54 protein-coding genes are annotated in these 56,205 nt (G+C 70.6%); 31 read left to right on the forward strand and 23 right to left on the reverse strand.

Going from position 1 to position 56,205, the window contains the following annotated elements; all coding sequences use genetic code 11:
• The coding region (locus BMW88_RS41300; protein WP_143116158.1) for an integrase core domain-containing protein at positions 1–103 on the forward strand (103 nt) is incomplete at its 5' end.
• Between the two features lie 83 nt (positions 104–186).
• Here BMW88_RS41300 and BMW88_RS31915 read toward each other — a convergent pair.
• Positions 187–1,050, reverse strand: coding sequence for a 3-hydroxybutyryl-CoA dehydrogenase (locus BMW88_RS31915; RefSeq protein ID WP_089958081.1), 864 nt, complete (start codon positions 1,048–1,050; stop codon positions 187–189).
• A gap of 75 nt (positions 1,051–1,125) precedes the next feature.
• On the reverse strand, positions 1,126–2,550 hold the full coding sequence (gene eat, locus BMW88_RS31920; RefSeq protein ID WP_089958084.1) for an ethanolamine permease: 1,425 nt from the start codon (positions 2,548–2,550) through the stop codon (positions 1,126–1,128).
• Between the two features lie 109 nt (positions 2,551–2,659).
• Between eat and BMW88_RS31925 the strand changes: the two genes are divergently transcribed.
• The 6 genes from BMW88_RS31925 to BMW88_RS31950 all read left to right on the forward strand — a co-directional run bounded on the left by BMW88_RS31925 (position 2,660) and on the right by BMW88_RS31950 (position 9,323).
• Positions 2,660–4,000 (forward strand): glutamine synthetase family protein, encoded by a 1,341-nt coding sequence (locus tag BMW88_RS31925; protein WP_089958086.1) that lies wholly within the window; start codon positions 2,660–2,662, stop codon positions 3,998–4,000.
• Positions 3,987–4,679: a gamma-glutamyl-gamma-aminobutyrate hydrolase family protein gene (locus BMW88_RS31930; protein WP_218148285.1), complete on the forward strand. Its 693-nt coding sequence runs from the start codon at positions 3,987–3,989 to the stop codon at positions 4,677–4,679. The genes BMW88_RS31925 and BMW88_RS31930 overlap by 14 nt, the downstream gene beginning before the upstream one ends.
• On the forward strand, positions 4,676–6,028 hold the full coding sequence (locus tag BMW88_RS31935; RefSeq protein WP_089958089.1) for an aldehyde dehydrogenase family protein: 1,353 nt from the start codon (positions 4,676–4,678) through the stop codon (positions 6,026–6,028). The genes BMW88_RS31930 and BMW88_RS31935 overlap by 4 nt, the downstream gene beginning before the upstream one ends.
• 15 nt (positions 6,029–6,043) lie before the next feature.
• A complete protein-coding gene (locus tag BMW88_RS31940; RefSeq protein WP_089958090.1) occupies positions 6,044–6,811 on the forward strand; it encodes a 3-oxoacyl-ACP reductase in 768 nt (255 codons plus the stop codon).
• Positions 6,812–6,813: 2 nt separating this feature from the next.
• The gene (locus BMW88_RS31945; RefSeq protein ID WP_089958093.1) at positions 6,814–7,512 is read left to right on the forward strand and encodes a FadR/GntR family transcriptional regulator; all 699 of its coding nucleotides are present in this window, start codon (positions 6,814–6,816) and stop codon (positions 7,510–7,512) included.
• Positions 7,513–7,676: 164 nt separating this feature from the next.
• Positions 7,677–9,323 carry an AMP-binding protein gene (locus tag BMW88_RS31950; protein WP_089958398.1) on the forward strand — a complete coding sequence of 549 codons (1,647 nt, stop codon included), beginning with the start codon at positions 7,677–7,679 and terminating at the stop codon, positions 9,321–9,323.
• 130 nt (positions 9,324–9,453) lie between these two features.
• Here BMW88_RS31950 and BMW88_RS31955 read toward each other — a convergent pair whose 3' ends face one another.
• The gene (locus tag BMW88_RS31955) at positions 9,454–9,888 is read right to left on the reverse strand and encodes a hypothetical protein (RefSeq protein WP_089958094.1); all 435 of its coding nucleotides are present in this window, start codon (positions 9,886–9,888) and stop codon (positions 9,454–9,456) included.
• On the reverse strand, positions 9,885–10,199 hold the full coding sequence (locus BMW88_RS31960; protein WP_143116372.1) for a hypothetical protein: 315 nt from the start codon (positions 10,197–10,199) through the stop codon (positions 9,885–9,887). The genes BMW88_RS31955 and BMW88_RS31960 overlap by 4 nt, the downstream gene beginning before the upstream one ends.
• 140 nt (positions 10,200–10,339) lie before the next feature.
• Between BMW88_RS31960 and BMW88_RS31965 the strand changes: the two genes are divergently transcribed.
• From BMW88_RS31965 to BMW88_RS32005, 9 genes are all read left to right on the forward strand, one after another.
• Positions 10,340–10,831 (forward strand): GNAT family N-acetyltransferase, encoded by a 492-nt coding sequence (locus tag BMW88_RS31965; protein ID WP_089958100.1) that lies wholly within the window; start codon positions 10,340–10,342, stop codon positions 10,829–10,831.
• A gap of 33 nt (positions 10,832–10,864) precedes the next feature.
• A complete protein-coding gene (gene thrS / locus BMW88_RS31970) occupies positions 10,865–12,913 on the forward strand; it encodes a threonine--tRNA ligase (protein ID WP_177221520.1) in 2,049 nt (682 codons plus the stop codon).
• Positions 12,910–13,458 carry an HIT family protein gene (locus BMW88_RS31975; RefSeq protein WP_089958102.1) on the forward strand — a complete coding sequence of 183 codons (549 nt, stop codon included), beginning with the start codon at positions 12,910–12,912 and terminating at the stop codon, positions 13,456–13,458. The genes thrS and BMW88_RS31975 overlap by 4 nt, the downstream gene beginning before the upstream one ends.
• 56 nt (positions 13,459–13,514) lie before the next feature.
• On the forward strand, positions 13,515–13,694 hold the full coding sequence (locus BMW88_RS31980) for a hypothetical protein (protein ID WP_089958105.1): 180 nt from the start codon (positions 13,515–13,517) through the stop codon (positions 13,692–13,694).
• A 307-nt stretch (positions 13,695–14,001) separates the two neighbouring features.
• Positions 14,002–14,841, forward strand: coding sequence for a helix-turn-helix domain-containing protein (locus BMW88_RS31985; protein WP_089958107.1), 840 nt, complete (start codon positions 14,002–14,004; stop codon positions 14,839–14,841).
• Between the two features lie 392 nt (positions 14,842–15,233).
• On the forward strand, positions 15,234–15,836 hold the full coding sequence (pgsA, locus tag BMW88_RS31990) for a phosphatidylinositol phosphate synthase (protein ID WP_089958109.1): 603 nt from the start codon (positions 15,234–15,236) through the stop codon (positions 15,834–15,836).
• Entirely contained in the window at positions 15,833–16,735 is a 903-nt protein-coding gene (locus tag BMW88_RS31995; RefSeq protein WP_089958111.1) for a phosphatidylinositol mannoside acyltransferase, read from the forward strand. Before pgsA ends, BMW88_RS31995 begins: the two co-directional genes overlap by 4 nt.
• Before the next feature lie 13 nt (positions 16,736–16,748).
• A complete protein-coding gene (locus BMW88_RS32000; protein WP_089958114.1) occupies positions 16,749–17,861 on the forward strand; it encodes a glycosyltransferase family 4 protein in 1,113 nt (370 codons plus the stop codon).
• Positions 17,858–18,808, forward strand: a complete 951-nt coding sequence (locus tag BMW88_RS32005; RefSeq protein ID WP_089958117.1) for an NUDIX hydrolase — start codon at positions 17,858–17,860, stop codon at positions 18,806–18,808. The genes BMW88_RS32000 and BMW88_RS32005 overlap by 4 nt, the downstream gene beginning before the upstream one ends.
• Before the next feature lie 88 nt (positions 18,809–18,896).
• Here the strand turns inward: BMW88_RS32005 and BMW88_RS41305 are convergent, their stop codons facing one another.
• The 6 genes from BMW88_RS41305 to BMW88_RS32030 all read right to left on the reverse strand — a co-directional run bounded on the left by BMW88_RS41305 (position 18,897) and on the right by BMW88_RS32030 (position 25,121).
• Entirely contained in the window at positions 18,897–19,088 is a 192-nt protein-coding gene (locus tag BMW88_RS41305) for a hypothetical protein (RefSeq protein ID WP_143116373.1), read from the reverse strand.
• Positions 19,089–19,106: 18 nt separating this feature from the next.
• Positions 19,107–19,898 carry a hypothetical protein gene (locus BMW88_RS32010; protein ID WP_143116374.1) on the reverse strand — a complete coding sequence of 264 codons (792 nt, stop codon included), beginning with the start codon at positions 19,896–19,898 and terminating at the stop codon, positions 19,107–19,109.
• A 485-nt stretch (positions 19,899–20,383) separates the two neighbouring features.
• Positions 20,384–21,376 carry a TIGR03842 family LLM class F420-dependent oxidoreductase gene (locus BMW88_RS32015; protein ID WP_089958122.1) on the reverse strand — a complete coding sequence of 331 codons (993 nt, stop codon included), beginning with the start codon at positions 21,374–21,376 and terminating at the stop codon, positions 20,384–20,386.
• A 15-nt stretch (positions 21,377–21,391) separates the two neighbouring features.
• Positions 21,392–22,777, reverse strand: coding sequence for a dihydropyrimidinase (gene hydA / locus BMW88_RS32020; RefSeq protein WP_089958124.1), 1,386 nt, complete (start codon positions 22,775–22,777; stop codon positions 21,392–21,394).
• The gene (locus tag BMW88_RS32025; RefSeq protein WP_089958127.1) at positions 22,774–23,616 is read right to left on the reverse strand and encodes a nitrilase-related carbon-nitrogen hydrolase; all 843 of its coding nucleotides are present in this window, start codon (positions 23,614–23,616) and stop codon (positions 22,774–22,776) included. Before BMW88_RS32025 ends, hydA begins: the two co-directional genes overlap by 4 nt.
• Positions 23,613–25,121 carry an NCS1 family nucleobase:cation symporter-1 gene (locus tag BMW88_RS32030; RefSeq protein WP_089958129.1) on the reverse strand — a complete coding sequence of 503 codons (1,509 nt, stop codon included), beginning with the start codon at positions 25,119–25,121 and terminating at the stop codon, positions 23,613–23,615. The genes BMW88_RS32025 and BMW88_RS32030 overlap by 4 nt, the downstream gene beginning before the upstream one ends.
• A 146-nt stretch (positions 25,122–25,267) precedes the next feature.
• Between BMW88_RS32030 and BMW88_RS32035 the strand changes: the two genes are divergently transcribed.
• Entirely contained in the window at positions 25,268–25,969 is a 702-nt protein-coding gene (locus BMW88_RS32035; RefSeq protein ID WP_089958132.1) for an alpha/beta hydrolase, read from the forward strand.
• On the opposite strand, the gene BMW88_RS32040 is transcribed toward BMW88_RS32035, so the two are convergent.
• From BMW88_RS32040 to BMW88_RS32050, 3 genes are all read right to left on the reverse strand, one after another.
• On the reverse strand, positions 25,950–26,453 hold the full coding sequence (locus tag BMW88_RS32040) for a hypothetical protein (protein WP_143116375.1): 504 nt from the start codon (positions 26,451–26,453) through the stop codon (positions 25,950–25,952). The two genes, BMW88_RS32035 and BMW88_RS32040, sit on opposite strands and share 20 nt — an antisense overlap.
• A 51-nt stretch (positions 26,454–26,504) precedes the next feature.
• Positions 26,505–27,113: a class I SAM-dependent methyltransferase gene (locus BMW88_RS32045; protein ID WP_089958403.1), complete on the reverse strand. Its 609-nt coding sequence runs from the start codon at positions 27,111–27,113 to the stop codon at positions 26,505–26,507.
• Between the two features lie 67 nt (positions 27,114–27,180).
• Entirely contained in the window at positions 27,181–27,855 is a 675-nt protein-coding gene (locus tag BMW88_RS32050) for a hypothetical protein (protein WP_089958137.1), read from the reverse strand.
• 593 nt (positions 27,856–28,448) lie between these two features.
• Between BMW88_RS32050 and BMW88_RS32055 the strand changes: the two genes are divergently transcribed.
• Positions 28,449–28,895, forward strand: coding sequence for a hypothetical protein (locus BMW88_RS32055; protein WP_089958140.1), 447 nt, complete (start codon positions 28,449–28,451; stop codon positions 28,893–28,895).
• A 33-nt stretch (positions 28,896–28,928) separates the two neighbouring features.
• Here BMW88_RS32055 and BMW88_RS32060 read toward each other — a convergent pair whose 3' ends face one another.
• Positions 28,929–30,521: a PucR family transcriptional regulator gene (locus BMW88_RS32060; protein WP_089958142.1), complete on the reverse strand. Its 1,593-nt coding sequence runs from the start codon at positions 30,519–30,521 to the stop codon at positions 28,929–28,931.
• A 123-nt stretch (positions 30,522–30,644) separates the two neighbouring features.
• On the opposite strand from BMW88_RS32060, the gene BMW88_RS32065 reads away from it, so the two are divergent.
• From BMW88_RS32065 to BMW88_RS32075, 3 genes are read left to right on the forward strand one after another with little or no spacing between them, the layout of a single operon-like run.
• Positions 30,645–31,928, forward strand: a complete 1,284-nt coding sequence (locus BMW88_RS32065; protein WP_089958145.1) for an aspartate aminotransferase family protein — start codon at positions 30,645–30,647, stop codon at positions 31,926–31,928.
• Entirely contained in the window at positions 31,925–33,406 is a 1,482-nt protein-coding gene (locus tag BMW88_RS32070; protein WP_089958148.1) for a CoA-acylating methylmalonate-semialdehyde dehydrogenase, read from the forward strand. Before BMW88_RS32065 ends, BMW88_RS32070 begins: the two co-directional genes overlap by 4 nt.
• A 9-nt stretch (positions 33,407–33,415) precedes the next feature.
• Positions 33,416–34,033 carry a class I SAM-dependent methyltransferase gene (locus tag BMW88_RS32075; protein ID WP_089958149.1) on the forward strand — a complete coding sequence of 206 codons (618 nt, stop codon included), beginning with the start codon at positions 33,416–33,418 and terminating at the stop codon, positions 34,031–34,033.
• Between the two features lie 82 nt (positions 34,034–34,115).
• Here the strand turns inward: BMW88_RS32075 and BMW88_RS32080 are convergent, their stop codons facing one another.
• Positions 34,116–36,170, reverse strand: coding sequence for an elongation factor G-like protein EF-G2 (locus tag BMW88_RS32080; protein ID WP_089958405.1), 2,055 nt, complete (start codon positions 36,168–36,170; stop codon positions 34,116–34,118).
• 246 nt (positions 36,171–36,416) lie between these two features.
• Here BMW88_RS32080 and pdxS point away from each other — a divergent pair, with 246 nt between their 5' ends.
• Positions 36,417–37,310 carry a pyridoxal 5'-phosphate synthase lyase subunit PdxS gene (pdxS, locus tag BMW88_RS32085; RefSeq protein ID WP_089958153.1) on the forward strand — a complete coding sequence of 298 codons (894 nt, stop codon included), beginning with the start codon at positions 36,417–36,419 and terminating at the stop codon, positions 37,308–37,310.
• 108 nt (positions 37,311–37,418) lie between these two features.
• On the opposite strand, the gene helR is transcribed toward pdxS, so the two are convergent.
• Together helR and BMW88_RS32095 are read right to left on the reverse strand one after the other, a co-directional pair.
• The gene (helR, locus tag BMW88_RS32090) at positions 37,419–39,587 is read right to left on the reverse strand and encodes an RNA polymerase recycling motor ATPase HelR (protein ID WP_245778192.1); all 2,169 of its coding nucleotides are present in this window, start codon (positions 39,585–39,587) and stop codon (positions 37,419–37,421) included.
• A 130-nt stretch (positions 39,588–39,717) separates the two neighbouring features.
• The gene (locus BMW88_RS32095; protein ID WP_089958156.1) at positions 39,718–40,317 is read right to left on the reverse strand and encodes a helix-turn-helix domain-containing protein; all 600 of its coding nucleotides are present in this window, start codon (positions 40,315–40,317) and stop codon (positions 39,718–39,720) included.
• Between the two features lie 11 nt (positions 40,318–40,328).
• Here BMW88_RS32095 and BMW88_RS32100 point away from each other — a divergent pair, with 11 nt between their 5' ends.
• From BMW88_RS32100 to BMW88_RS32110, 3 genes are read left to right on the forward strand one after another with little or no spacing between them, the layout of a single operon-like run.
• The gene (locus BMW88_RS32100) at positions 40,329–41,024 is read left to right on the forward strand and encodes an AzlC family ABC transporter permease (RefSeq protein ID WP_089958159.1); all 696 of its coding nucleotides are present in this window, start codon (positions 40,329–40,331) and stop codon (positions 41,022–41,024) included.
• The gene (locus BMW88_RS32105) at positions 41,003–41,311 is read left to right on the forward strand and encodes an AzlD domain-containing protein (protein WP_089958161.1); all 309 of its coding nucleotides are present in this window, start codon (positions 41,003–41,005) and stop codon (positions 41,309–41,311) included. Before BMW88_RS32100 ends, BMW88_RS32105 begins: the two co-directional genes overlap by 22 nt.
• 53 nt (positions 41,312–41,364) lie before the next feature.
• The gene (locus BMW88_RS32110; protein WP_089958164.1) at positions 41,365–43,764 is read left to right on the forward strand and encodes a helix-turn-helix transcriptional regulator; all 2,400 of its coding nucleotides are present in this window, start codon (positions 41,365–41,367) and stop codon (positions 43,762–43,764) included.
• A gap of 6 nt (positions 43,765–43,770) precedes the next feature.
• Here the strand turns inward: BMW88_RS32110 and BMW88_RS32115 are convergent, their stop codons facing one another.
• On the reverse strand, positions 43,771–44,211 hold the full coding sequence (locus BMW88_RS32115) for an Lrp/AsnC family transcriptional regulator (RefSeq protein WP_089958167.1): 441 nt from the start codon (positions 44,209–44,211) through the stop codon (positions 43,771–43,773).
• Positions 44,212–44,285: 74 nt separating this feature from the next.
• Between BMW88_RS32115 and BMW88_RS32120 the strand changes: the two genes are divergently transcribed.
• Complete coding sequence (locus tag BMW88_RS32120; RefSeq protein ID WP_089958170.1) at positions 44,286–45,473, forward strand: trans-sulfuration enzyme family protein; 1,188 nt, start codon at positions 44,286–44,288, stop codon at positions 45,471–45,473.
• 139 nt (positions 45,474–45,612) lie between these two features.
• Positions 45,613–46,956, forward strand: coding sequence for an amino acid permease (locus tag BMW88_RS32125; RefSeq protein ID WP_089958410.1), 1,344 nt, complete (start codon positions 45,613–45,615; stop codon positions 46,954–46,956).
• A gap of 61 nt (positions 46,957–47,017) precedes the next feature.
• Here BMW88_RS32125 and BMW88_RS32130 read toward each other — a convergent pair whose 3' ends face one another.
• Positions 47,018–47,956, reverse strand: a complete 939-nt coding sequence (locus tag BMW88_RS32130; protein ID WP_281249478.1) for an aldo/keto reductase — start codon at positions 47,954–47,956, stop codon at positions 47,018–47,020.
• A 53-nt stretch (positions 47,957–48,009) separates the two neighbouring features.
• Between BMW88_RS32130 and BMW88_RS32135 the strand changes: the two genes are divergently transcribed.
• The 3 genes from BMW88_RS32135 (at position 48,010) to BMW88_RS32145 (ending at position 50,321) form a co-directional block, all read left to right on the forward strand.
• Positions 48,010–48,705: a TetR/AcrR family transcriptional regulator gene (locus tag BMW88_RS32135; protein WP_089958175.1), complete on the forward strand. Its 696-nt coding sequence runs from the start codon at positions 48,010–48,012 to the stop codon at positions 48,703–48,705.
• 237 nt (positions 48,706–48,942) lie between these two features.
• Complete coding sequence (gene pdxT / locus BMW88_RS32140; RefSeq protein WP_218148286.1) at positions 48,943–49,575, forward strand: pyridoxal 5'-phosphate synthase glutaminase subunit PdxT; 633 nt, start codon at positions 48,943–48,945, stop codon at positions 49,573–49,575.
• The gene (locus BMW88_RS32145) at positions 49,572–50,321 is read left to right on the forward strand and encodes a YebC/PmpR family DNA-binding transcriptional regulator (RefSeq protein WP_089958181.1); all 750 of its coding nucleotides are present in this window, start codon (positions 49,572–49,574) and stop codon (positions 50,319–50,321) included. The genes pdxT and BMW88_RS32145 overlap by 4 nt, the downstream gene beginning before the upstream one ends.
• A gap of 73 nt (positions 50,322–50,394) precedes the next feature.
• Here the strand turns inward: BMW88_RS32145 and BMW88_RS32150 are convergent, their stop codons facing one another.
• A complete protein-coding gene (locus BMW88_RS32150) occupies positions 50,395–51,330 on the reverse strand; it encodes an alpha/beta hydrolase family protein (protein WP_089958183.1) in 936 nt (311 codons plus the stop codon).
• A gap of 114 nt (positions 51,331–51,444) precedes the next feature.
• Here BMW88_RS32150 and BMW88_RS32155 point away from each other — a divergent pair, with 114 nt between their 5' ends.
• Entirely contained in the window at positions 51,445–52,014 is a 570-nt protein-coding gene (locus tag BMW88_RS32155; protein ID WP_089958186.1) for a TetR/AcrR family transcriptional regulator, read from the forward strand.
• Between the two features lie 48 nt (positions 52,015–52,062).
• Here the strand turns inward: BMW88_RS32155 and BMW88_RS32160 are convergent, their stop codons facing one another.
• From BMW88_RS32160 to BMW88_RS32170, 3 genes are all read right to left on the reverse strand, one after another.
• Complete coding sequence (locus BMW88_RS32160) at positions 52,063–54,444, reverse strand: ATP-binding protein (RefSeq protein ID WP_143116376.1); 2,382 nt, start codon at positions 54,442–54,444, stop codon at positions 52,063–52,065.
• Between the two features lie 69 nt (positions 54,445–54,513).
• A complete protein-coding gene (locus BMW88_RS32165) occupies positions 54,514–55,341 on the reverse strand; it encodes a phytanoyl-CoA dioxygenase family protein (protein WP_177221522.1) in 828 nt (275 codons plus the stop codon).
• Positions 55,308–55,898: a DUF6879 family protein gene (locus BMW88_RS32170; protein WP_089958194.1), complete on the reverse strand. Its 591-nt coding sequence runs from the start codon at positions 55,896–55,898 to the stop codon at positions 55,308–55,310. The genes BMW88_RS32165 and BMW88_RS32170 overlap by 34 nt, the downstream gene beginning before the upstream one ends.
• Between the last annotated feature and the right edge of the window lie 307 nt (positions 55,899–56,205).

Raw genomic sequence — 56,205 nt, forward strand, 5'->3', positions numbered from 1 at the left:
CCACCGCCTGGCCGCCCTGCCCGGCTGGGTCCACAACTACAACACCCAACGCGCCCACACCGCCCTCGGCGGCCAGCCACCCATCACCCGACTGACCGCCTAGACGTCAACAACGTCACGAGTCAGTACATCTAGGCCTTGTCCTGGTGAAGCGCGTTCGTGCCGGACCGGCACGAACGCGCTCTCTCACTTGGCGTAGTTGTGGAACCCGCGGCCGGACTTCTTGCCCAGCAGGCCCGCGTCCACCATGCGCAGCAGCAGCGGCGGCGGCGAGTACAGCGGCTCCTTGAACTCCTCGTACATCGACTCGGCGATGGCCTTCGTGGTGTCGAGGCCGATCAGGTCGGTGAGGCGCAGCGGTCCCATCGGGTGCGCGCAGCCCAGCACCATGCCGTTGTCGATGTCGTCGGCCGAGGCGAAGCCGGACTCGAGCATGCGGATCGACGAGAGCAGGTAGGGGATCAGCAGCGCGTTGACCACGAAGCCGGCGCGGTCCTGCGAGCGGATGACCTCCTTGTGCAGGGTCGCGCGGACGAACGCCTCCGCCCGGACCTGCGTGGTGGCGCCGGTCAGCAGGGACGGCACGATCTCGACGAGCTTCAGCACCGGCACCGGGTTGAAGAAGTGCACGCCGATGACCTGCTCGGGCCGGTTGGTGGCCATGCCCAGCTTCATGATCGGGATGGAGGACGTGTTGGACGCGAAGATGGCGTCCTCGTCCTTCACGACCTTGTCGAGCGCGGTGAAGACCTCGGTCTTGACCTGCTCGTTCTCGGCGACCGCCTCGACCACGAACTGCCGGTCGGCGAACTCGCCGATGTCGGTGGTGAACCGGATGCGGCCCAGCGCCGCCTCGCGGTCGTCCTCGCTCAGCTTGCCGGCCTTCACGCCCCTGGCGAGCGAGGAGGCGATCCGCCCCTTCGCTGCCTCGGTCGCGTCCGCGTTGACCTCGGCGACGATGACGTCGAGGCCCGCGCGTGCGCTCACTTCGGCGATCCCGGAGCCCATGAGGCCGGAACCGACGACTCCCACACGTTGAATGTCACTCACAACGCCCGATCCTGCCACGACCTGCTCGAAGGTGAGTGGTTCCGCCGGGAACCACCCACCTCCGGCTCGGCCGGGTCAGTCCAGCTCGGCCTCCGCCTTGGCGATGGCCGCGAACTCCTCCTCGGGCGCGTCGGCCACCAGGTGGTGCCGGCTGTAGAACCAGTAGTAGGCGACCGCGATCAGCACGATGCCCGCCGTGACGGCAGCGGCGACCTCGTCCACGAAGAACGTCGCGATGACGGCAGCGACGGCCAACACCAACGCCACGCCCGTGGTCACCACACCGCCGGGGGTGCGGTACGGCCGAGGCAGGTCGGGCGCGGTCTTACGCAGGACGATGTGCGACACCATCATCAGCACGTAGGACAGCGCCGCACCGAACACGGCGATGTTGATGAGCCGCGCCCCTCCCGTTACCGGGTCGACGGTCTTCATCACCGTCGCCAGCACGAAGCCGATGGTGCCGGGCACGATCAGGGCGAGGTAGGGCGTCTTGCGCTTGCCCGTGCGGGACAGCCACCGCGGCAGGTAGCCCGCGCGGGACAGCGCGAAGAGCTGCCGCGAGTAGGCGTAGATGATCGAGAAGAACGACGCGACCAGGCCGGCCAGGCCGACGTAGTTCACGAGCTGCGCGAGGAACGTGTCGCCGCCGTAGGCCGCGCGGACCGCCTCCGGCAACGGGTTGCCGGAGGCCTCCAGGGCCTTCGAGCCCGCGCCGCCCGGCGCCACCAGCAGGATCGCGGCGGCGAACACCAGCAGCACCACCATCGCGCCGATGATGCCGCGCGGCATGTCGCGCTTGGGGTCGCGGGCTTCCTCGGCGGCCAGCGGCACGCCCTCGACCGCGAGGAAGAACCAGATCGCGAACACGATCGCGCCCCACGCGCCCGTCACCCCCATCGGCAGGAACGAGCCGTCGCCGATGTCGAAGAGCTTGTCCGCGGAGAACTTCGGGATCATGCCCGCCACGAACGCGACGAGCGCCACGACCGCGACGCCCGTGATCACGAACATCACCCGGAGCGCCTCGCCGACGCCCCAGAGGTGGATGCCCACGAAGATCACGTAGCAAGCCAGGTACACCGGCCACGTGGCGTCCAGCAGGCCCAAGGCCTTGACGTAGTCGCCGATGAACACCGAGATCGCCGCGGGAGCGATGGCGTACTCGATGAGAATGGCGATTCCTGTCGCGTACCCGCCCAACGGGCCGAGCGCGCGCCTCGCGAAGCCGTAGCCGGCACCCGCGACGGGCAGCGCGGAGGCCAGTTCGGCGAGGCCGAACACCATGCACGTGTACATCGTCGCCATCAGGATCGTGGCGATCAGCAACCCGCCCCAGCCGCCCTGGGCGAGACCGAAGTTCCACCCGGCGAAGTCGCCGGAGATCACGTACGAGACACCCAGCCCGGCGAGCAGGACCCAGCCGGCCGCCCCCCGTCTGAGCTGCCGGTGCTCCAGGTAGTCGCTGCTCACCTTCTCGTACTCGACGTGCTTGGCCATATGGACTCCCGGTAGTCCTTTGAGCAGTGGTTGAGGGTGGCGCTCGTCACCCGGTGGTGTCAAGATGGTGCGCCCAATGGCTCGTATGCATACCTTTGGAGGAACGCGGATGCTGACCGTCGAGGAGTTGCGCGAGGCCGTGGACACCGGCGAGATCGACACGGTCCTGGTCGCGATCGTGGACATGCAGGGTCGTCTGCAGGGCAAGCGGTGCGCGGCGCGGTACTTCCTCGACGAGGTCCTCGGGCACTCCGCGGAGGGCTGCAACTACCTGCTCGCCGTCGACGTCGAGATGAACCCGGTCGGCGGGTACGCGATGTCGAGCTGGGACCGCGGGTACGGCGACTTCGTCATGAAGCCGGACGTCGGGACGCTGCGCCGGATCCCGTGGCAGGAGGGCACCGCGCTCGTCATGTGCGACGTCGTCTGGGAGAACGGCGACCCGGTCGTCGCGTCGCCCCGGCAGGTCCTGCGCAAGCAGCTCGACCGGCTCGCCGCGCTCGGGCTGGAGGCCTACGTCGGCACCGAGCTCGAGTTCATCGTCTTCGACGACACCTACGAGCAGGCCTGGAACGCCGGCTACCGCAACCTCACGCCGTCGAACCAGTACAACGTCGACTACTCGCTGCTCGGCACCGCGCGCGTCGAGCCGTTGCTGCGGGCCATCCGCAACGGCATGACGGGCGCCGGCATGGTCGTCGAGTCGGCCAAGGGCGAGTGCAACCCCGGCCAGCACGAGATCGCGTTCCGCTACACGACGGCGCTGCGGACGTGCGACCAGCACGCCATCTACAAGAACGGCGCCAAGGAGATCGCCGCGCAGCAGGGCAAGTCGCTCACGTTCATGGCGAAGTACAACGAACGCGAGGGCAACTCCTGCCACATCCACCTGTCGCTGCGGTCGGCGGACGGCGAGCCGGTCTTCGCCGAGGGCAGGGGCATGTCGGAGCTGATGAGGCACTTCCTCGCCGGTCAGCTCGCCGCGCTGCGGGAGTTCACGTACTTCCTCGCGCCGAACATCAACTCCTACAAGCGCTTCGTGCCGGGCTCGTTCGCGCCGACCGCGGTGGCGTGGGGCCGCGACAACCGCACCTGCGCGCTGCGCGTGGTCGGCCACGGCCAGTCGCTGCGGTTCGAGAACCGGGTGCCCGGCGGCGACGTGAACCCCTACCTCGCGGTGGCGGCGCTGATCGCGGCCGGGCTGCACGGGGTCGAGCGGGAGCTGGAGCTGGAGGACGAGTTCGTCGGCAACGCCTACGCCTCGGACCGGGCCACCGTGCCCACGACGCTCAAGGAAGCCGCCGAGCTGCTCGCGTCCAGCGAGATCGCGCGGGACGCGTTCGGCGCGGACGTCGTCGACCACTACCTCAACGCCGCGCAGGTCGAGCTGACCGCGTTCGAGGCGGCGGTCACCGACTGGGAGAAGGTGCGCGGGTTTGAGCGCCTCTGAGCCGGTCATCGGGATCAGCACCTACCTGGAGCGCACGCGCTTCGGCCACTGGGACGTGGAAGCCGCGGTGCTCTACCGCGGTTACCTCGACTGCGTCGTCCAGGCGGGCGGCACCCCGGTCATGCTGCCGCCGGTCGGCACCTGGACCTCCGAGACCATCGCGTTCCTCGACGGGCTGGTGATCGCGGGCGGCGCGGACGTCGACCCCGCCGCGTACGGGGCCGAGAGGCACCCGATGACCGGGGAGCCGCACCGCGACCGCGACGACGCCGAGTTCGCGCTCGTCGAGGCCGCGCTGAAGCTCGACCTGCCGGTGCTCGGCGTGTGCCGGGGGATGCAGGTGCTGAACGTCGCGCTGGGCGGCACGCTGCACCAGCACATCGAGGGCCACAACCCGGCACCGGGCGTCTTCGGGCACACCGAGATCGAGGTCGTGCCCGGCACGCGCCTGCACACGATCATCGGCTCGCGGACGACGGTGCAGTGCCACCACCACCAGTCGCTGGACCGGGTCGCGGACGGCTTGCACGTCACCGCCAGGGCGCCCGACGGCACCGTCGAGGCCGTCGAGCTGGAGGGCGCGCGGTTCGTCCTCGGCGTGCAGTCGCACCCGGAGCAGGACGTCGAGGACCTGAGGCTGTTCGGAGACCTCGTGGACGTTGCAAGGAGAAAAGCGTGACCTTTGACGTCATCAACCCGGCCACCGAGGAGCTGGTGCGGCAGGTCCCGCACACGAGCCTCGACGAGACCGACGCCGCGATCAGCAAGGCGCACCAGGCCTTCCAGACGTGGCGCGCCGTCGCGCCCGGTGACCGAGCGCGGCTGCTGCGCAGGTTCGCCGAGGCGGTCGACGCGCACAACGAGGAGCTGGCGCGGCTGGAGGTCGAGAACTCCGGGCACACCATCGGCAACGCGCGCTGGGAGGCGGGCAACGTCCGCGACGTGCTGCACTACTACTCGGCCGCGCCGGAACGGTTGTTCGGCAAGCAGATCCCGGTCCCCGGCGGTCTCGACGTCACCTTCCACGAACCGCTCGGCGTCGTCGGCGTGATCGTGCCGTGGAACTTCCCGATGCCGATCGCCGGGTGGGGGTTCGCCCCGGCGCTCGCCGCCGGCAACACCGTGGTGCTCAAGCCGGCCGAGGTCACCCCGCTGACCGCGATCCGCCTCGGTGAGCTGGCGCTGGCGGCGGGCCTCCCGGAGGGCGTGCTCCAGGTGCTGCCCGGCAAGGGAGGGGTCGTCGGCCAGCGGTTCGTCACGCACCCCTTGGTGCGCAAGGTGGTCTTCACCGGCTCGACCGAGGTCGGCAAGCAGGTCATGGCGGGCTGCGCGGACCGGGTGAAGCGCGTGACGCTGGAGCTCGGCGGCAAGTCGGCCAACATCGTCTTCGCGGACTCCGACCTGGAGCAGGCCGCCGCGACCGCGCCGTACGGGGTGTTCGACAACGCCGGGCAGGACTGCTGCGCGCGGTCGCGCATCCTGGTGCAGGCGAGCGTCTACGACCGGTTCATGGAACTGCTCGAGCCCGCCGTGAAGGGCGTGCGGGTGGGCGCACCGGGCGACGAGGCGACCGAGATGGGGCCGCTCATCTCCGCGGCGCACCTCGGCAGGGTGGCGTCTTACGTGCCAGACGACGCGCACGTCGCGTTCCGCGGAACCTCGCCGGAGGGGCCCGGCTTCTGGTTCCCGCCGACGGTGCTGACGCCCCCGGCGGACCACGTGACGGTCACCGAGGAGATCTTCGGCCCGGTCGTCGTCGTGCTGCCGTTCACCGACGAGGCCGACGCGATCAGGATCGCGAACGACTCCGAGTACGGCCTGTCCGGCTCGATCTGGACGCGGGACGTCGGCCGCGCGATCCGGGTCTCGCGGGCCGTCGAAGCCGGGAACCTGTCGGTGAACTCGCATTCGTCCGTCCGCTACTGGACGCCGTTCGGCGGGGTGAAGCAGTCCGGGCTCGGCCGGGAGCTCGGACCGGACGCGCTCGACGCGTTCACCGAGGTCAAGAACGTCTTCATCGCAACCTGAGCCAGGAGGACAAAGATGGTGCAGCGACTCGAGGGCCGCGTGGCCGTCGTGACGGGTGGCGGCAGCGGCATCGGTCTCGCGACCGTGCGCAGGTTCGCGAGCGAGGGCGCGAAGGTCGTCGTCGCCGATCTCGACCCGGAGAGCGGCAAGGCGGCCGCGGACGAGGCCGGCGGGCTGTTCGTCCAGGTCGACGTGACCGACGAGGACCAGGTCAAGGCGCTCTTCCAGACCACTGTGGACACTTACGGCAAGCTGGACGTCGCGTTCAACAACGCCGGCATCTCGCCGCCGGAGGACGACTCGATCCTCACGACCGGCATCGAGGCGTGGGACCGCGTGCAGAAGGTGAACCTCACGTCGGTCTACCTGTGCTGCAAGTACGCCATCCCGCACATGCAGGCGGGCGGCAAGGGATCGATCATCAACACCGCGTCGTTCGTCGCGACGATGGGCGCGGCGACGTCGCAGATCTCGTACACCGCCTCGAAGGGCGGCGTGCTGGCGATGTCGCGCGAGCTCGGCGTGCAGTTCGCGCGCGAGGGCATCCGCGTCAACGCGCTGTCCCCCGGGCCGGTCAACACGCCGCTGCTGCGCGAGCTGTTCGCGAAGGACCCCGAGCGGGCCGCGCGCCGGCTCGTGCACGTGCCGCTGGGCCGGTTCGCCGAACCGGCCGAGATCGCCGCGGCCGTGGCGTTCCTCGCCTCCGACGACTCGTCGTTCATCACGGCGTCGAACTTCCTCGTGGACGGCGGCATCGCCGGCGCGTACGTGACACCGCTGTAGAGATGCCGGAGCACGCACAGGAAGCGTTGTTCCGCCCGGTGCGGGCGGGCAACGCCTTCGAGGAGACCGTCGAACGGCTCATGCAGTCCATCCGCCTCGGCGTCGTCGCGCCGGGGGAGCGGCTGCCGTCCGAACGGGAGCTGGCCACCCGGCTCGGCGTGAGCCGGGTGACCGTGCGCGAGGCGATCAAGTCGTTGCAGGAGAACCACTACGTCGAGTCGCGGCGGGGCCGCTACGGCGGCACGTTCGTCAACGAGGAGATCCCGAAACCGGCTCCCGGCAAGCAGTTCGGCGACGTCGACGACGTGCTGACGCTGCGGAAGGTCCTGGAGGCGGGCGCCGCGGAGACGGCGGCGGGCCGGTCGCTGGGGCCGTCGGAGCGCCGCGGGCTCAGGGCGTGGCTCGACGAGGCGTCCACCGCGTCGCTGGGGGAGTACCGGCGCAAGGACTCCCGGCTGCACCTCGCCATCGCCGAGGCCACCGGGTCCGCGTCGCTCACGGCCGCCGTCGCCGAGTCGCGGATGCGCACCAACGAGCTGCTGGACCACATCCCGCTGCTCGAGCCGAACCTCGCGCACTCGAACGCCCAGCACGAGCGCATCATCACCTCCATTTTGGACGGAGACCCGGCGGCCGCCCGCCGGTCGATGGCCGAGCACCTCGACGGCACGGCGTCGCTGCTGCGCGCCTTCCTGGTCTGATCCGCCAGACCGCCGACCTGTCAGACCCCTGACAACATGAAAACGTTTACATCGTCGAAAGTCTCCTCGTCTTGCTCGTTCCGCACGGAACAGCCCTTGGCGTGAGCCTTGCGGACAGTTACCGTCCGAACACCTCGGGGGACTTGCAGCGCGAGGAGCTGTTGATGCCAGGGTTGCGCAAGGTGTTTCGCGACGCCGTGGGCCGGGTGCACTCACTCCGTGTCTTGTCCGCCGCGGGCATGGTGAGTCTCACGAACATCAAGATGTCCGTGCAGGCGCTGAGAGAGGTGCCGGTCTGGGGGCCGAACGTCACGGCGCTGCGCCGTTCCGTCCGGTTGAACCCGGACGGCGTCGCCGTCGTCGACGAACGCGGCTCGGTGACGTACGGGCAGCTCGACCGGCGTTCCGACGCCATCGCGCAGGGCCTGCGCGCGCTGGGCGTGCAGCACACGCACGTCGTCGCGCTGATGTGCCGCAACCACCGCGGCATCGTCGAGTCGCTGCTGGCGTGCGCGAAGCTCGGCGTCCGCGTGCTGCTGGTGAACACCGGGTTCGGCGCCCCGGTCGTGCTCGACCTGCTGCAACGGGAACGCGCGTCGGTCGTGATCCACGACGAGGAGTTCACGCCGCTGTTCCACCAGCTCCCGCCGTCGATCCCGCGCTGGCTCGCCTGGTCGCGCGACGGGCTGGACCGCCGCACGCCGACGCTCGACCAGTTGGTGGCGAAAGCCCCGCGCGGCGAGCTGGAGCCGCCGCGCGAGCCCGGCGTGGTCATCCAGCTCACCTCGGGCACCACCGGCACGCCGAAGGGCACGGCGCGCGAGATCAAGTCCGTGCTCACGGCGTCGGACTTCCTCGACCGCATCCCGATGAGGGCCAACGAGTCGACGTTCATCGCCGCGCCCATCTTCCACTCGGTCGGCTACTCGCACCTGACGCTCGCGATGTCGCTGGGCTCGCGCGCGGTGCTGCACCGCCGGTTCGACCCGCGCAAGACGCTGTGGTCGGTGCAGGGCCAGCGGTGCACGACGCTGGTGCTGGTCCCGACGATGCTGCAGCGGATCATGGAGCTGGACCGCTCGGTGCTGGACTCGTTCGACCTGAGCCACCTGAGCGTGGTGTTCTCCTCCGGTTCGCCGATCGCGCCCGACCTCGTGCAGCGCACCATGGACGTGCTGGGGCCGGTGCTCTACAACCTCTACGGCTCGACCGAGGTCGCCGTCGCCACCATCGCCACGCCGGAGGATCTGGCGGCCGCGCCGTCCAGCGTCGGCAGGCCACCGCACAACTGCGTCGTGCGCCTCTACGACGAGACCGGCAACCGCATCACGCGGTCGTTCGTGACGGGCCGGATCTACGTGCGCGGCTCGCTCACGGTCGACCTCTACACGGACGGCACGCAGAAGGAGTCGATCGACGGGCTGGTCGCGACCGGCGACCTCGGGCACTTCGACCCCAACGGCCGGCTCTACTTCGACGGCCGCGAGGACGACATGATCGTCTCCGGCGGCGAGAACGTGTACCCGGTCGAGGTGGAGAACCTGCTTATGACGCACTACCGCGTGCGGGACGCGGCGGTGCTCGGCGTGCCGGACCCCGAGTACGGGCAACGGTTGCGCGCGTTCGTGGTGCCGGTCGCGGGAACGCGGATCGACGTGCGGGAGCTGCGCGAGTTCGTGCGCACCAGGCTCGCGCGGCACAAGGTCCCGCGCGAGGTCGTGGTCGTGCCGAAGCTGCCGCGCAACGCGACCGGGAAGGTGCTGCGGCGGCAGCTCCTCGCGATCCGGATCGGACCGCAGTCACACGCGTGAGCGCGGAAGGAACGCACGGCACGGCAGAACGAGGGGGACCAATCCGGCCGTGCCGTGCGTTCCGGCGTAGGGGAGCGCACGACCCGCGTCGTCGGGGATCGGGCAGAAACGCGGGTCGTGCGCTCGTCGATCACCGCTCGAAGCGGTCGCCCTCACGGCCCTCGCCGAACGGGCCGCGCTGCTCGAACCGGTCGCCGCCGCGGTCGGGCCAGCGTTCCCCGCGGTCGTGCATCCGCACGTGGCCGGGACCGCGCTCGTCGAACCGGCTGGCCGCGACCGCTCCCACGACGCCGCCGCCGAGGACGAGCCCCAGCAGTCCCACGGCGACGAGCTGCGTGGCCCGGTGCCCGGCGAAGCGCCTCATCCGGCCGCGGGCCGGTACCGCGACCACGGGGGTGGCGGGTGCTTCCGCCGCCGGCCGCGCCGGGGCGGGCTGGTGCTGACCAGGCGCGGCCGGTGCGTCGGCGGGCGGCGGGGTCGTCACCTGGTCCGGTGCGGGCTGCGCCGCCCGCGGTTCGTCCTGCGGCGGCTCCTGCGGTGGAGGCGCCTGTCCCTGCTCGCTCATGTCCTCGACGATGCGCTGTCCGGCTGAGGCGGGGCTGACAGCCACCTGTTCGTTCCCTGAAGCCCGTCCCGGTGCCGCGCGGAGTTCAGCACAGGCCGGGAAGCGGCGAAGACGTGCCGCTGGTCGGCGTAGGTCGGGCCGAAGAGCTCGGGGTCGAGCACGCCGGTCCACACGAAGTGCAACGTGGTGCGCGTGCCGTCACGGGCATCGCGCCGGGCGTAGTGGTCGCGCAGATCGGCGTACAGCAGGCGCAGTTCGTCCCGGTTGGACGCGGTGAGGCGGACCGGGCATTCGACGACCAGGTCGGGCATGTCGGGCTCCATTCGGCGGCCGGGGCACACAGCCTGCTCGCGGCCACCGGCGAAGCGCATCCGGAAAACCACTCAGATGGGCTTGCGTATGAATCGTGTACTGCGGAAACCCGCTTGCGCCGACCCGCTTCAATCGACCCATGGAACTCGTACCGCTCCGCAAGGAGTTCGCGCAGGCGATGGCCGAAGGCGGTCCGCACGACGACGAGGTCAACCGCCTCACCGGTACTCATCAGACGTACTCGCTGGCGGATTACGAGGCGTACGTCGAGCGGACGTTGAACGACCCGAACCGCTACACCCGCGCGATCACCGAGGACGGGAAGTACCTCGGCGAGGTCGTTCTCACCATCAATCCGCACAACCGCTCGGCGGGCATGCGGATCGCGTTGTGGGACGGTTTCGGCAAGGGCTGCGGAACGCTCGCGATCCGGCACGTCCTCGACCACGCGTTCAAGGAGCGGAACCTCCACCGGGTGGACCTGGAGGTGTACGACTTCAACGAGCGGGCGATCCACGTCTACAAGAAGCTCGGCTTCCGCGAAGAAGGCCGGTTGAGGGACGCGTTGCTGTGGGACGGCGTCTTCCACGACGCGATCGTCATGTCCATCTTGAGCACCGATAACATCTGATCCGCACACCCAACACTGCCACTAGGAGTCACCGTGTCCGAACCGCGCCCGCAAGTCGCCCAGAACCCGCCGCGCGTGGTGGTTCCGGCTGGGACGACGGCGGGCACGGCCGTGCGCGAGGCCGGCCTGCCCGGCAAGGGGTCCGACGCGATCGTCGTCGTGCGCGACGCCGAGGGCCACCTGCGCGACCTGTCGTGGACCCCGCGGGTCGACGTCGAGGTCGAGGCCGTCGCCGCGGACACCGAGGACGGCCGCAGCGTCATCCGCCACTCCGCCGCGCACGTGCTGGCGCAGGCGGTGCAGCAGCAGTTCCCCGAGGCCAAGCTCGGCATCGGCCCGCCGGTGAAGGACGGCTTCTACTACGACTTCCAGGTCGAGAAGCCGTTCACGCCAGAGGACCTGCAGGCGCTCGAGAAGCGCATGAAGCAGATCATCAAGTCGTCGCAGCGGTTCTCGCGCCGCGTCGTCGAGTCGGTCGACGCCGCCAAGGCCGAGCTCGCGGCCGAGCCGTTCAAGCTTGAGCTCGTGGACATCAAGAGCGACGTTGACACCAGCGAGGTCATGGAGGTCGGCGGCGGCGAGCTGACGATCTACGACAACCTCGACCCGCGCTCCGGCGAGCAGGTCTGGGGCGACCTGTGCCGCGGCCCGCACGTGCCGACCACCAAGCACATCCCGGCGTTCAAGCTGACCCGCGTGGCGGCGGCGTACTGGCGCGGCAACGAGAACAACCCGCAGCTCCAGCGCATCTACGGCACCGCGTGGGAGTCCACCGAGGCCCAGGACGCGTACCTGGAGCGCCTGGCAGAGGCCGAGCGGCGCGACCACCGCAAGCTGGGCGTCGAGCTCGACCTGTTCAGCTTCCCGGACGAGATCGGCTCCGGTCTCGCGGTGTTCCACCCCAAGGGCGGCATCATCCGCAAGGCCATGGAGGACTACTCCCGGCAGCGGCACACCGAAGAGGGCTACGAGTTCGTCTACTCGCCGCACATCACCAAGGGCAGGCTGTTCGAGGTCTCCGGTCACCTCGACTGGTACAAGGACGGCATGTACCCGGCGATGCACCTCGACGCCGAGCTCAACCCCGACGGCACGGTCCGCAAGCCCGGCCAGGACTACTACCTCAAGCCGATGAACTGCCCGTTCCACGACCTGATCTTCAAGTCGCGGGGCCGGTCCTACCGCGAGCTGCCGCTGCGCATGTTCGAGTTCGGCGGCGTCTACCGCTACGAGAAGTCCGGCGTGGTGCACGGCCTGACCCGCGTGCGCGGCATGACGCAGGACGACGCGCACATCTTCTGCACCCGCGACCAGGTCCGCGACGAGCTGAAGTCGCTGCTGACGTTCGTGCTGGACCTGCTGCGCGACTACGGCCTGGACGACTTCTACCTGGAGCTGTCGACCAAGAACCCGGAGAAGTTCGTCGGTCCCGACGACGTCTGGGAGGAGGCGACGGAGACGCTCGCCTCGGTGGCCCGCGAGTCCGGCCTGGAGCTCGTGCCCGACCCCGGCGGCGCCGCGTTCTACGGTCCGAAGATCTCCGTGCAGGCGCGTGACGCGCTCGGCCGCACCTGGCAGATGTCGACGATCCAGCTCGACTTCATGCTGCCCGAGAAGTTCGAGCTCGAGTACACCGGCCCGGACGGCTCCCGCCAGCGCCCGGTCATGATCCACCGCGCCCTGTTCGGCTCGGTCGAGCGGTTCTTCGGCGTGCTGACCGAGCACTACGCGGGCGCGTTCCCGGCGTGGCTCGCCCCGGTGCAGGTCGTCGGCATCCCCGTGACCTCGGAGAACGACGAGCACCTGTTCGCCGTCCGCGACGTGCTGCGCAAGGCGGGCATCCGGGTCGAGATCGACGCCTCGGACGACCGGATGCAGAAGAAGATCCGCAACCACACCATGCAGAAGGTGCCGTTCATGCTCCTGGCGGGCGCCAAGGACGTGGAGGCGAACGCGGTGTCGTTCCGGTTCCGCGACGGCACGCAGATCAACGGTGTGCCGGTCGAGCGGGCCGTCGAGCAGATCGTCGAGTGGGTGGGCCGCCGGGAGAACGCCTCGCCCACCGCGGAACTGCTCTCGTGACGCCTGAGTACTCCGAGCAGGACGGTGTGGGGGTCCAGGACGCGTTGCAGCGCCTGTGGACCCCGCACCGCCTGTCGTACGTGCAGGGTGCGGGCAAGGCCCACGGCGACGAGCCGGAGGGCTGTCCGTTCTGCCGCGTGGTGGCGCTGGACGACGCCTCCGGGCTGATCATCGCGCGTGGGGCCGAGGTCTTCGCGGTGCTGAACCTGTACCCGTACAACCCCGGTCACCTGATGGTGCTGCCGTACCGGCACGTGCCGGACTACACGGACCTGACGACGTCGGAGACGGCCGAGTTCGCCGCGTTCACGCAGAAGGCGATGCGGGTGGTGCGGCACGTGGCGGCGCCGCACGGGTTCAACGTCGGCATGAACCAGGGCGTCGTCGCCGGCGCCGGGATCGCCGCCCACCTGCACCAGCACGTCGTGCCGCGGTGGGGCGGGGACGCGAACTTCATGCCGGTCATCGGGCAGACCAAGGTGCTGCCGCAGTTGCTGGGGGAGACCCGGCACCTGCTGGCGGACGGCTGGAAGGCCCTCGGCTGATCGTTCCACGCTCGGTATCTGTTGACTTTCGATAGATCATGAGCGATAGTCGATCCATGCTCCGGTTGTTGCTGCCCTTGGTCGCCTGCGTTGCCGTCGCCGCGCTGGGTGTCGGTGCCCTGCTGTACGCCCAGCACGACGACGCCCCCGGCCTGGGGCTCATCGGTTTCGTGCTCATCTTCGGCGCCATCGGGTTCGGTGTGCGCACGGTATTGCGTGCGCGGAAGTCGGTTTGAGGCACCCCGTCGGCTGAACGCAGCGTTTAGCCGACGCGGGTGTGATTGAACCGCGAACAAATTCGTGGACATAAGAGTGACAAAAACCACTCACGTTGTCCGCACTGGACAATCCGCCCGCTTTCCACTTCGCCAGGAATAGCGAGCACTACAACTTTCGGGTGCTTTTCCCCGGTGGATCGAGACGTAACGGCAGCACAAACCGATTCCAGGTAGGTGAGATCACCCACCTGGAGGTGTCAACTGCGAGTCAAGTCCCCGCCTATGGCCGATCGTCTCCGAGTGTGCGGATGGTTACGGTGCGAACATGACCGCACCTGAGCGTTCGCGATTAGCGAGAGAACGGCTTTCGCGTGAACTACGCCGGTTGCGCACCGAGGCGAAGATGACCGGCACGGCCACCGCCCGTGCCACCGGGATGAGCCAGTCAAAGCTGTCGAAGATCGAGAACGGCATGCTGCTCCCGTCCGTGGCGGATGTGGAGCGTCTCGTGGTGGAACTGGCCGCCGCGAGGGAGACGCGCATCGAACTGGTCGAACTCGCCAGGTCGCTGCACGCCGAGGCGGAAACCCGCCGCGTCGTGCTGCACCGAGGGGCGCACCGCCACCAGCAGACGATCAGCCGAGTGGAGGCGCGGGCGTCGACATCGAGGTTCTTCCAGGTCAACCTGGTCCCCTCGCTGCTGCAGTCCGAGGCCTACCTGCGCATCGTGCTGGGGACGATGCCGCCGTCGGAGCAGGAGGCCGCGGTGGCCGCCCTGCGCATCCGCCGTTCCCGGATGGACGACCTGGCGAAGCAGTTCGTGTTCGTGCTCTCCGAAAGCGCCCTGCGCTGGCGGATGGGCTCGCCCGAGCAGATGGCGGAGCAGATCGAGCACCTGGCCACGATGCAGCGCAGACCGAACGTCCGGCTCGGCGTCGTGCCGTGGTCGGCCGACGCGAACGTGGTGGCGCTGCACGGGTTCCACATCTACGACGAGCGCACCGTCACGGTCAGCGTGCTCACGGGCAACGCCACCATCACCGACCCGCTGGACGTGCGCGAGTACCTCGCGCTGTTCGGCAAGCTCGAGCGGATGGCGGTGCGGGGGGAGGAGCTGCAGGCGCTGCTCAAGCGGGTGGCCGAAGACCACCGGCGGCTCGGCTAGGGGGTCGAGGGGGTTCTCGCGGGGCTGTCGTCTCGACGGGCGGCGCCCGGCCCGGTTCTCCGCTGGGGCGAGGCGGGGGGTCTGTCGTCTCGGGCGGTTGGGCGGCTTGTTCGGGGGCTGGGCGCTGGGGTGGACGGCGCTGGCGCTCGGCTGTTGGCTTCGCGCTGCGGCTTGGCTGTTGGCTTCGCGTTGAGGCTTGGCTGCTGGCTTCGCGCTGAACGGTGATGTGGCGGTGTCCGCCGGCGCGGGGTTCACCGCTGCGCTGACTTCCGCGCAGGTTGCGTTGCCGCCGGTCGCCTGTCGCCCGGCCGGTGTTTGCCGCTTGCCGCCGCACCTGCCCGCCTCACCCGCGATGAGCGCGTTTCACCAGTCCAGCTAGGCTGCGACACGCCATGCTGAACATCTTCGCTCGCGCGTCCGTCTCGCGCGTCACCGATCCGATCGGGGCGTGGCTGCTGGCGCGTGGCCTCACGCCCAACGCCGTCACCGTCGTCGGCACGGTCGGCGCCGTGGCGAGTGCCCTGTGGTTCATCCCCCGCGGGCAGCTGTTCGTCGGCAGTGCGCTGGTGGCGTTCTTCGTGCTGCTCGACCTGCTCGACGGCGCGATGGCCCGCGCGCAGGGGCCGACGAAGTTCGGTGCCGTGCTCGACGCGACGTGCGACCGCATCGCCGACGGCGCCCTGTTCGCCGCGCTCACCTGGTACGCGTTCGACACCGGCAACAGGTGGACCGCCGCGGCCGGGTTCATCTGCCTGATCGCTTCGCAGGTCATCTCCTACGTCAAGGCGCGCGCCGACGCGACCGGGCTGAACGCCGACGGTGGTCTGGCCGAACGGGCCGAGCGCTTCATCGTCGCGCTGATCGGTGCCGGTGTGCAGGGGCTCGGGGTGCCGCACCTGCTGGACGTCGCGCTGTGGCTGCTCGCGGTCATGACGGTGGTGACGGTGCTGCAGCGGGTCCTGGCCGTCGCGAAGTCCGCGCGGGAGGCCGCGTGAACCTCGCGACCCTCGGGTACAGCGCCGGGTGGCGGCTGATCCGCCTGCTGCCGGAGTCGTGGGCGCGCGGGTTGTTCCGCGTGGGTGCCGACCTCGCGGCTCGGCGTGGTGGGGCGAGCGTCGAGCAGTTGCGCACGAACCTGCGCCGGGTCGTTCCGCGGGCCGGCGAGGAAGAGCTCGACGAACTGGTGCGCGACTCGCTGCGGTCGTACGCGCGCTACTGGTGCGAGGCGTTCCGGTTGCCGTCGATGGACTTGCGCGCCGCCTACGCGAAGCGCAGGTTCCAGGTGTCCGGCCAGGAGAACCTCGACGCGGCGCTGGAGAACGGCACCGGTGCGGTGGCCGCCCTCCCGCACAGCGGCAACTGGGACATGGCCGGGGTCTGGCTCGTCGGCCACTCCGGCACGTTCACGACGGTGGCCGAGCGGTTGAAGCCCGAGTCGCTGTACCGCAAGTTCGTGGAGTTCCGGGAGACCCTCGGCTTCGAGGTGCTGCCGCTGAGCGGCGGCGACCGTCCACCCGCGACTGTGCTGGCCGAGCGGCTGCGCGCCAACAAGGTCGTGTGCCTGCTGAGCGACCGCGACCTGACCTCGTCCGGCGTGCCGGTGACGTTCTTCGGCGAGCAGACCATGATGCCCGCCGGTCCCGCGCACCTCGCGGCCACGACCGGCGCCGCGCTGCTGCCGGTGGGCTGCTGGTTCACCGAGGACGGCTGGCACTTCCGCATCCACCCGCCGATCAAGGTCAGCACCGTCCAGGCCGCCACCCAGGCCATCGCCGACGTGTTCGCCGCCGACATCGCCGCGCACCCCGCCGACTGGCACATGATGCAGAAGCTCTGGCTCGCCGACCTGCCGGAGAGCCGCCGCGCCGCACTGGCCAGGAGGCTCGCGCGGTGAAGGGCGTGGCCAGGTGAAGGTCGGGATCGTCTGCCCGTACTCCCTCGACGTGCCGGGGGGAGTGCAGGCCCACGTCGTCGACCTCGCGCGCGCCCTGATCCGGCTCGGCCACTCGGTGAACGTGCTCGCGCCCGCCGACGACGACCAGGAGCTGCCCGAGTTCGTCACCTCCGCCGGCCGCGCGGTCGGCATCCCGTACAACGGGTCGGTGGCGCGGTTGTCGTTCGGCCCCGTCTCCTACGCGCGGGTCCGCCGCTGGATCGACGAGCACGAGTTCGACGTCCTGCACCTGCACGAGCCCACGGCGCCGTCGCTGTCGTTCCTGGCGCTGGTGGTAGCGGACGGCCCGATCGTCGCCACGTTCCACACCTCCACCCAGCGCTCCAAGATGCTGGCGGCGTTCCAGGGCTTCCTGCAACCGTTCCTGGAGAAGGTCACCGCCCGCATCGCGGTCTCCGCGCTGGCCAGGCGCGTCCAGGTCGAGCACCTCGGCGGTGACGCCGTGGAGATCCCGAACGGCGTCGACGTCGACTTCTTCGCCTCGGCGTCCACTTTGGACGGCTATCCGCGGCCGGGCGGCACCATCGGCTTCGTCGGCCGCTACGACGAGCCGCGCAAGGGCATGCCGATCCTGTGGGAGGCGTTCGGGCTGATCGCCGACGAGTTCCCCGACCTGAGGCTGCTCGTCGTCGGCCGCGGCGAGAGCCCGTTCGACGGTCCGTTCGCCTCGCGGGTCGACCTGCTGGGCCAGGTGAGCGACGAGGACAAGGCGAGGATGCTGCGCAGTGTCGACGTCTACGTCGCCCCGAACACCGGCGGTGAGTCCTTCGGCATCATCCTGACCGAGGCCATGTCCGCCGGCACCGCCGTGGTGGCCTCGGACCTCGACGCGTTCCGGCGCGTGCTGGACGACGGCAAGGCTGGCGTGCTGTTCCCCGTCGGCGACGCCGCCGCCCTGGCCGGGGCGCTGCGTTCCGTGCTGAGCGACAGCGCTCTGCGCGCCGAGTACGTCGACCTGGCTTCGCAACGGGTGCAGGCCTTCGACTGGTCCGTGGTGGCGAGCCAGGTCCTGCGCGTCTACGAGACCGCCATCGCCGCCGACCCCCGCCGGGTGGGCGAGGCATGACCACGGCACTGGTCGTGGTGGTCGTGGCACTGCTGCTGGCCACCTGGATCCTCAGGACCGCGAACCGCCTGGACCGCCTGCACGTGCGCACCGACGCCGCCTGGGCCGCCCTGGACGCCGCACTGGCCCGCCGCGCCGTCGTGGTGCGCGCCCTGCTGGACCCCGCCCTGTCCGCTGCCGCCTCCCGCGCCGAGTCGGCCACGCGCGCCGAACGCGAGCTCGCCGAGAACGAGCTCTCGGCCCTGCTGGGCACGCTGGACAGGTCCTCCCTCGCCCCGGCGCTGGCCTTCGAGCTGGCCGACGCCGAGGAACGCGTGATGCTCGCCCGCCGCGTGCACAACGACGCCGTGCGCGACACGCTGCTCCAGCGCCGCCGCCGGATCGTGCGCTGGCTGCGGCTGGCGGGCACCGCGCCCCAGCCGTCGTACTTCGAGATCGCCGAGCCCGTCGCGCCCTCCGACGCCGTGATGCTGACGCCGCGGCCGTCGGCCCGCGTGGTGCTGACGGACTCCTCCGGCCGCGTGCTGCTGTTCCACGGCTTCGACCCGGCCCGTCCGCAGGAGCTGTTCTGGTTCACCGTCGGCGGTGGCGTCGAGGACGGCGAGGAGCTGCGGGACGCGGCCGTCCGCGAGGCCTTCGAGGAGACCGGCGTGAAGCTCGCGCCCGAGTCACTGGTCGGCCCGGTGTGGCGGCGTCGCGCGGTGTTCAGCTTCGGTGGCACGACGTTCGACGCGGAGGAGTGGTTCTTCCACGCCTCCGTCGATGGGCTCGACGTGGACACCTCGGGGTTCGACGACGTCGAAGAGGCCAGCATCTCCGGCTACCGGTGGTGGAGCGCGGAGGAGCTGGCAGCCACCGAGGAGACCGTCTACCCCGCGCAGCTCTCCCAGTTGCTCTCCGGGCTGCTCTCGAAAGCGTGGGACGGGGAAACGCGCACCGTCCGGTAGCTCGTTCGCCGTGGGGAAGATCGAGGCAGAAGAACGGGCGGCGTCGCGGCAGAGAGCTGCCGGGACGCCGCCCATTCCTGGAGCGGCCTTATTCGAGCCTCTCGCCGTTCTTCTTGGAGCGTGCGGAGACGACGGTGGCGATGAGCACGGCAAGCGCTGCCACGGCGATCGGCACACCCACCAGAGCCGGTACCGGTGAGCCCTCGATCGTGGGCAGCATCGCCCCGAGACCGATCATCACCGCACTGGCGATGCAGATTGTCTTCTGGCGAGAGTTCAAGGTGCCGCCTCCTCGGGACTAGCCTTGACTTGCTTCAGCGACGCAACCGGCGATGTTCGCCTGAGTGACACCCGCTGCCGCAAGAATGCACAGCAGACATCCGGTACCGGCCGAGATGACGCACGCGGCAGAGCACGCGACGGCGATCGCGGTCACAACAGCCCATGGTATACCAAGCCCGGCAAGGCAATCGTTCAGCCTCTCCCAGAATCCGTCGGAAGCCGCGGAAAGGGTGGTCGCGGGAACAACGCCGGTGTCACGAACCTGTCCATCGGAAGATGCGATCTTGTTGAGGGACAGCACGCCGTTGTTCCAGACGGTCACGTGCGCGGAGTTGTTCTCCGCGCCGGAAATGACCATCTCGGTGGTGGCGACCACCGCGCCGGTCCTGGAGTCGAACGTCACCCCCAGCACGCTCGCCCTGGCCAGGTTCGTCCCGGCGAGGGGAAGGCGCAGGATCGATGGCCCGTCGCCGTTCTTCGGCGTGTAGGCCGTGGCTGAGGCGACGTCGAACTTGGCGCCGCTCGGGAGGTGCGTCGTGATGGTGCCCGACTCGACGGCCCGTCGGACGTGTTCCGTCAGCCGCTCGGTGAGGCTCAGGTCCCCTTTGCTGAACGTCTCCGAGAAGACCTGTGAGCTCTTCTCCAGCTTCCCGAGAGTCGCTTTCACCTCGCCGGGAACGTCTCCGGGCAGCGACATGAGGCCAGGCCCGGAATCCTGTGAAACAGGCGCCTCACCCGTCCTGGGCGTCGCGCTTGCGCTGTGGCCGACACTTCCGAATGCAACCGCTGTCACCAGCACGGTGGCCACCGTGAAAGCGTGGCGTAATCCGTGGTGGTCGCGGAACAGTGACTTCAAATCATTTCCCCCAGAGATTGGCGTGCGATACCGGCGATCTGGATGCCGACGGCCGGTCGAACACGCGTGGTGCGGATTTCCTGATCAGCTCGGGAGCGGGTTCCCACGCCCACTTCGCGCTTTGCGCAGGCTGAACTGGCGCACTTCTTCCTCGGCGTCGACGCGTCGCGGAAGAAGGCGGCGAAACTGATCCCCCATGCCCCCAGGCATTTCGCTGAACGGCGAAGCCGTGCAACTCGGGCTGATTCGGGCCCTGATGCCTTCGTACTCCTATCCGCACGCCCGCAGCACCGATTTGTGATCCGCGTCACAGCATGGGTCTGAATTTGTCCGATTAGGTCGTTCCGGCGCGGAACCTGCCAAATCCGGCGGTCGGCCGGGCGCGGAGGGCGCCACTTGTTGTGCCCTCGGTGGGCAGTGGCACCCCTTCGCGGTCCTCAAACCTGCGGTATCACGGCCGATCCGTACGCGTCGCGCGTCTTGTCCTTCTCGTCGTGCATCAGGTACAGCGCGAAGTTGTCGACGCCGATCTCCTTCAGCTCCTGCAACCGTTCGACGTGCGCCGACTCCGGCCCGACCAGGCAGAACCGGTCCACGATCGCGTCCGGCACGAAGTCCGTGGAACGGTTGCCCGCCCTGCCGTGGTGGGCGTAGTCGTAGCCCTCGCGGTCCTTGATGTAGTCGGTCAGGGCCTTGGGCACGACGCCGGAGTCGCCGTACCGCGCGACGAGGTCCGCGACGTGGTTGCCGACCATGCCGCCGAACCACCGGAGCTGGTCGCGCTGGTGCGCCAGGTCCGTTCCCACGTAGGCCGGTGCCGCCACGCACATCGTGATGGCCGACGGGTCCCGGCCGGCGGCCACCGCCGCCTCGCGGACCGAGCCGATCGTCCAGCGCGCGATGTCCGGGTCGGCGGTCTGCAGGATGAAGCCGTCGGCCTGCTCACCGACCATCCTCAACGCCTTCGGGCCGTACGCGGCCATCCAGATCTCGAGCTTCCCGTTGCGCACCCACGGGATCTGCACGGCGGTGCCGTGGTGTTCGACCGAACGGCCCTCCGCGAGCTCCTTGATCACGTGCATCGCGGAACCGAGGACCGCCAGGGAGGCGGGCTTCTGGCCGATCACGCGGCGGGCCGAGTCGCCGCGGCCGATGCCGCAGACCATGCGGTTGCCGAACATGTCGTTCAGAGTCGCGAACAGCGACGCCGTCACCGACCAGTCGCGGGTCGACGGGTTGGTGACCATCGGGCCCACGACCAGGTCGCGGGTGGCCGCCAGCACCTGCGAGTAGATGACGAACGGCTCCTGCCACAGCACGCAGGAGTCGAACGTCCAGCCGTAGCGGAAGCCGCAGTCCTCGGCGGCGCGAAGACCCGCCACCACGTCCCGCGCCGGCGGGTCGGTCTGCAGCACGATGCCGAAGTCCACGGATGACGCCCTTTCTCAGACGAGGTACTGGTTGAGGTCGCGGGACACGAACCGGCCGTGCCCCGTCGAGCCGTGGTAGGCGCCATCGGCGATCACCTTGCGGCCGCGGGAGAACACGGTGTCCACCCGCCCGGTCACCTCGAAGCCCTCGTAGGCCGAGTAGTCCACGGCCATGTGGTGGGTCTCGGCGGAGATCGTCTGCACCGCCGCGGGGTCGTAGACCACGACGTCCGCGTCCGCTCCGGGAGCGATCACGCCCTTGCGCGGGTACATGCCGAACATCCGCGCCGGGGTGGTGGAGGCGATCTCGACCCAGCGCTCGCGGGTGATCTCGCCCTTCACGACGCCCTGGTGCAGCAGGTCGACGCGGTGCTCGACGCCGGGCATGCCGTTGGGGATCTTGGAGAAGTCGCCGACGCCGAGCTGCTTCTGGTCCTTGAAGCAGAACGGGCAGTGGTCGGTGCTCACCACCGAGAGGTCGTTGGTCCGCAGCCCCCGCCACAGCGACGACTGGTGCTCCTTCGGCCGCAACGGGGGCGATGCCACGTACTTCGCGCCCTCGAAGCCCGGACGTGCCAGGTCCTCCAGCGACAGGTACAGGTACTGCGGGCACGTCTCGGCGAACACGTTCTGGCCCGTGTCCCGCGCGGCCGTGACGGCGTCCAGTGCCTGCGCCGCCGACAGGTGCACGACGTACAAGGGGGAACCGGTCACCTTCGCGAGCTGGATCGCCCGCGACGTGGCCTCGCCCTCCAGCTCCGGCGGCCGGGTCAGGCCGTGCTGGACCGGGTCGCCCAGGCCGTTCGCGAGCGCCTGCGCGACGAGCTGGTCGATCGCGATGCCGTTCTCCGCGTGCATCATGATCGTGGCACCGGTCTCGCGGGCCTTCTGCATGGCGCGCAGGATCTCGCCGTCGGTGGCGTAGAAGACGCCGGGGTAGGCCATGAACATCTTGAAGCTGTTCACGCCCTGCGCGATGCACGACTCCATCTCCTTGAGCGACTGGTCGTGCACGTCGGAGATGATCATGTGGAAGCCGTAGTCGACCGCGCAGTTGCCGTCGGCCTTGGCGTGCCACCTGTCCAGTGTGGACAGCAGGGAGCCGCCCTTGGGCTGCACGGCGAAGTCGACGATCGTGGTCGTGCCGCCCCACGCCGCCGCGGTCGTGCCGGTCTCGAACGTGTCCGCGGACTGCGTGCCGCCGAACGGCATCTCCATGTGCGTGTGCACGTCGATGCCGCCGGGGATGACGTACTTCCCCGCCGCGTCGACCTCCTCGTCCGCCCGCACCGAGAACCCCGGCGTGACCAGGGCGGCGATGTGCTCTCCCTCGATCAGCACGTCGGCGGCGTGCGAGCCGGTCGCGTTGATGACCAGTCCGTTGCGGATGAGCGTGCTCACGGCGTCACCAGACCCTCGTAGGTGTCCGGCCGGCGGTCGCGGTAGAACGCCCACGTGTCGCGCACCTCGGTCAGCAGGTCGAGGTCGAGGTCGCGCACCACGAGCTCCTCCTCGGTGTCGGACGCGGCGTCGCCGACGAGCTGCCCGCGCGGCGAGACGAAGTACGTCTGGCCGTAGAACTCGTTGTCACCCAACGGTTCCACGCCTACCCGGTTGATCGCGCCGACGAAGTACTCGTTCGCGACGGCCGCGGCGGGCTGCTCCAGCCGCCACAGGTACTCGCTCAGCGACCGCGAGGTCGCCGACGGGTTGAACACGATCCTCGCGCCCGCGAGGCCCAGGGCGCGCCAGCCCTCGGGGAAGTGGCGCTCGTAGCAGATGTAGACGCCGATGCGGCCGGCCGCGGTGTCGAAGACCGGGTAGCCGAGGTTGCCCGGCTTGAAGTAGAACTTCTCCCAGAAGCCCTTGACCTGCGGGATGTGGTTCTTGCGGTACTTGCCGAGGTAGGTGCCGTCCGCGTCGATCACGGCCGCGGTGTTGTAGTAGACGCCCGGCTGCTCCACCTCGTACATCGGCACGATCAGCACGATGCTGTGCTGGGCGGCGACCTCCTGCATCAGCCGCGTCGTGGGGCCGTCCGGGATCGCCTCCGTGTAGGAGTAGAAGTCCGCGTCCTGCACCTGGCAGAAGTACGGGCCGTAGAACAGCTCCTGCAGGCACAGCACCTGCGCGCCCTGCGAGGCCGCGGCACGGATGTGCTCGACCGCGTTCGCGATCATCGACTCCTTGTCGCCGGTCCACTTCTGCTGGACGAGCGCCGCCCGGATGATGTTGCTCACCTGGTCGTCTCCTTTGCCGTGTTGTCCTTCAGGGCCAGGAACACCAGGAAGCCGGCCGCGAAGCCGACCACCCAGTTGTAGTCGTAGAGCGGCTTGAGGAACGGAATCAGGCCGTCGGCGGGGAACGGTCCGCCGTGGGCGCCGCCCACCGCGAGCACGGAGCCCACGAGGGTCGCGAGGACCGCCCGCCAGTTCCAGCCGCCGTTGAACCAGTACGCGCCCCGGCCGTCGAGGTAGAGGTCGGTGAGGTGCAGCTCGGTCTTCCCGATCACCCAGTACCCGGCGACGAACACGCCGGCCACCGAGGCGAGCAGGCCGCCGTAGAAGCCGAGCCACGCGAAGATGTAGATGCTCGGGTCGGAGATCAGCCGCCACGGCTGGATCAGGATGCCGATCACGCCGGTGATCAGGCCGCCGACGGCGAACGTGATGCGCCGCGGAAACGCGTTCGAGAAGTCGTAGGACGGGCTCACGACGTTCGCCGCGAGGTTCGCCGAGATCGTGGCCAGCACCAGCGAGACCAGCGCGACGATCACGAGGACCGTGCTGTCGAAGCGGGACGCGAGGTCCGCGGGGTCCCAGATCGCCTCGCCGTACAACGCCTGCGCGCCGGACGTCGTCAGGATCGCGACGATCGCGATGAACGACATCGTGGTCGGCAGGCCGAGGACCTGCCCGATCGCCTGCTTGCGCTGCGACCCGCCGAACCGCGTGAAGTCCGGCATGTTCAGGCTGAGCGTCGACCAGAACGCGATCATGCCCATCAGCGCCGGGAAGAAGACCTTCCAGAAGTCCGGTCCCCAGCCGAGTGCGCTGCCGGTGTGCAGGATCGGCCCGAACCCGCCCGCCTTCACCAGCACGTAGCCCAGCAGGATCAGGAACCCGACGCTGACGAGCGGCGCCGTCCAGTTCTCGAACCGCCGGATCGCCTCCATGCCGCGCCAGATGACCAGCATCTGCACGACCCAGAAACCGAAGAAGCACAACCACAGCGTCCACGGCTGACCGCCCACTTCGGACGCACTGACCCACCCGTCGCCGGCCAGCCGGCCGACGATCACGTGCAGCGCCTTGCCACCCACCCACGTCTGGATGCCGAACCAGGCGCACGCGATGAACGCCCGCAGCAGCGCGACGAGGTTCGCGCCGCGGATGCCGTAGAACGCGCGGGCGAACACGGGGAACGGGATGCCGTACTTCGTGCCGGCGTGGCTGTTGAGCAGCATCGGAACCAGCACGATCAGGTTGCCCAGGGTGATCGTGAGGAACGCCTGCACCCAGTCCATGCCCAGTGCGATCAGGCTGGCGGCCAGCGTGTAGCTGGGGATGTTGTGCGCCATGCCCATCCACAGCGCGAAGAAGTTGTACGTCGTCCACGTCCGCTGCTCGACGGGCACCGGCGCGAGCTCGGGGTTGAAGAACCTGCTGCCTTCGATGGGACCCACGTCGCTCAGCTCGACGCGGCCGTCCGGTGTGACCCGGGGCGGCGAGGACTCAGCCGTCATCGTTCAACCCCCTGTTACGCTGCTGAAACACGGCGAACGCGGTCGTTTCCACCGGAGAATCCTCAGTCCGCTGCCGCGGGTGTGGCAGTGTCAGAGTGTCCACGCTTGTCATGATCGGCGCACATTGTGCTTCGGGAGTCGGTGGTATGGGGGTCACGCGGCGGGCGGTCCTGCTGGGCGGTGCGGGCCTGGCCGCGGCGGTGGGCGTCGGCGGCGCGCTGACCCCGCGCGGCCGCCGGCTCCTCGGCTGGACGGGTCCCGACGGCGTGGTCCCCGACGTGCCGCCGGTCCCCGTGCGGCCCGGGCCGTGGGGCGCGTGGATGGGCACGACGGGCCCGGTCGTGCTCGTGCTGCACGGCCGCGGCGGGAGCGTCCGCTGGTGGCAGGACCTCGGGCTGCCGCGGTTCCTCCACGGCGCGCCCCTGCGGTGCGCGGTTCTCGACGGTGGCGAGGACTACTGGGTGGACCTCGTGCCGCCCGTGCCGTTCGACGCCGCCCTGGGCGTGTCGATGGGCGGGTTCGGCGTGCTGGACATCGCGTCCCGGCGGCCGCTGGAGGCGGTGGCCGCGATCAGCCCCGCGGTGTTCCCGAGCTGGGAGGACGCCCAGCGGGTCGCCGGGTTCGCGTCCCCCGAGGTCTGGGAGGCCCACGAGCCGCTGCGCCACGCGGACCGCATCCGCTCACCCACCGGGATCTGGTGCGGCCGGGAGGACCCGTTCCACGAAGCGGCACGCGACCTCGCCCGCGCGGTGGGAGCCGAGGGGTCGTTCGAGCACGGTGGCCACGACGACGGCTATTGGCGCAGGGTCCTGCCGGAAGCGCTGCGGTTCATCGGCTCCCGGCTTTGAGGCGCACCACGGCCGTGCCCGACTTGCGGTCGTGCCACGTCCGGGTGCCGCGCAGGTCGAGCGACTCCACGGCGGACAGCACGAGCAGCACCAGCCCGCCCACCAGCCACAACGGCGCGAGCCACCCCGCGGAGACGACGGTCAGGTGCTCACCGGCCACGATCCGCGGCTGCTGCCAGCCCAGGCCCGCCGTCAGCGCCGGTTCCCGCCAGCCCAGACCGGTCAGCACGAGCACCCCGCCCGCACCGGGCAGCGCGGTCGTGACGAGGGTGCGGGCCAGTGCCCGCCGGAGGCTGAGGCCGGACGCGGGGCCCACGACCCGCAGCCCCGTCAAGGCCTTGCCGAGGGTGTTCAGGCGCAGCAGCAGTGCGTCGTACCCGGCGGCGCACAGCACGACCAGCACCGGCTCGTGGACCAACGGCCACACCACGACCAGCACCAGCAGCCAGTCGAGCAGGCGGGCGACCATCCGACGAACGAGCATGATTCACGCTAAGCGGCCGAAGTTCGTCATAAGTGGCCAGTTCATGGCCACTTAACGCACGAACTCCGCGACCCAGCGGCCCCCGTCACGGCGCACCGACCGCGCCGACAGCCCGTCGGTCCCGAACGCCTCGATCTCCGACGGCGTCAGCGGCCACGGCGGCCCGTCCGGCACCGGTCCCTCCTCGCGGGCGACGGCGAGCACCAGCAGCGTCGAGCCGGTCAGCGAGGCGACGCGCTCGGTGGCCGCCGGGTGCAGGTCGACCGGCAGCGCCTGCACCGTCATGTTCTCGACGACCAGGTCGAACGCGCGGTGCCACGCGGCGGGCGGGTCGAGCAGGTCGGCGACGACGTACGAGACCTCCGAGTCCGGGTAGCGCGCCCGGACGGTGGCGATCCCGGTGGGGGAGATGTCGAACGCGACCACGTCGAACCCCAGCGAGGCCAGGAACTCCGAGTCGCGGCCGTACCCGCAGCCCACGACCAGGGCGCGACGACCGGTGCCGTCGACGCCGGCGGCCCACTCGACGAGGTGCGCTTGCGGGTGCGGCTGGTCCCAGGGAACGGAGGCCGTGCCGGCGCGGGCCTCGGCGTAGAGGTCTTCGAACCACCCGGCCGGGTTCGCCGCTTGCAACCGGCGGGCGTCGTCGTCAGCGGACATGACCACACCTTCTCAGCTCCCCGGCCGCCTCGCCCCTCCGCCCGGTGGGGAAGCGGCGGGACCGGGCTCATCGGCGTCGTGCGACCACCCGGCCCGCCTGGGCCGCGAGGACGGCGAGGAAGACCAGCGCGCCGGTGGCACCGCCGCTCTTCGGGGCCTCCGGCTTGACCAGCTCCGTGGCCAGGCCGGCGAACCACACCGCGGACACGCACAGCAGGACGATGACGAGCGTTCTCGTGGACAGCGCCGCGAGATGGCGCGATGTCGTCCTGTCGAGCACCCACCCGAACAGCTCCGCGATGCCTCGGCCGGACAGCGCCGCCGAGATGCCGGCCGCGGTCGTCCCGAGGGCCAGGACCGCCACGACGACGAGCAGCCGCACGGCGATGCCCGCCCCGGCGGCGACTTCGTCGGCGACACCACCGACCGCCGCGGCCACGAGGAACACCGGCAGCAGTGAGGCCGCCCAACCGGCGACGGTCCTCGCCGCTGCGGAGCGGCGTCGTGCTGGGACACGCTGCACTGCCTGGACCAGCGGCACTGCTTGGACCAGCGGCACCGCCTGGACCGGCTGGACCGGCGGCGCCACGGGCATGGCGGGCGGCGGGACGGGCACGTTCACGTTGTAGTAGTGCACACCACCGTAGATCGCCCCTGCCTGCACGGCCTGGCCGCTCACGGTGCTGTTCTCGATGCCGTTCCGGACGTCGGGTGGTGGGTCCGGCGGCGGAGGTCGGGTCACGCGTGGCCTCCTGCTCTCGGAAGGCCTGCCAGCGTAGAGGAACAACGTTTGCGGCGAAACGCTCCACCGGATCATGTCGCCCTGACCGTCCGGGTCGTGTCGGCGAACCGGCGCGTGGCCCTGACCGCCCCAGCCCGACCGCACGGGTCGGCCGTCGGCCCGTGCCGGTCCGATCAGCTCTCGTGGACGGGGCAGCCTGCTCCAAAGTGGACCGGATCGGGCCCGTCGAGCGCCGGGACGAGCCGCGGCCGGGAGTCTGAACGGGACAGTTCTCATCGGACCTCCTCCCACGAGAGACCGAGCTGACGCAGCGACTCACCTGATAGAGGTGTTGAACGTCGGCTGGCGTGTACCAAGAGTGATCCGCACGCCGCGCGTCCCCAAGGGCCTCAAGGGAAGTCATGGCGCGGTGCGGGCCGCCGGGTCAACTTGCTTTGACCAGGTCACCGGAGTCACAGCGGGCCGTTGACGGTCGCAGGACCTCCTGTGGCGCGAGGTTCAAACCCGGACCACCCGATCGAGCGGGTCAATGTGCGAACCGAATCTGCCGATGGAAACGAAGATCGGTCCCCAAAACCAGATTGAGGAAAACTGTGTCTCGTTCCGGACTGTTCCGTGCCGCCGCTCTTCTCGCCGCCAGTGCCGCCCCGTTGCTCGCCGGCTCGGCCAACGCCGCGGAGGTGCCCCAGCTGAACAGCGGTCTGCCCGGGGTCGGCGCGGACCAGCTGCTCAACGGCGCCACGCCGCTCGGCAACCCGCTCGACGCCGCGGACACGCTCCAGCTCCCGACGGTCGTCGCGCCCGTCCTCGGCGACGTGCAGGCGCCCGCTCTGCCGTCCACCGCCGGCGCGCAGGAGCGCAAGGTTCCGCACCCCAACCTGGGTGCCATCGCGGGGCTGCCGGACCCCCAGTCGCTGCCGGGCACCGCGAACGTCGACAACCTGCGGCCGAAGCCGCCGGTCCTGTCCAACGTGGCCGGGGGCAACGTGGTGCCGAACCCGCACGTGATCACGGGCATGCTGCCCACGATCAACGGCTGAGTCGCACCCCTTGGACGATGGGCCCGTGCGCGCTCACGGGCCCATCTCGTGCACCAGCAGCGCTACGTGCAGGGAGAGCAGGGACTCCGGGTCTTCCAGCGAGACGCCGAGCACCTGCTCGATCCGCGCAAGCTGCTGGTAGTACGCCGTTCGCGACAGGTGTGCCGCCGCGGCGGCCGCGGACTTGTTGCCGCCGTTCTCGCACAGGCACCGCAGCAGTTCCACGAGCCGTGAGCCCTGGGCGGTGTCCCGCGCCAGCAACGGCCCCAGCTCGCGGTCGGCGAAGGCCCGCATCCGCTCGTCGTCGCGCAGCAGGTGCAACAGCCCGCGCAGCCGCACGTCGTCGAGCCGGTGGTAGAGCTGCGATCCCGGTGCCCGCAACGCGGCGCCGGCCACGTGCGCGGCCTCGCCCAGCGACCGCCGAACGTCCGATGTGGACGTCACGGTCGTGCCGACGGCGATCACCACGGGCGCCGCGGCCGTCCGGTGGACCTCGCGCGCGACCTTGCGCAGGACCCCTTCCACGCCCACGGTCACGGGCACCGACAGCAACGCCCGCACGGACGTGTCGTCGACGACGCCGACCAGTGCCGCGACCGTGACCCGCCGTCCGGCCAGTGCGGTCGCCTCGGCGAGGTCGCGCAGGACCTCCTGCGTGGCAAGCGTTTGCCCCTGGAGCACGGACACCGGCCGGACCGCCACGCCGATGAGCTGCCGCCGTTCCAGCGGCACCCCCAGCGCGGCCGCCCGCGCGCCCAGGTCCGGCGACTGCGGTGCCTGGCCCAGGAGCTGCGCGAGCAGCGTCCGGTGCGTCTGCCGTTCCAGTGACTCGCGGTCACGCGCCACGAGCCGATGCACGGCCAACGCCGAAGCAGCGCGCTCGGCGACCACGACGTGCCGGTGCGGCGGCGGCTCCGGTGAGACGAGCACGAGCCGTCCCCAGTCCGCCCCGCGCGCCCCGACGATGGTGATCAACCAGCCGGACGCCGCGTTGTAGGCGGTGCGCTCGGTCACCGTGACGGCCCGCGAGCGCGCCGCCCAGTCGTCGAGCAGCGCGACGGGGTCGTACCCGGCCGCGTCGTAGGCCAGGACGTCGTGGCCGAGCGTCTCCAGCACCACCGGCAGCCCGGACGTGCGGGCGACCTCGCGCAGCACCTCGGCGGGTTCCGCCCCGGCGACGGTCAGCGCCGTGAACGTCTCGTGCACCTGCTCGGCGGCCCGCAGCTCGGCGAGCTGGGCGTCCACGATCAGACCGACGACCGCCTCGGTCACGGCCACGTACTTCGTCTCCTCCGACAGCGTGACGAGCGGGAGACCGTGCCGCTCCGCCTCGGTGACCAGCGCGGCCGGCACGTCGTCGCGCCACCGCCGGCCCAGTTCGACGACCAGCCCCGCGCACCCGACGGCGGCCAGCTCCTCGACGTAGCGGGCGAGGCCGGACTCGGGCAGCATCACGCCGGTCGTGAGCACCAGCTCGCCTCCGCGCAGCAGCGGCGCGATGTCCGCGATCTCCGCCACGTGCACCCAGCGGACCCGGCGGGCCAGACCGGCCGATCCCGCCACCAGGCGTGGCTTCCCCTGCCGGATCACCGGCAGCGCGACCACTTCGGCGACCGTCGGGTACATGGACACAACGTAATGCCAACCAGCCGATCCAGGTACAGGTTGTGCATGGCGGTGGGCACCGCGCGCCACCACACTCCGCTGTACCGGTCTTCTTCGGCAAGGTGCGGGACCCTGGAGGACGTGATGGCCCACAAGGAGCTGCTGGCACGGCACCGCGCGGTGATGCCGGACTGGCTGGCCCTCTACTACGACGAGCCCATCGAGATCGCGAGCGCGAGCGGGCGGCGGGTGACCGACCGCGAGGGCACGACCTACCTCGACTTCTTCGCGGGCATCCTGACCAACGCCATCGGCTACGACGTCGCGGAGATCAGCGACGCGGTTCGCGCCCAGCTCGGCACCGGGGTCCTGCACAGCTCGACGCTCTACCTGATCCGCTCGCAGGTCGAGCTGGCCGAGAAGATCGCGGAGCTCTCCGGCATCCCGGACGCCAAGGTGTTCTTCACCAACTCCGGCACCGAGGCCAACGAGACCGCGCTGATGCTCGCCACCCAGGCCCGCCGCAGCGAACAGGTGCTGGCCCTGCGCAACAGCTACCACGGCCGCGCGTTCGCCACGGTCGCCGTCACGGGCAACCGCGGCTGGTCCGCGTCGGCGCTGTCGCCGATCAAGGTGAGCTGGGTGCACGGCGGCTACCGCTACCGCGGCCCCTTCCGGCACCTGGGCGACGAGGACTACGTCAAAGCCTGCGTCGAGGACCTGCGCGAGGTCATCGAGACCACGACCTCCGGCGACGTCGCGTGCATGATCGTCGAGCCGATCCAGGGCGTCGGCGGCTTCACCTCACCGCCCGACGGCCTGTTCCGCGCCTTCAAGGACGTGCTGGACGAGTACGGGATCCTCCTCGTCTCCGACGAGGTGCAGACCGGCTGGGGCCGCACCGGGGAGCACTTCTGGGGCATCCAGGCGCACGACGTGGTGCCGGACGCGATGACGTTCGCCAAGGGCCTCGGCAACGGCCTCGCGATCGGCGGCGTCGTCGCGCGCGGCGACCTGATGGACTCGATCAACGCCAACTCCATCTCCACGTTCGGCGGCAACCCGCTCTCCACGGCGGGCGCGCTCGCCACCGTGGAGTACCTGCTCGCCCACGACCTCCAGGCCAACGCGGCCAAGCTCGGCTCGCGGCTGCTCGCCGGGCTGCGCGAGCTGGCCGAGAAGCACCCCGTCATCGGCGACGTGCGCGGCAAGGGCCTGATGGTCGGCATCGAGCTCGTCGGCCCCGAGGGTGAGCCCAGCCCCGGTGCGGCGACCACGGTGCTGAACGAGTCGAAGGCGCTCGGGCTCCTGGTGGGCAAGGGTGGCCTGCACGGCAACGTCATCCGGCTCGCCCCGCCGATGACGCTCACCGAGGACGAGCTGGAAGAGGCGCTGGGGATCCTGGCGCGGGCGGTGGAGCGCGCATGATCGGGCACTGGATCGCCGGCAAGCCCTGGGACGCCGAGCCGGACCGGGTCGGCGACGTCTACGACCCGACGACCGGCAGGGTGGCGGCGCAGGTGGCGTTCGCGTCCGCGTCCGAAGTGGACGCCGCGGTCGACGCGGCCGCGGAAGCGCTTGCGTCCTGGCGCACCGCGTCGCTGGCGCAGCGCTCGTCCGTGCTGTTCAAGTTCCGCGAGCTGCTGGACGACCGCAAGGGGGACCTCGCCGGGATCGTCTCCGCCGAGCACGGCAAGGTCGTGTCCGACGCGGCCGGCGAGGTCCAGCGGGCGCTCGAGTCGGTCGAGTTCGCGTGCGGCATCCCGCAGTTGCTCAAGGGCGGCTTCAGCGAGAACGCCTCGACGCGCGTGGACGTCTACTCGATCCAGCAACCCGTCGGCGTGGTCGGCGTGATCTCGCCCTTCAACTTCCCCGCGATGGTGCCGCTGTGGTTCGTGCCGACCGCAATCGCTTGCGGCAACACGGTGGTGCTCAAGCCGTCGGAGAAGGACCCGTCCGCCGCGAACTTCATCGCCGGGCTGTTCGCCGAGGCCGGTCTGCCGGACGGCGTCCTGAACGTCGTGCACGGTGACAAGGTGGCCGTCGACCGGCTGCTGGAACACCCGGTGGTCAAGGCCATCTCCTTCGTCGGCTCCACGCCGATCGCCCGGTACGTCTACGAGACCGGCACCTCGCACGGCAAGCGCGTGCAGGCGCTGGGCGGCGCGAAGAACCACATGGTCGTCCTGCCCGACGCCGACCTGGACCTGGCGGCGGACGCCGCGGTGTCCGCCGGGTTCGGCTCGGCGGGGGAGCGCTGCATGGCCATCTCGGTGGTCGTGGCGGTCGGTCCGGTCGGCGACGCGCTGGTCGACAAGATCGCGTCGCGGATCGCGGACGTCGAGGTCGGTGCCGGCCCGTCGTGCGAGATGGGACCGCTCGTCACCGGGGCGCACCGCGACAAGGTGACGTCCTATGTGGACGCGGGCGTGGCCGAGGGCGCGGCGCTGGTGGTGGACGGCCGCGACCACCGGATCGACGGCGAGGCGAGCGGCTTCTGGCTCGGCCCGACGCTGTTCGACCACGTCGGCCAGGAGATGTCGATCTACACGGACGAGATCTTCGGCCCGGTGCTGTCCGTGGTCCGCTGCGACACCTACGACGAGGCCGTCGCGCTGGTGAACGCGAACAGGTACGGCAACGGCACCGCCATCTTCACCAACGACGGCGGGGCGGCGCGGCGGTTCCAGAACGAGGTCGAGGTCGGCATGGTCGGCGTGAACGTGCCGATCCCCGTGCCGGTGGCCTACTACTCGTTCGGCGGGTGGAAGGATTCGCTGTTCGGCGACTCGCATGCTTACGGGCCGCACGGCGTGCACTTCTTCACGCGGTCGAAGGTGGTCACCTCGCGGTGGCTCGACCCGTCACACGGCGGGGTGAACCTGGGTTTCCCGCAGAACACCTAGGGTGGCCCGGTGAGCACTCGCCGCTCGTACGACCTCGTCGCCGCGCGCTACGCGGCCGAACTGAGCGGCGAGCTCACCGGGAAGCCGCTGGACCGCGCTCTGCTGGACGTGGTCGTCGACCTGGCGGACGGCCAGGTCCTGGACGTCGGCTGCGGGCCGGGTCACGTGGCCGCGCATCTCGCCGATCGCGTGCCCGTCGTCGGCGTCGACCTGTCACCACGGATGTGCGCGCACGCCGAGGTGCCCGTGTGCGCGGGGGACATGACTGCCTTGCCGTTCCGCTCGCACTCGATGTCGGCGATCATCTGCCTGTACGCGGTCATCCACCTGGACACCGGGCAACGCGCGGCGGCGTACGGGGAGTTCGCGCGGGTGTTGCGGCCCGGCGGGCACGCGTTGGTCGCCTTCCACGTGCGCGATGCGGAAACCCCGGCCGGGCGGGAGAGAACGCTGACGCAATGGTGGGGCAACGAGGTCGAGCTGACTTTCCGCTTCCTCGACCCCGGCGCGGAGACGCGGGCGATGGCGGAGGCGGGGCTCGTGGTGACGGCCCGGCTCGACCGGGCGCCCGATCCGGCGGTCGAGCACCCGAGTGATCGGTGCTACCTGCTGGCGCGCGCCGAGTAGCCGGTCTCCGCGGGCGGTTCGCGGTCCCGCGGGCACCGCGGGAGGCCTTCGCGGCGGCGGAAGGCCCGCCCGCACGGCGCGGCTACCTCCCGGCCCGCGCCGCCATCGCCTCCGGCATCGGGTCGTAGCGCGCGAACCGGCGCGTGAACGTGCCGGTGCCGGACGTCAGCGCCCGCAGCTCGATCGCGTAGCGGAGCAGTTCGGACGACGGCACCTCGGCGCGGATGAGCGTGCGGCCGCCCTCGCCGGCCTCGGTCCCCAGCACCCGGCCGCGCCGTCCGGACAGGTCGCCGAGCACGGTGCCGAGGTGCTCGTCGGGCAACCGGATCGCGACCTCGTCCACCGGCTCCAGCAAGCGGGTGCGCCCGGCGGCGGCCTCCTTCAACGCCAGCGCGCCCGCGGTCTGGAACGCCGCGTCCGACGAGTCGACCGAGTGCGCCTTGCCGTCGACCAGGGTCACGCGCACGTCGACGACGGGGATGCCGTCGTGCAGGCCCTTCTCGAGCTGGGCGCGCACGCCCTTCTCCACCGACGGGATGAACTGGTTCGGGATCGCGCCGCCGACGATCCGGTCGACGAACTCGACGCCGGAGCCGTGGGGCAGGGGTTCCACCACGAGGTCGCACACCGCGTACTGGCCGTGGCCCCCGGACTGCTTCACGTGCCGGCCGTGGCCTTTCGCGGGTGCCGCGAAGGTCTCGCGGAACGGCACGCGCACCGGTTCGGTGTCGATCTCGGCGCCGCCGGCGCGCAGGCGGGCCAGCACGACGTCCGCGTGCGCCTCGCCCATGCACCACAGCACCATCTGGTGCGTCTCGGCGTTGCGGTCCAGGCGCAGCGTCGGGTCGCTCGCGACGAGCCGGTTCAGGTTGCGGGCCAGGTTGTCCTCGTCGCTGCGGGTGCGCGGGACGACGGCGACGGGCAGCAGCGGTTCGGGCATGTCCCACGGGGCCATCAGCAGCGGGCGGTCGGGCGCGGAGACGGTGTCGCCGGTCTCGGCGGTGGTCAGCTTGGTCAGCGCGCACAGGTCGCCGGCCACGCAGTACGGGACCTCCCGCAGGGACGCGCCCAGCGGGGAGTAGATGTGCGCCACGCGTTCGTCGGCGTCGTGGTCCTCGTGACCGCGGTCGGCCATGCCGTGACCGGAGACGTGCACGGGGCGTTCGGGGCGCAGGGTGCCGGAGAAGACGCGGACCAACGACACGCGGCCGACGTAGGAGTCCACGGCGGTGCGGACCACCTCGGCGACGAGTGGCCCGTCCGGGTCGGGGGCCATGCGGGGTTGCGGGATGCCGTCGACGGACGTCACGGACGGCACTTCGTGCTCCAGCGGTGACGGGAACGCGCGCGCGATGCCGTCCAGCAGCTCTGCCAGGCCCATGCCGGTCGCGGCGCACACGGGCATCACCGGGTGGAAGGCACCGCGTGACACGGCGGTCTCCAGGTCGGCTATCAGGGTGTCCTGATCGATTTCCTCACCCGCGAGGTAGCGGTCCATGAGGGTCTCGTCCTCGCTCTCGGCGATGATCCCCTCGATCAGCGCGGCGCGCTCGTCCGGGTGGTCCTCACCGGACGTCAGCAGGCCGACCAGCCGATCGCCCTCCGGCACGTACAACGGCACGACGCCCGCACCGAACGCCGCCTGGCAAGCGACCACTTCGGACGCGAAGTCCGCACGGTGGTGGTCGGTGCGTGTGATGACGACAGCGCGCGGCATGCCGACGAGAGCGCACTCTTCCCACAGCGCGATGGTGGCCGCGTCGACGCCCTCGAAGGCGTTGACAACAAAAAGGGCCGCGTCCGCGGCCCGCAACCCCGCCCTGAGCTCTCCCACGAAGTCGACGTATCCGGGGGTGTCGATCAGGTTGATCTTGATGTCCCCGTGCTGGATCGGGGCCACGGCGAGGCCCACCGATCGTTGTTGCCGCACGGCGGCGGGGTCGTGGTCGCAGACCGTGGTGCCCTCGGTGACCGACCCCGCGCGGGTCAGCACGCCGGTGGTGGCGAGCAGGGCCTCGGTGAGCGTCGTCTTGCCCGCGCCGGACGGGCCGACGAGCACGACGTTGCGGACCTTGGCCGGGTCGTCCACAGCGACCGCGCCTGCCGGTGTCCCGTTGTCGGAGTGCTTGCTTCCCATGACGACCTCCGTCAAGTCGTAGTGTCCGATCTCACACCCGTTCACCTCCAGGGACAAGTGCGGGGACCCGAGTGGACGCCTCCGCGCTCAGAACGTGCGTCGCGTTCGGCGCGAGTGGCACGGCTCACGACCTGCGGTTGATCGAGAAGTGGCCTTCTGGTTCCGGCCTCCAGTGGCTTGGGAGAGGTGGCCACGTCAGACATAGGATGAGTTCACCCAGACTTCCCCTCGTGAAAGGTTGCCCAGGTGAGCACTGATCAGGTCACGGGCACCGCCCGCGTCAAGCGCGGCATGGCCGAGATGCTCAAGGGCGGCGTGATCATGGACGTGGTCGACGCCACCCAGGCGAAGATCGCCGAGGACGCCGGCGCCGTCGCCGTCATGGCCCTCGAGCGCGTGCCCGCGGACATCCGCGCCCAGGGCGGCGTCGCGCGGATGAGCGACCCGGACCTGATCGACGGCATCATCAACGCCGTCTCGATCCCCGTGATGGCGAAGGCCCGCATCGGCCACTTCGTCGAGGCCCAGGTCCTCGCGTCGCTCGGCGTCGACTACATCGACGAGTCCGAGGTGCTCACCCCGGCCGACTACGCGAACCACATCGACAAGTGGGCGTTCACCGTCCCCTTCGTGTGCGGTGCGACGAACCTCGGCGAGGCCCTGCGCCGCATCACCGAGGGCGCGGCCATGATCCGCTCCAAGGGCGAGGCCGGCACCGGTGACGTCTCCAACGCCACCACGCACATGCGCAGGATCCGCCAGGAGATCCGCCGCCTGCAGAACCTCCCCGAGGACGAGCTCTACGTCGCCGCCAAGGAGCTCCAGGCGCCGTACGAGCTGGTCAAGGAGGTCGCGCAGAACGGCAAGCTCCCCGTCGTGCTGTTCACCGCCGGCGGCATCGCGACCCCGGCCGACGCCGCGATGATGATGCAGCTCGGCGCCGAGGGCGTGTTCGTCGGTTCCGGCATCTTCAAGTCCGGCAACCCGGCCCAGCGCGCCGAGGCCATCGTGAAGGCCACGACCTTCCACGACGACCCGGACGTCATCGCCAAGGTCTCGCGCGGCCTGGGGGAAGCCATGGTCGGCATCAACGTCGACGACATCCCGGAGCCGCACCGCCTGGCCGAGCGCGGCTGGTAGGTCTTTCCGCCGAAGCGGGCCGGAGGGCGCATCCCCGTTCGGGATGCGCCCTCCGCCGTTCGTGGGCGAGCCGGCGCCGGGTCGGCGAGCACCGCGAGCCGCGGAACGTCAGGTCGTCACGGTTGTGGCGAGACCGGACAACGCGGCCGGCAACGGGTCGTGGTGCAGCACGCCGAGTCGTTGGGTGGCGCGGGTCAGCGCCACGTACAGCTCGGCCGCGCCGCGTGGCCCGGCGAGGATCCGTTCCGGCGCGACGACGAGCACCGAGTCGTACTCGAGGCCCTTGGTCTGCGCCGGTGGCACCGTGCCGGGCACGCCGGGCGGTCCGATCACCACGCTGGTGCCCTCCAGCGCCGCCTCCTCGCGGGTGAACTCCTCGATCGCGGCGGGCAGCTCCGCGGCGCTGATCTGCCGCGCCCACGGCTGGACACCGTTGGAGCGCACCGACTCCGGCGCCCGCACGTCCGGCGCGAACTCGGCCAGCACCCGCGCGGCGACGGCCATGATCTCCGCCGGGGTGCGGTAGTTGACCGTCAGCGACCGGTACTCCCAGCGGCCGGGCACGTACGGCTGGAGCACCTCGTCCCACGACCTAGCTCCCGCCGCCGAGCGGCGCTGCGCCAGGTCGCCCACGACCGTGAAGGAACGGCCGGGGCAGCGGCGCATCAGCACCCGCCAGTCCATTTCGGACAGCTCCTGGGCCTCGTCCACCACGACGTGCCGGTAGGTCCAGCCGCGGTCCGCCAGCGCGCGCTCCACGAGCGTGCGCTGGTCGTGATCCTCGAAGCGCTCGGCCAGGTCCTCGGCGAACAGCATGTCGGTGGCGAAGAGGTGGTCCTCGTCGTCCATGTGGTCCGCGCGGTTGATGAGGCTGTCGAGCACCTCGGCGGCGTAGCGCGCCTCGGCCTGGCGTTCCGCGGTCGCGGCCTGGTCCGCGGCCTGCTCGGCGCCGTCGCGGCCCAGCAGGTCGTGCAGCTCGTCGAGCAACGGCACGTCCGAGACCGTCCAGGCCTCGCCGTCCGCGCGGTGCAGGGACGGGTCGCCACCGGCGGCCGCCAGGCGTTCCGGCGTCGAGTACAGCTCGCCCAGCAGCTCGAACGGCGTCAGCACGGGCCACAGCGCGTCGAGCGCCCCGATGAACGCTTCGTCGTCGGACAGGTCCTTGACCAGCCCGGAGCGCATGTCCTCCCAGGCCTGCTTGTCCGACCGGGACATCCAGCCCTTCCCGATGCGGCCGATCGCGCGTTCGGTGAGGACGTACGTGACGATCTCGCGGAACACCGCGCGGGCCTCGTTGTGCGGCAGGCCGCTGTCGCGCGCCTCCTGCCGGGCCCACTCGGCGACGTCCGGGGTGATCTGGACGACCACGTCCTTCATCGTGATCGGGATCGGCTCGACCGGCAGCCGCTGCCGGTCGACGACGGCGGCCTTGAGCACGTCCACCATCTTCAGCGAGCCCTTGAGCCGGGCGACCTCCGGAGCGTCCTCGGCCGTCACCGACAGGCCCGGCAGGAGGCCGCCGGTGGTCGTGAAGACCACGTCGGACTCGCCGAGCGAGGGCAGCACCCGCCCGATGTGGTCGAGGAACGCCGGGTTGGGGCCGACGACGAGCACGCCGTGCCGTTCCATGCGCTCTCGTTGCGTGTACATCAGGTATGCGACGCGGTGCAGCGCCACGACGGTCTTGCCGGTGCCGGGGCCGCCCTCGATCACCAGCACGCCGGGGTGGTCGAGCCGGATGATCGCGTCCTGCTCGGCCTGGATCGTGGCCACGATGTCGCGCATACCCTCGCCGCGCGGCGCGTTCAACGCCTCCAGCAGCGCCACGTCGCCCTGCTCCTCGCCGAGCCTGCCGAACACCTCGTCGGTGAAGCCGGTCAGCGCGCGGCGCCGGGTGAGGAACTGGCGGCGCCTGCTCATCCCCTCGGGGTGGGCGCCGGTGGCGGTGTAGAACGGGCGCGCGGCCGGCGCCCGCCAGTCGAGCAGCACCGGCTCGAAGTCGTTCTTCTCGTCGAGCAGGCCGATCCTGCCGATGTAGGACACGTCGCCGTCGGCGCTGTCGAGCCTGCCGAAGCACAGGCCGTAGTCGGCCACGTTCAGCCGCTTCATCTCGCGGTGCCGGGCACGCACCTCGTTGTCCCGTTCCATGGCGGTCTCGCCGGTGCCACCCAGCGCCGACCGGTAGGCGGCCTTGACCCGCGCGCGCTCGGCGTCGAGCCGCGCGTACAGGCCTGCCACGTACTCACGCTCGGACTGCAGTTCTTCTTCGTACCCCACGTGCTCCCCAAGCGCCTGAGTTGGCATAGGCCGATGATTCTGAGCTACGCCCGGGGCCTTGTGGCAAGGCCCCCTCTCTGCTATACGGTGGAGTGGGCGGGAGAGCAGCGCCACTCGTCCGATCGCGGCCTCAGACGGTGTGCTCCATGACCATCACCGCGGTCGTGCCCGGCTCCAGCGCCTTGCAGATGTGCGGCAGGTCGCCGGGGTAGACGATGTAGTCGCCGGGGCCCAGCTCGACCGGGTCGTCCGCGAGCCCCGCCAGGCACCGCCCCGTCGCCACCACCATGTGCTCGACGCTGCCCGGCACGTGCGGCAGCGACTCGCGCGCCCCGCCCGGTTCGAGTGCCAGCCAGTAGATGTCGTGCTTGGTCCCCGGACGGCACGCGGCCAGCAGGGTCGCGGAGTAGTGCGCGAGCTCCGAGTGGATGATCGGCCCCTCGCCGCGGCGGATCACCTGCACGCGCGGCACGGAGGGTTCGACGAGCCGGCTGAACGGGACGCCCAGTGCCACGCCGAGCGCCCACAGCGTCTCCACGCTGGGGTTGCCGGCGCCGGACTCGAGCTGCGAGAGCGTCGACTTCGCGATGCCCGCCTTCTTCGCCACCTCGGTCAGCGACATGCCGGTGCGGTCGCGCTCACGCCGGAGGTTGGCCGCGATGAGATCGAGTGGTGCGTTCGACACAGAAGTCCATCCGTTCGCCTTGACGAACACCCGTCTGATGTTCATCGTAATGGGTGATGCGTTCGATATGGCGAACTCTTGATGCTGTGCTTCTGCGTGACGTCACCGCAGTCGCACTGGGTGCCGCGGTCACCGGCGCTTCCTTCGGTGCGATCTCGGTGGGCGCCGGCCTGCCGTGGTGGACACCGGTGCTGATGTCGCTGCTGGTCTTCGCGGGCGGCTCGCAGTTCATGGCCGTGGGCATCGTCGCCGCCGGTGGCAGTCCCGCCGCCGCGGTGCTGGCCGGGCTGGTGCTCAACGCGCGGCACCTGCCGTTCGGCCTCGCGATCGGGGACGTGCTGGGCAAGAGCCCGCTCGCGCGGATCGTCGGCAGCCACCTGATGAGCGACGAGTCCACGGCCTTCGCGATGGCGCAGAAGGATCCCGCGAGAGCGCGTGCGGCGTACTGGGCGTGCGGCGTGGCGCTGTTCTTCTGCTGGAACACCGGTGTGCTCGCCGGGGCGCTCGCCGGGCAGGCCATCGGCGACCCGATGACGTTCGGGCTGGACGCGGCGTTCCCGGCGGCCCTGCTCGCGCTCACGCTCCCGGCGCTGAAGGACGCGGCCACGCGCAACGCGGCGCTCGTCGGCGCCGTGATCGCGCTGGCGACCACGCCGTTGCTGCCCCCTGGCCTGCCGGTGCTGCTCGCGCTCGCCGGGCTGGTCGCGTTCCGGACCAAGAAGGAGAAGCCGTGCCCGTCACCGCAATCCTGATCCTCGCCGTGGGGACCTTCGCGACTCGGTTCGTCGGTCCGTTGCTGCGTGACCGCGTCACCTTGCCGGAGAAGGCGCGTGAGCTGATGTCCGCGTCGGCGACCGTGCTGCTGCTGGCGCTGGTGGTGATCTCGGCGCTGACGAACGGCAAGCAGTTCGGCGGCTGGGCGCTGGCGATCGGCGTGCTGGTCGGCGGGCTCGCGGCGTGGCGCAAGCTGCCGTTCGTCGCCGTCATCGTGCTGGCGGCGCTCACCACCGCGGGGCTGAGGATGGCCGGGGTGGCATAGGGGTGATGCCTGCGCGATAGGGGGGTGATGGGCGCCCGCCCTCAGATGGGCGCATGGCGGCGAAACCTGGAGTGGTCGGGCGGGACCGGGAAACGTCCGCGCTGGCGGAGGCCCTCACCGCGGCGGCGGGGGGCGACGGGCACCTCCTGGTGGTCACCGGGGGACTGGGCACCGGCAAGACGGCCCTGCTCACGGCCGCGCGCGAGCTGGCAGCGCGGCACGGGTTCACGGTGCTGGCGGCACGGGGCAGCTACCTGGAGCGCGACCTGCCGTTCGGGCTGGTCAGCAGGCTCTTCGTCTGCGTGGGGGCCGGTGAGGAGGTCCAGCACCTGCCGCGCATCGCCGCCGCACTCGGCCAGTCCGACGTGCTCGCCGAACCCGGCCCGGTCACGCTGCCCGAGCTGCACGCCCTGCACCGCACGCTGGCGCGGATGGCGGCCGAACGCCCCGTCGCCATCGTCGTCGACGACGCGCAGTGGGCCGACCAGCCGTCGCTGCAGTGGCTCAGCACCGTCCCGCACCGCATCGAGCACCTGCCGGTCCTGGCGCTGGCGGGGGTCGGCGCGGGCGAGGGGTGCACCGCGCCGCAGACGCTCGAGGAGCTGCTCGCCGCCGGCGCCGGCGAGATCCGCCTGGACGAGCTGTCGTTCGACGGGACGCGGGCGCTGGTTGAGCAGGAGCTGCGGCGGCCGGTCGACGACGAGTTCGTCGCGCGCTGCCGCGCCGAGGCGGGCGGCAACCCGTTGCTGCTGCTCAACCTCCTGCGCGCCTACACCGACCAGGTCGAGGGGCTGGTCGCCCCGGCGTTGCTGCCGACCGTCAACGTCCGCCTCCGCCGCCTCGCCCCGCACGCCCTCGACGCGCTGCACGCGCTGGTCGTGCTGGGCGGCGAGGTCACGCTGCCGCGGGTCGCCGAGCTGATCGGCACCGAGGCGGGCGAGCTCGCCGGGACGATCTCCTCGCTGCACCGGATGGGCCTGCTGTCGGCGGACGGCGCTCTGCTGCACCCCGTGCTGCGCAACACCTTGCGCGAGGACCTGACCATCACCGAGCGGCAGGACCTGCACGCCGCCGCGGCGCGGTTGCTGGTCGAGACGGGCGCGTCGGCCGAGGCCGTGGCCGAGCACCTGGCGCAGACCCGGCCGCTGGGCGAGGAGTGGGCGACCGAGGTGCTGGTGGCCGCCGCCGGACGGGCCCGCACCCGCAACCGGGTCGCGGACGCCGTCCGGTTCCTGCGCCGGGCGCTCGGCGAGCCGGGATCGGCGCGGCTGCTCGCGCAACTCGGCGAGGCGGAGTCCTACGTGGACGTCCCGGCGGCCGTGGAGCACCTGGGCGAGGCCGACCCCGCGCACCCGGCGTTGCAGGGGCTGCTCGCGTTGCTGGGAGAGGAGCCGGCCGTCGAGCCGGACTCGGTCGGCGACCCGGACGTCGTGCCCGCGGCGCCTTCGGAGTTCGACCCGTTCCTGCGCGCGGTCGCCTCGGTGCGGCAGCGTGGTGAGTTAGCCGCTGCGTACGCGCGCGTGGACCGTGCGCTGACCGTGGCGAGGAGGTGGCAGCACCGGCCGTGCGTGGCGGCGGCGTTGACGGCGCGGTCAGCGTGCCTGCGGGACCTCGGCCGGTTGGCGGGCGCCGAGTCCGACGCCCGAGAGGCGCTGACGCTGCTGGAGGGCTGCGGCGCGGCACGGCTGTCCACGCCGGTCTTCACGGCACTGGCGGAGCTCGCGCTGGCACTGCTGGAGATGGGCGAGGTCGAGGCGGCCTCGCAGGTGTTCGACGCCGTGCCCGGCGAGGTGCCCGACCTGTTCGGGGCACCGGCGCTGCTGGCGGCGCGGGGACGCGTGCGGATCGCGACCGGGCGGCGCAAGGACGGCGTGCGCGACCTGCTGGACTGCGGTGAGCGGCTGCGTGCGCGCGGTCGCGACGGCTTGTCGTGGCGGCTGCCTCTCGGAGGGGAGCACCTCGCCGCGGAGGAGTGCCTGGCGCGCTCGACCGGCGCGGTGCTGCCGCTGGCCGCCGCGCTGAGGGAGCAGGGCGTGCTGCGCGGGGCGGAAGGCATCGCCCTGCTGGAGGAGTCGGTCGGTCTGCTGGCCCCCACCGGCGCGGTGCTGGAACGGGCGCGCAGCCACTTCGCGCTCGGCCGCGCGCTGCACCTGGCCGGCCGGGTCAAGCCGGCGCGCGCCGAGCTGCGGGTGGCGGTGGACCTCGCCGACGACTGCGGCGTCGAGGAGCTGGCGGAGGAGATCCGCCAGGAGCTGGCCGCCGGGCCCGCCGGCCTCACGGAGTCCGAGCGCCGCGTCGCCGCGCTGGCCGCCGAGGGCAAGATGAACCGGGAGATCGCCGCCGCGCTGTTCGTGCAGCTTCGGACCGTCGAGATCCACCTCACCAAGGTCTACCGCAAGCTCGGCATCGACGGGCGCGACCAGCTCGCGCGTGCTCTGCGCCTGGCCGGTTAGCTCGCACTAGTACTTGCGGACGTGGGAGAAGAGCAGGTTCGTGTGGACCTCCGTCACCTCCCGCCGGCTCGTGAACTTGTCGAGCACGAGCCGCTGGAGGTGGGCGACGTCCGCCACCGCGACGTGCACGAGGTAGTCCTCCGGGCCGGTCACGTGGGAGAGCGCGAGCGTCTCCGGCAGGCTCAGCACGTAGGCGGTGAAGGGGTCGACGATCTCCTTGGTGTGCGGGCGGATCTTCAGCGCGAGCATCGCCTGCACCGGCCGGCCGATCGCGGCCAGGTCCACCTCGGCGTGGTAGCCGGTGATCACGCCCCGCTCCCGCAGCGCGCGGTGCCGGACCACCGCCGTGGACTGCGCGACGTTGACACGTCCGGCCAGGTCCTTGTTCGGCAGCCGCGCGTCCTTCCGCAGCTCCCGCACGATGGCCTCGTCGATCGAATCCAGCACGGCTTCTCCTCGTTCCACCGAATCGGCTGCGGTTGTCCACCCGTGGTGCCGAGGAAGTCTCCACCATTCGGACCATGACGCGCATCGAGACCATCGCCGTGCACGGCGGCCGCGACGACCTCGCCGAGCTGGGCGTGCACGCACCGCCCATCGACCTGTCCACCACCTACCCGGTGCCCGACCAGGCGCTCGGCGGGGAGGCCCTGGGGGAGTGGGCGACCGGTGCCGCGCGGGCCACCTCGCCCGTGTACGCCCGGTTGCACAACCCGACCGTGGCGCGCTTCGAGCAGGCGCTGGCGGCGCTGGAGCACACCGAGGCCGCGGTGGCGTTCGGCAGCGGCATGGCGGCGGTGACCGCCGTGGTCCAGGCGGCGTGCGTGATGGCCGGAAAACCGCACGTCGTGGCCGTGCGGCCGCTCTACGGCGGCACGGACCACCTGCTGTCGTCCGGTCTGCTGGGCGTCTCGGTGACCTACGCCGAGGCCGGTCTGGTGTCCGCCGCGATCCGGCCGGACACCGGGCTGGTGGTGGTCGAGACGCCGGCCAACCCCAACCTCGACCTGGTCGACATCGCGCACGTGGTGCGGCAGGCGGGTCCCGTGCCGGTGGTGGTCGACAACACCTTCGCGACGCCGGTGCTGCAGAACCCGGCGCTGCACGGGGCGTCGTACGTGCTGCACTCCGGCACGAAGTACCTCGGCGGGCACGGCGACGTGCTCGGCGGAGTCGTGGCCTGCTCCGAGCCGCTGGCCGCGGCGTTGCGCCAGGTCAGGATCATCACCGGTGCCGTGCTGCACCCGCTGGGCGGCTACCTGCTGCACCGCGGGCTCGCCACCCTGCCGGTGCGGGTGGAGGCGGCCTCCCGGTCGGCCGCCGTGCTGGCGGCGCGGCTGGCCGCGCACGACGCGGTGGAGTTCGTGCGCTACCCCACCGCCTCGGCGCAGTTGCGGGGGACGGGCGCGATGATCGCGTTCGGCGTGCACGGCGACCCGGCCTCGGTCGTGCGGCGGCTCCGGCTGGTCACCCCGGCGGTGTCGCTGGGGTCCGTCGACACCCTGATCGAGCACCCGTCGGCGCTCACCCACCGCCTGGTACCCGGCGAAGAACTCCGCGCTTCGGGCGTTCCGGATAACCTCCTGCGCATTTCCGTGGGACTGGAGCACGTCGAGGACATTTGGGAGGACCTGAACGCCGCTCTCTGTGACGTCGCTTACGTTAAGCCTTCCCCAGGTGATTACTTGGTGATGACCGCGTCTCACTAAGGTCCGTTCGCATCAGCGCGTCGGGGCGCGGGAGGTTCCGACGCGAGCATTTTTCCGTTTCGGAAGGAACCTCTTCGTGAGTTCTGTGGAAACTGATGCGGACGGCTACACCAAGGCGCTGAGCAAGCGCCAGGTGCAGATGATCGCCATCGGTGGTGCTATCGGCGTCGGCCTCTTCCTGGGCGCGGGCGGACGTCTCGCCACAGCGGGGCCGTCGCTGATCCTCTCTTACGCGGTGTGCGGCCTCGCAGCGTTCTTCGTCATGCGCGCGTTGGGTGAGCTGGTGCTCCACCGCCCGGTCGCCGGCAGCTTCGTCGAGTACGCCCGCGAGTTCATCGGTCCGTGGGCGGGTTTCACGTCCGGCTGGATGTACTGGGTGAACTGGGCGATGACGGGCATCGCCGAGATCACCGCCGTGGCGATCTACATGCACAAGTGGTTCCCCGAGCTGCCGCAGTGGATCACCGCGCTGGTGGCGCTGTTCGTGCTGGTCGGCATCAACATGTTGTCCGTCAAGCTGTTCGGCGAGCTGGAGTTCTGGTTCAGCGTCATCAAGGTCACGGCCATCGTCGTGTTCCTGGTGACCGGCATCGGGCTCGTCATCGGCTCCGCGGACATCGGCGGCACGACGGCGTCGGTGTCCAACACGCTCGGCCACGGCGGCCTGTTCCCGGCCGGCTTCGGCGTCGCCCTGATGACGTTGCAGGCAGTGGTGTTCGCCTACTCGGCCATCGAGCTCGTCGGCATCGCGGCCGGGGAGACCAAGGACCCCGAGAAGATCATGCCGCGCGCCATCAACGGCGTGGTGTACCGGATCGCCATCTTCTACGTCGGTTCCGTGCTGCTGCTGACCATGCTTCTGCCGTGGCACCACTTCACGGGCACGGAGTCGCCGTTCGTCACCGTGTTCTCGGCATTGGGCATTCCTGCTGTCGGTGACATCATGAACGCGGTGGTCCTGACGGCCGCATTGTCGTCGTGCAACTCGGGCCTCTACTCGACGGGCCGCATTCTGCGGTCGCTGGCGCAGAAGGGCGAGGCGCCGGCGTTCACGGGCCGGATGAACTCCCGGCACGTTCCTTATGGCGGAATTCTGTTCACCGGCGCGGCTTACCTCTTCGGCGTGGTGCTGAACTACACCGTTCCCAAGGACGCTTTCGACATCGCCATCGCCGTCGCCTCCCTGGGGGTCGTGTCGACCTGGGCGACGTTGATCGTCTGCCAGCTCCGGTTGCGGAAGAAGGCGCTGGCCGGGGAGATCGCGCGGCCGTCCTACCGGATGCCCGGCGCGCCGTACACGTCCTACGGCACGCTTGCCTTCCTCGCGCTGGTGATCGTGCAGATGGCCTTCGCCGGGACCGCGGAGAAGATCGCGTTCTGGTCGATCCCGGTGCTCGCCCTCGTGCTGTTCCTCGGGTGGCGCTTCGTGTCGTCGAGGCAGCCGGTCGCGCCCGCGCAGGAGCGGCTGACCACCGTCGACTGACCCGCCGCCGGTGTCCCGCCCGGCCGTCGACCGCGCGTCGGCGGCCGGACGGGACGCCGGTTCAGCGGTGGCTCGCCGCCAGGGTCGTGAGGGCGTCGACGGTGGACCGGTGCGGCTGGTCCAGCACGGCCTCCGACTCGTCCGCGAGACCGGTCAGGCGGCTCACCTCGTCGTCGGTCAGCTCGGCCGCGATCTCGGCCGAGGCGACGTTGGCGCGCAGGTGGCCCGGGTTCCTCGTGCCGGGGATGACGACCACGGCGGGCGACCGGCGCAGCAGCCAGGCCAGCGCGACCTGGGCTGGCGTCACGCCGAGGCGCCGCGCGGGACCCGTCAGCTCCTCGTAGCTGGCGAGCTGCCCGGAAGCCAGCGGGAAGTACGGGACGAACATGATGCCCTGCGCCTCGCAGTCGGCGAGAACCTGCACGCCGCTGCGGTCGAGCAGGTTGAAGCGGTTCTGCACGGCGGCGATCGGCGTCATCTCCTGCGCACGGGCGAGCGCCTCCGGTGACGCGCCGGACAACCCGATGCGCCGGATGAGCCCCTGGTCCCGCAGCTCGACGAGCACGCCGAGCGAGTCCTCCAGCGGCACCTCGCTCTTCTGCGACAGGCCGTCCCCGTCGAGCCGCAGGTAGGTCAGCTCGCTGACCTCCGCGCCGAGGTCGGAGAGCGCCTCGTGCACCTGCGCCCGGACGGTGTCCGGGTGGTCGGCGATGATCCACGAGCCGTCCTCGCCGCGTCCCGCGCCGACCTTGTTGCCGACGACCACTCCGTCCGGGAACGGCCGCAGCGCTTCGCCGATGAGCTGGTTGACCGTCCGCGGCCCGTAGGCGTTCGCGGTGTCGAAGAACGTGACCCCCAGCTCGACGGCCAGCCGCAGCACCTGCCGCGCCGACTCGGGGTCGTCCGGCAGACCCCACACGTTGGGCCCCGCGAGCTGCATGGCGCCGTACCCCACTCGGTTCACTGCACTCTCCCTGCGCGTATCAGTGCCACGCGGAATTGCGTAGCACTGTTTGTAACAGTGATACGCTCAGTGCCGTAGCATTGCAACCCATGGACGACGCGAAGGCCCGCACCCGGCAGCAGATCCTCGAGGTGGCCGCCGGCATCCTGGAACGAGAAGGCGCCCAGGCGGTGTCCACCCGCTCGGTAGCCGCGGCGGCCGGCGTCCGGGCCGCCTCCCTGTACCAGTTCTTCGGCGACAAGGACGGCCTGCTCGCCGCCCTGGCGATCCACGCCTTCGACCTGTACCTGGCCGAGAAGCAGACCGTGACGCACACCGACGACCCGGTCGCCGACATGCGCGGCGGCTGGGACGTCCACGTCGGCTTCGGCCTGGCCCACCCGGCCTTCTACCTGCTGATGTTCGGCACCGACGTCCCCGGCCGCCGCGCGCCCGCCGCCGGGCAGGCCCACGCCCTCCTGCTGAGGTTCCTCGACCGGGTCGCCGCGGCCGGACGGCTGCGGATCCCGCCCGCCATCGCCGCCGAGCTGTGCATGGCCGCCGTCACCGGTGTCACGCTCTCGTTGATCGGCGCCCCGGCCGAGGACCGCGATCCGGGGATTTCGGCCAGGATGCGCGACATCGTGATCGACTCCCTGGTCACGGACCCGGTTCCGGCTGCCGGGCCCGGTCTCGCCCCGCTCGCGCTCGCCTTGGACACCGCCATCGCCGTGGGGGACAGGCTTCCGCTGCGGCCGGTGGAAACGGCTCTGCTGCGTGACTGGTTGGGGCGGCTTGCGCGCTGATCGGAGGCTGGCCGCTGGTCGTCGGGGTGGCGCGGTTGGCGTGTCCGCTGACCGCCAGCGCGGCGGCTCTGCCAGCGTGGCCGCCAGCCTGCCCCCCGGACCCGGCCCGGTCCCCGTACGGCCCGCCCCTCGACCCGACCCTCGGCCCGCCCGGCTCGCCCCGACCCGCCGCCCCCCGCTCCACCGGACCCCAACCGCCGACAGGAAGCCCGGCCGCGCTCGAATATGCTGGTGAGCATGGTCGTCGCTGCCCCTCCCGTCATCGGTGTGCTCGCCCTGCAGGGTGATGTCCAGGAACATCTCGTCTCGCTCGCTAAGTGCGACGTCACCGCCCGGCCCGTCCGCCGGGCCGAGGAGCTGGACGAGCTGGACGGGATCGTCATCCCCGGCGGCGAGTCGACGACGATGAGCAAGCTGCTCGACAACTTCGGGTTGCTGGAGCCCTTGCGGGCCAAGATCAAGGACGGCTTCCCGGCCTACGGGTCGTGCGCGGGCATGATCCTGTTGGCCGACAACGTGCTGGACGGGCGCGAGGACCAGCACCAGCTCGGCGGTTTGGACGTCACGGTCCGGCGCAACGCGTTCGGGCGGCAGGTCGACTCGTTCGAGACGGAGCTCGACCTGGCCGGTGAGAGCGTGCACGCCGTGTTCATCCGTGCGCCGTGGGTGGAGGCGGTGGGCGAGGACGTCGAGGTGCTCGCTACGGTGCCCGTTACGGCTGAGGCGGGCGATGCCGCCGGTAGGATCGTCGCGGTCAGGCAGGGCAGGGTGCTGGCCACGGCGTTTCATCCGGAGCTCACGGGGGATGAGCGCGTCCACCGCCTGTTCGTGGACATGGTTCGTGGTTTGACTGGTTCGGAGGAGAAATGAGCGGCCACTCCAAGTGGGCGACCACCAAGCACAAGAAGGCCGCCATTGACGCCAAGCGCGGCAAGCTGTTCGCGCGGCTGATCAAGAACATCGAGGTGGCCGCCCGCACCGGTGGTGGGGATCCCGACGGCAACCCGACGCTGTACGACGCGATCCAGAAGGCCCGCAAGAACTCGGTGCCGCTGGACAACATCGAGCGCGCCCGCAAGCGCGGTGGTGGCGAGGAGGCGGGCGGCGCCGACTGGCAGACCATCATGTACGAGGGCTACGGGCCCAACGGTGTCGCGGTGCTCATCGAGTGCCTCACGGACAACCGCAACCGCGCCGCCACCGAGGTCCGCACGGCGATGACCCGCAACGGCGGCTCGATGGCCGACCCCGGCTCGGTGTCGTACATGTTCAGCCGCAAGGGCGTGGTGATCGTGCCCAAGGGCGAGCTGACCGAGGACGACGTGTTGATGGCGGTGCTCGACGCGGGCGCCGAGGAGGTCAACGACCTCGGGGAGTCGTTCGAGGTCGTGTCCGAGGCCGGTGACCTGATCGCGGTCCGCAAGGCGTTGCAGGACGCCGGCTACGACTACGAGTCGGCCGAGTCGAGCTTCATGCCGTCGGTGACGGTGCAGCTCGAGGCCGAGGGTGCGAAGAAGATCTTCAAGCTCATCGACGCGCTGGAGGACTGCGACGACGTGCAGAACGTCTTCGCGAACTTCGACGTGTCGGACGAGGTCATGGCCGAGGTCGGCTGACCTCGCCCAACGGGAACGCACACAGCACAACGCCGGTCGCGCGCTCGCGCGGCCGGCGTTGTGCTGTGCGGGCTCACTTCGTGTCGATGCGCCCGATCGGTTCGGCGGTCTCCGCCAGCTCGGCCTGGACCTGCTTCCACGAGAGGTCGTCGACGCTGAGCGCGTCGCGCAGGAACGCCCAGGACGCGCGGCGGATCACCGCGACCCGCTCGGGGCTCTCGTCGGTCGTGTCAGTGGCGTTGTAGCCGTGGATCCCGCCGAGCGAGTGCTCGCCGCCGAACAGGGTGAGCAGACCGCGCGCACCGGGGCCGTGGTGGTAGACGTCGGTGAACCAGTCCGGGCCGCGGGTGCTGAGCATCGACTGGTCGTTGTCACCCGCGACGGCGAGGAACGGCGTGTCCATCCGCTCGAAGTCGGGGGACATGAACGAGCCGAAGTTCTCCCGCGCGAACGGCGTCAGGTCGTCGCCGCCGAACCCGGTCGCCGCGAACAGCACCCCGGCCTTGACGCGGGCGTCGGTCAGGTCGGGACCGGGCTGCCCGTCGGCGCCGAGGACGCGTGCGCCGAGGAACACGCCGACGGTCTGCGCGCCCCACGAGTGCCCGGCGAGGGCGAGGCGGTCGCGGTCGACGCGGTCCGCGAGGCCCGGGACCGCGCCCAGGACGACGTCGAGGTCGTCGAGCACGCGCCGGACGTCCTCGACGCGGAACCGCGAGATCTCCGGGTACCGCGGGTCGGCGGGCGTGAGGCCGAGGGTCACCGAGTCGAGGAACGTCGGCTGGATGACGACGAAGCCGTTGTCCGCCCAGAAGTCCACCAACGGGTCATAGGAGGACATCGACTGGCTGAAGCCGTGCGCGAAGACGACCACGGGCAGACCGCTGCCGGAGGCCGGTGCCGAGACGCGCACCTGGAGGTCGGCGCCGCGGTCCGGCGCGGGCAGCACGACCGGCTTGACGCTGATGATCGACGTGGTGAAGGCGGGCAGCGCGGTGCTGGTCAAGGGCATGGCAGGATCCTTCTGAACGGTGCGGGGTGCTGATAGGCTCCTAACCGGAGCGCGGTTCCGAATATACGGAGCAGTGTTCCGTTTGGCAAGTGTCGTGGTGGAGAGGAGTGCCGCGTGGGCGCAGGGGAGTCGACGACCGCGAAGCGCGCGGACGCGCGGCGCAACGAGAAGGCGCTGCTCGACGCGGCGGCGGCGGTGTTCGTCAGCGACGGCGTGGACGCGCCGGTGCGCCGGATCGCCGCCGAGGCGGGCGTGGGCATGGGCACGATCTACCGGCACTTCCCGACGCGTGCCGATCTCGTGGTGGCCGTCTACCGGCACCAGGTCGACGCCTGCGCCGAAGCCGGGCCCGCGCTGCTCGCGTCGGCGGAGTCGCCGTTCGCGGCGCTGCGGCAGTGGGTGGACCTCTTCGTGGACTTCCTGGTGACCAAGCACGGTCTCGCCGCCGCCACCCGCAACGACCCCGACGGCTTCGCCACCCTGCACGGGCTGTTCCTGGAACGGCTCCTGCCCGTGCTCACCGACATCCTCGCCGCGGCCCGCGCGGCGGGCGAGATCGTGGACGTGCCCGCGTACCAACTGCTCCGCGCGATCGGCGACATCTGCGCGGGGGCCGAACGGGTCGACCCCGACTACGACGCGAAGCTGACGATCCGGCTACTGCTCGACGGAATCCGCGGTTGAGACCGTCTTCAGCAAGGCCGGCCAGGCGTCCACGCTCCTGGGCGGGGTTCAGGCCCGATTTTCCCTGAGCCAGGTGCGCAGCGCGACCGACTTCGCGTCGTCGAACTCGGAGAGGATCTCGAACGCCTCTCGGGCACAGCGCCGGGCCTCGTGCTCCGCCTGGGGCCCGGACAGCTCACGGGCCAGGTTCACGAGGTTCTTGGCCAGCTTCCAGCGGTCACCCAACTGCCGGTGCGTGGCGGCGGCCCGGCGGTGGAAGTCGACAGCGTCCTCGTCTCGTCCGAGATCGCCGTAAGCCAGTCCGGCGCCTTCGACGGCCATCGCCTCCCGGCTGCGGTCACCGTTCTGCCGGCAGATGACCGCGGCGGCCTGGTAGGAGACCAGCGCTGAACCAGGCTGCCCGGCGGCTCGCTGGGCCTTGCCGAGGTACAGCAGAGCTGTCGCCTCCCACAAGCGGTTCGACATCTCGCGGCTGATGGAGACGGCCTCGACCGCGACGGTCAGCGACATGCCCGCATCGCCGCGCTCGCGCGCCACGTAGCTGATCGCGGTGAGCACCATGGACTCGTACAGGCGGCTACCGAGGTCGCGGAAGACGTCCAGAGACCTCGTCAGGTGTGCATCCGCCTCGTCCAGGACCCCGAGCTGTGCGCAGGTGTACCCGAGGCTGTACAGCACTGTGGCGAGCCACTCGCGGTCATCCAGTTCGCCCGCCACCGCCAACGCCTCCGAGAAGGTGACGCGGGCTTCGCGCAGGCGATGCCGGAACAGCTGCACCCAGCCGAGTCCGTTCAGGCCCTTCACGACGTTGGCCAGATCGCCGAGTTCGCGGTAGGTCGCCACCGCGGCGGCGTGGTGTGCGACGGCCTCGTCGAGCCGCATCGTCATGCGGCACAGCCTTCCGAGACTGTCGTGCATCGCGGCCTCCTCCGCGCGCAGACCCAGCTCCCGCGCGCAGTCCAGGCCGATCCGCGAGGTCGATCGCCAGTCGCTGAAGTGGTTGTAGGTGGCGTAGATCCGCTCCAGCACGGCGGCCAGCCGCCAAGCCGTGCGCGGTTGGCCCGTGCCGGCGGCTGCTCGGACGGCGGCCTCCAGGTTCAGCTTCTCCTCGGTGTACCACCGAGCTGCCTCGTCATGGCTGGAGAACCGGGAGGACCCGCTCCCGGTGTCCGGCAGCTCGAAGAGCAACGTCGTGTCGTGTGCGAGGGTGAGCGCGCAGTGGTACGCCGTGCGCAGGTACCAGTCGCAGACACGTTCGACAGCGGCGAGCTGCTCGTCCTGGGAGATCCTGGACTGCGCGCAATCCACGGAGTACGCCCGGAGGAGGTCGTGGAAGCGGTACCGCGCGTACCCCGTCCTCTCCAGCAGGCAGGCGCCCGCGAGCTGATCCAGAGCGGTGCGCACCTGGCGCCGGTTCCCGCCCGCCAGCGCCTCGGCGGCCGCCTCGCTGAAATCGGCGCCCGGATGCAGGCCGAGCAGGCAGAAGACCGACGCGGTCTCCTCTGGCAGCGCTCGGTAGGACCAGGCGAGCACCGTGTGCACGGCGTCGGCCTCGTCGATGTCGCCCGTGGAGAGCGTGTTCCACAGTTCCGACTCGTCGCGGAGGTCCGCGATGAGCTTGCTCAGCGGCATGGCCGGATGAGTCGCGGCGCGTTCCGCCGCGAGCCGGAGTGCCAGTGGCAGGTACGCGCACAGACGGGCCAGCTCGGCGACATCGGCGGGGTTGTCGCCGCTGCGGTACTCCCGAGTCGTCGTCAGCAGCAGCGCGACCGCCTCGGCCTCGGAGAGGGTGCCGAGAGTCCTGCGGACCGCTCCGTGCCGGATCGCCAGGCCGTGCAGGTGGCTGCGGCTGGTGACGATGGCGAGGCTCTGCCCGGAACCGGGGATCAGCGGGCGGACCTGTGCGGTGTTCGCCGCGTTGTCGAGGATGATCAGCATCCGTCGGTCGGCCAGCGCGGACCGGTAGAGGCTCGACTTGGCCTCGGTTTCGGTGGGCACCGCGGCCGCCGGCACGCCGAGCGCGAGCAGGAAGCGTTCCAGGGCCTGGTCCGGTGAGACGGGCAGGCCTGGGTCGTAGCCGCGGAGGTCGATGTAGAGCTGACCGTCGGGAAACTGGTCCCGCGCCCGGTGGGCCCAGTGCAGGGCCAGTGACGTCTTGCCCACGCCCGCGGTTCCGGAGATCACGTACACCACGAGGTTCTCGTCGTCGACGAGGAGCTCGTCGAGAGCGGCGAGCTCGGAGATCCGGTTGACGAACCCGCGGACACCCCGTGGAAGCTGCAGGGGGCGGTTGCCACGGCCGCCGGTCCCGTAGTGGAAGTGGATCCCGCCGGCGACGTCCCGTGCCTGCACGATCTCACCGGAGTTGCTGTGCACCTGCGAGTGGGTGCCGGGGGACTCGAGGTCCTCCTCTGCTGGACGGTCCGGCACGTCAACCACCCCGGAGGCAGAGGTGGATGTGTTGATCATGCCGCTGGCCTTCGCGGTTCGGCACCGTGCTCACCAGTGGAACTCGCCGAGCAGTTCTCTGAGCTCGGCGTCGCCGGTTCGTGCGAGCGCGGCCGTGAGCGGCTCGCCGGCGGGCACACCGCGTCCGCCGGTGTCGTTCCTGATCCACGACGGGACGTGTCCCAGCAACAACAGCGTCCGGTGTTCCGCATCGGCGGTGGACGGTGCCGTCCGGTGCCAGAGGCCTCCGTGGACGATGACCGCGTCTCCCGGTTCGAAGAAGAGCTCGACCTGACCGGCGTGGTCGCTGCGGTCGCCCAGCGGGATGCGCAGGTCCGTTCGCGTGTGCGAGCCCGGCAGCACCAGCAGCGCACCCTCGTCGGTGGACACCCTGTCCAGGTAGATGAGGCAGTGCAGTTGGTGGGGATAGCAGAAGAAGACGGGCAGAGGATCGGGGATGACCGGAAGGTGGTTGTGCCACGGCACGGCGATGCCCGCCGTGCCGGGGTAGTGCATGCGAGCTTCGAGGTCGATCCAGACTTGCGGCCCGAGGAGCGTTCGCGCGATCGACAGAACCGGCTCCAGACGGAGCAACTGGTGGAACTCCTCGCTCTTGTCGAGCAGTCCGCGCAGGTAGATGCTCTCGTGAGCAACCCATTCGGCGCCCGGCCTCCCCTCCTCCGCTCGGGCCAGATCGCGCACGCGCTCGCGAAGCCGGGCCACCGAGGCCGCTGGGAGCAGCCCGCGGAGCACGAGATGACCGGCCCGCACCAGGTGGTCGATCTCGGCGGCGCCGACCTGTGCGGTGATGACGCGGAGGGGGTAGCCGGCCGATTGGTCGTTGATCAGGAATTCCGTGCGAACCGATCCGTCGTCCAAGATCGTTTCTCGCTTTCGGCAGGTATGGCGAGCTCACCGCCTCTGATGCCGGCGAGGAGCCGGGCCAGCGGGAACGACCTGGCGTAGAACTCACGCCACGCCCTTCTCGCCTGCTCGACGCGCTCGGGGTGGTCGTTCCGGTTGATGTAGAGCAGCTCGCCTTCTTCGGTGTAGCTGAGGTCGACGACCACGGTGTCGTCGAACAGCCAGGTGTCCGTGTAGATGACATCCGGCACGTCTTCCCGGTAGATGAAGCGGATGTCCTCACCTGCGGAGCTGTTCACGGTGTAATACCAGTCGATCTCGAACCGCAGGTACGGGGTCAGCACGTGGTCGATGATGTGAACCCGGCCCATGTACTTGCCGTCGGCCACACATTTCCTGATGTTGGCCGCCCACTCCGCGTTGCGGTTCGCGGGCAGTGGCTCGCCCGCGAGGTAGAGTTCGAGCTGCTCGCGTTCTTCCTCGACGGTGTAGACCGGCAGCGTCTCGATCCGGGTGGCGGACCTCGTGAAATCGACGAAGAGCCTGCCGAACTGGTCCATGTTCAGAATCATGGCTCCAGCCCTCGTCTCGTCATCGGTTGAATGCGCGTTCGAGGATGTACCGAGGTATTTCCACCGCGCTTTCCCCTGGAGGTACTTCCAGGCCGGCTCGGTCGGTGTCCACGCTGAACCCCTGGATGACGATGGTGTCGTTCTCGGTCTCGTAGACCGCGGGACAAGGGCCGTTCCCGCAGCCGGATCCGCCGATCAGCCTGAGTTTCACGGTGCTCCCCGATGTCGTGGCAGTGCGAGGCAGGGTTTGAATCCTATCGATCGTTTGGGACCACGACAACCGAGGCCAGCCTCTTGTCGCACGCTC

The organism is Lentzea xinjiangensis (assembly GCF_900110955.1).
In the GTDB taxonomy this organism is placed as follows: Bacteria; Actinomycetota; Actinomycetes; order Mycobacteriales; family Pseudonocardiaceae; genus Lentzea; species Lentzea xinjiangensis.

Excerpts from the sequence above, each read along its gene's own strand:
- eat (WP_089958084.1), bottom strand. The coding sequence starts at position 2,550 with ATGGCCAAGCACGTCGAGTACGAGAAGGTGAGCAGCGACTACCTGGAG.
- BMW88_RS31925 (WP_089958086.1), top strand. The coding sequence starts at position 2,660 with ATGCTGACCGTCGAGGAGTTGCGCGAGGCCGTGGACACCGGCGAGATC.
- BMW88_RS31940 (WP_089958090.1), top strand. The coding sequence starts at position 6,044 with ATGGTGCAGCGACTCGAGGGCCGCGTGGCCGTCGTGACGGGTGGCGGC.
- BMW88_RS31945 (WP_089958093.1), top strand. The coding sequence starts at position 6,814 with ATGCCGGAGCACGCACAGGAAGCGTTGTTCCGCCCGGTGCGGGCGGGC.
- BMW88_RS31950 (WP_089958398.1), top strand. The coding sequence starts at position 7,677 with ATGCCAGGGTTGCGCAAGGTGTTTCGCGACGCCGTGGGCCGGGTGCAC.
- BMW88_RS31955 (WP_089958094.1), bottom strand. The coding sequence starts at position 9,888 with ATGAGCGAGCAGGGACAGGCGCCTCCACCGCAGGAGCCGCCGCAGGAC.
- BMW88_RS31960 (WP_143116372.1), bottom strand. The coding sequence starts at position 10,199 with ATGCCCGACCTGGTCGTCGAATGCCCGGTCCGCCTCACCGCGTCCAAC.
- BMW88_RS31965 (WP_089958100.1), top strand. The coding sequence starts at position 10,340 with ATGGAACTCGTACCGCTCCGCAAGGAGTTCGCGCAGGCGATGGCCGAA.
- BMW88_RS31980 (WP_089958105.1), top strand. The coding sequence starts at position 13,515 with ATGCTCCGGTTGTTGCTGCCCTTGGTCGCCTGCGTTGCCGTCGCCGCG.
- BMW88_RS31985 (WP_089958107.1), top strand. The coding sequence starts at position 14,002 with ATGACCGCACCTGAGCGTTCGCGATTAGCGAGAGAACGGCTTTCGCGT.
- pgsA (WP_089958109.1), top strand. The coding sequence starts at position 15,234 with ATGCTGAACATCTTCGCTCGCGCGTCCGTCTCGCGCGTCACCGATCCG.
- BMW88_RS32005 (WP_089958117.1), top strand. The coding sequence starts at position 17,858 with ATGACCACGGCACTGGTCGTGGTGGTCGTGGCACTGCTGCTGGCCACC.
- BMW88_RS32030 (WP_089958129.1), bottom strand. The coding sequence starts at position 25,121 with ATGACGGCTGAGTCCTCGCCGCCCCGGGTCACACCGGACGGCCGCGTC.
- BMW88_RS32035 (WP_089958132.1), top strand. The coding sequence starts at position 25,268 with ATGGGGGTCACGCGGCGGGCGGTCCTGCTGGGCGGTGCGGGCCTGGCC.
- BMW88_RS32040 (WP_143116375.1), bottom strand. The coding sequence starts at position 26,453 with ATGCTCGTTCGTCGGATGGTCGCCCGCCTGCTCGACTGGCTGCTGGTG.
- BMW88_RS32045 (WP_089958403.1), bottom strand. The coding sequence starts at position 27,113 with ATGTCCGCTGACGACGACGCCCGCCGGTTGCAAGCGGCGAACCCGGCC.
- BMW88_RS32060 (WP_089958142.1), bottom strand. The coding sequence starts at position 30,521 with ATGTACCCGACGGTCGCCGAAGTGGTCGCGCTGCCGGTGATCCGGCAG.
- BMW88_RS32065 (WP_089958145.1), top strand. The coding sequence starts at position 30,645 with ATGGCCCACAAGGAGCTGCTGGCACGGCACCGCGCGGTGATGCCGGAC.
- BMW88_RS32070 (WP_089958148.1), top strand. The coding sequence starts at position 31,925 with ATGATCGGGCACTGGATCGCCGGCAAGCCCTGGGACGCCGAGCCGGAC.
- BMW88_RS32080 (WP_089958405.1), bottom strand. The coding sequence starts at position 36,170 with ATGGGAAGCAAGCACTCCGACAACGGGACACCGGCAGGCGCGGTCGCT.
- BMW88_RS32095 (WP_089958156.1), bottom strand. The coding sequence starts at position 40,317 with ATGAACATCAGACGGGTGTTCGTCAAGGCGAACGGATGGACTTCTGTG.
- BMW88_RS32100 (WP_089958159.1), top strand. The coding sequence starts at position 40,329 with ATGCGTTCGATATGGCGAACTCTTGATGCTGTGCTTCTGCGTGACGTC.
- BMW88_RS32110 (WP_089958164.1), top strand. The coding sequence starts at position 41,365 with ATGGCGGCGAAACCTGGAGTGGTCGGGCGGGACCGGGAAACGTCCGCG.
- BMW88_RS32120 (WP_089958170.1), top strand. The coding sequence starts at position 44,286 with ATGACGCGCATCGAGACCATCGCCGTGCACGGCGGCCGCGACGACCTC.
- BMW88_RS32125 (WP_089958410.1), top strand. The coding sequence starts at position 45,613 with ATGATCGCCATCGGTGGTGCTATCGGCGTCGGCCTCTTCCTGGGCGCG.
- BMW88_RS32135 (WP_089958175.1), top strand. The coding sequence starts at position 48,010 with ATGGACGACGCGAAGGCCCGCACCCGGCAGCAGATCCTCGAGGTGGCC.
- pdxT (WP_218148286.1), top strand. The coding sequence starts at position 48,943 with ATGGTCGTCGCTGCCCCTCCCGTCATCGGTGTGCTCGCCCTGCAGGGT.
- BMW88_RS32145 (WP_089958181.1), top strand. The coding sequence starts at position 49,572 with ATGAGCGGCCACTCCAAGTGGGCGACCACCAAGCACAAGAAGGCCGCC.
- BMW88_RS32150 (WP_089958183.1), bottom strand. The coding sequence starts at position 51,330 with ATGCCCTTGACCAGCACCGCGCTGCCCGCCTTCACCACGTCGATCATC.
- BMW88_RS32170 (WP_089958194.1), bottom strand. The coding sequence starts at position 55,898 with ATGATTCTGAACATGGACCAGTTCGGCAGGCTCTTCGTCGATTTCACG.